Here is a 56351-nt window from a genome sequence, read left to right on the forward strand (position 1 = left end):
TGACGCCTCCGACTGGATCGATGCACTAGCGCTGAACGATGACCTTCGTGCCCACCTTCGCGTGGGTGTAGAGGTCCATCACGTCTTCGTTGGTCATGCGGATGCAGCCCGAGGAGACGGCGGTGCCGATGGTCTCCGGCTCGTTGGAGCCGTGGATGCGGTACATGGTGCCGCCGAGATACATGGCGCGGGCGCCGAGCGGGTTCTCGACCCCGCCCTTCATGTAGCGCGGCAGGTCGGGCCGGCGGCGCAGCATCTCGGCCGGCGGACGCCAATCCGGCCACTCGCGCTTCATGGTGATGGTCTGCACGCCACCCCAGGTGAAGCCCGGACGGCCGACGCCGACGCCGTAGCGCAGGGCCTGGCCGCCGCCGAGGACATAGTACAGCCGCCGCTCGGCGGTGGAGACCACGATGGTGCCGGCGCCGTAGGGGCCGTTATAGGCCACCGTCTCACGGGCGATCGCCGACATCTGCGGCACGGCCGCGTTCTGCTGGAGCGGATCGGCGGTGGTGAGCGCGGCGTTGGCCACGGGCACGGCGGCCGGATCGACGGCCTGCGGACGGACGCGGACGGTGAGGACGTTGTCGATCGGCTGGCGGGTCAGCGGATCGATCTCGTAAGCCGATGCGGGCACGGCCGAGGCAGCCGCGCCGGCCAGACCGGCGAGGGTGAGAAGTAAACGACGCATCGAGGCCTCACGAAGGCAGGCGCGGAATAGCGGAAGAACGCGGGAACGCTGGCGGGCATGATGCCGTGCCGATCCTCACCAAGGCCTAAACGCTCCCCCGCCAAAGCCAAGCCTGAAAGCCATGCCGACGGCCGTTCCGGCCCGGCCGTTGTCGTATGGCAACACTGTGGCAGCTTGGCCGTGGGCGATGCCGGTCACCCGGCGCCCGCCAGGCGTCATCGTCCGCGCGAGCGACGCGGAGCAAGCGAGGGCAACCGCCCCTCTCCGGACCTGGCGCGCTCCTGGATTGCCTCCCATGGACGCCGGTGCCGGGACGGCCTCCGGACAGGCTCTCAGGCCCCTCGGCCTTCGCCGACGGGCCGCGATCGTGGCCTGCGCGATCCCAAAGCGCCGGACCCCGCGCCGACGAGGCGCAAGGGCCGTGGACCGCCCCCCTCACACCTCGTCGGCGGCGGGGATCCACACGGCCGGTTCGCGGACGGCCGGACGAGCCGGTGCCGGCGACGGGCCCGCGCTCCTCATCTGCGCCAGCTCGGCGAGTTCCGGCGCCTGCGCCGTATCGTCGGCGGTGAGGAACAGGCCGCGCGCCCGCGCCCACCGGCCGAGGTCGGCTCGGCTCGTGAGGACGCTCTGCACAGGGCTGGTCAGCAGGGCGAGGGCGAGGGGCGCCAGCCACAGGGCGAGCCAGAGGTTCCCGGCGACGGCGAGGCCGAGCACCATCGCCAGACCCACCACCACGGCGTCGGCCTGGAGGCGGACGGCCTCGGACCAGGAGACCTGCCGGTCGTCGCGCTCCTGCGTCTCCCAGCGCACCACCTTGCCGAGGAAGGTCGCCCCCACGGCGCCGGCGGTGAACAGCGTCATGACGGGCCAGAGGAACACCCACACGAGCTGTTCGAGGGCGGCGCTCGCCAGCAACGGGCCGGTGCCGCCGAAGGCCGCCCGGCGCTCCCGGCTCGCCAGGACATGGGCGAGGCTCAGGATCTTCGGCGCCGCGAGCAGCGCCACGCTGAGGGCGGCGAGGCCATGGGCCGCCGCGCCGGTGCCGGTGAGGCCGTAGGCGAGCAGGCCGAGATTGCCGTTGCGCGCCGCCTGCCACGCGGCCAGCCCGAGGAACGCGATCCACAGGGGCAGCATGCAGTAGGAGAGGATGCCGACCGAGAGGTGCCAGCGGCTCGCCCCCGTCAGCCCGGCCCAGGGCAGCACGCGCAGGTGCTGGAGGTTGCCCTGGCACCAGCGGCGCTCGCGGCCGAGCAGATCGATGAGGTTGGTGGGCATCTCCTCCCAGGTGCCGCCCATCTCCGGCAGCAGGCGAACCTCCCAGCCGGCCCGCACCATCAGGGCGCCTTCCACGATGTCGTGGCAGAGGATCTCGCCGCCGAGCGGTGCCTTACCGGGCAGGACCGGCAGCCCGGCATGGGCCACGAAGGCTTCGATCCGCAGGATGGCGTTGTGGCCCCAGTAGCTGCCCTCCGGCCCCTGCCACGTCTCCAGGCAGCGAAGGGCCAGCGGCGCATAGAGCCGCACGGCGAATTGCTGGACGCGGGCGAAGAGGGTGTCCCGGCCGGCAGCGTAGGACACGGTCTGGATCAGGCCGACCTTCGGACTCGCCTGGATGAGGCGAACGAGGCGCGTCATCGCCGCGCCGGTCATCAGGCTGTCGGCGTCCAGCACGATCATGAAGGTGTAGTCTTGGCCGTAGGTCTCGCAGAACTCCACGACGTTGCCGGCCTTGCGGCCGATATTCTCCGCCCGGCGGCGGTAGCGGATACGTGGCAGGGCGGGATCGGCGGCGGCCCACGCCTGGATGCGGGCGAATTCGTGCTCCTCCACCGCCGCCACGGCGCCGTCGCGGGTGTCGGACAGGACGAAGATGTCGATGTCGTCGGCGCCCTCACGGGCGAGCGAGCGCGCCATCACCCGCAACCGGGCGAAGACGGCGACTGCGTCCTCGGCGTAGATCGGGACGATGGCGGCGGTCCGCCCCTCGCCCTGGGGTGGCGCGGCGGGCGCCTCCGCGGCGCGCTCCAGGCTCGACTTCACCGTGGACGACCGCCTCGCACCGAGCCCGGCCGCGGCGAACCCGTAGAGGTACTGCCACGCGGTGAAGGCCTGCCAGCCCATCACGGCGCAGAAGGTGGCAAGCACGGCGGCCGACAGGGCATCGACGGCGGGAAACGCCGTCGCCGCGAGCCACACCAGGGCGACGACGGTGGCGAGCGTCGGCACGGCGAGGGCGAGGCGCCGGGCCGCGAGCATCCGCGATGCCCCGATCCAGACCTCCTGGGGAAGCGCCGCCGACGGGGCGTCGGCGCGCGGTCCGGCCTTGGCAGCGGGGATGAGGGGGGCGCGGTGGGAAGCGCGGTGGGACATGGCCAGGAAACTCGACCGTGACGGCGAACGGCGCGCCGCCGGGAGGGCGGGCGCGGTGGGAACGGGACGCTCGGCACGGGACGAGGACCCCGCGCCTCCGGCACCGCCGGACGCCGACCGATCATCCCCCCATGCCGCCACCGTCGGCCGTGCGGGGTTTCACACCCACCTTCGCCGCGGCGGTCAAGCGTTCGCTTCCTATCCCCATGGGCCTGAATAAGGCCAGAACGGCGGCGTCAGCCTCCGTACGGGCCGGGACTTTCCGACGCGCCCGCCGCCGCCCCGCATCGATGCAAGCCCTGGCAGAAGCGCATCGTCGTTCACGCGCGCGCCATACAAACCCTTGCCCTCGCCGCGCTGGCCGATTATGAGCGCAGCACCGCTGGACTCGTCGGCCAAGTCTCACCGCCCGCCGCGCGAGCCCTACGGTGCACACCCGGCCCCAAGCCGGACCGTGCTGGAGAGGTGGCAGAGCGGTTGAATGCACCGCACTCGAAATGCGGCATGGGTGCAAGCCCATCGGGGGTTCGAATCCCCCCCTCTCCGCCAGCAACACATTCGCTGACCGTCGCAGCAGTTTCTAAAGCATTCAAATCACAAGCATTCCACCACGACGGGGAACCGCCGGAGTTCGCCCAAATTCGCGACTACCGTGTGGGTAGGCGCGTTGGTGAGGCTGACATGGCGGGCAAGCTGAGGGCGCTTTGACTCGCGAAGCTCAAGAACCCCGGCATGTACGGTGATGGCGGCAACCCCTGGTTACTACCAACCGGCAACGGCGCCTAAAGCTGGATCTTCCGGTTCACGCTGCGGCGGAAGTCACGGGAGATGGGCCTGGGATCGGCCGGCACGTTCACGCTCGCTAGAAGCGCGGGACAGGGCGACCACCGATCGGAAGTGAGCAAGACCCACCGAAACGGGGCAATCCCAATCCGGGCTCACCATCCGCGTCCAAGGCTCGACGCTGGGCAGGGGCGCTCCGCAGGCTGGGGGACCTGCCGGAGCGGGTCACGGGCGATGGCTCGGTCCGGCCCGCCGGTCCTTCGCGGCGTGCGCGCGCCTTGGACGCCCCGTGAACGCCCCCGTCGACTGGCCGCAGGGCACCCCATCGCGGATGCCGAGGGCAATCTCGACGCGGGGAACGCCGGGCCATCGGCCACCCGCCCCGCGGCGATGCCTCTCCTTCGCCATCGGCCGACATGGAATCCGCGCGACCCATTTCCCCGTCGAGCCCGGCGTTCAAACGATGCCGGCGATGTGAATGCCGAGGTTACTCGGGCCGCGCAGCGACGCACCGGCGCGGTAGGACGGTGGATCGGCCATCAGGCGTGGCTCGACGAGACGGCGGCAGAGCGTCACCAGCGCAATCTCCGCCTCGATCCGCGCGAGGGGCGCGCCGACGCAATAATGCAGCCCGCCGCCGAACCCGAAATGCTGGATGTCGTCCCGGCTCGGGTCGAAGCGGTCCGGGTCGGAGAACCGCTCCGGGTCGCGGTTGCCCGACGCGAAGAGCAGGACCACCGGTGCACCCGGCGGGATCGTCGTCCCCCCGATCTCGATGGCACCGAGCGCCTTGCGCGTCCGGAAATGGACCGGCGGCTCGTAGCGCAGGAGTTCCTCGATGAGACGCGGCGCCCGCTCGGGATCGGCCTTCAGCCTCGCCAGTTCCTGCGGATGCCGGAGCAGGGTCAACATGCCGTTGGTGATGAGGTTCACCGTCGTCTCGTGCCCCGCCACGAGGAGCAGCACCGCCGTCGAGATCAGATCGACGTCGCCCATGGCGGGCTCGCCGCGATCGCCGCGCCGGGCGAGGCCGCTCAGCATGTCGTCGGCGGGGTGGCGGCGCTTGTCGCGGATCAGGCGGCGCATGTAGGCGGCGATGGCATCGAAGGTCGTCACCGTCGCGCGACGCGCCTCTTCGTCCCGGCGGGCATCCGGCTCGAGCGCGGTCGCGAGCTGGGTCGCCCAGGCGTGGAACTGCGGCTCGTCGGCTTCAGGCACGCCCAGCAGCTCGCAGATCACGGCCACGGGCAGCGGATAGGACAGGTCCTCGACGAGGCAGACTTCATCCCGTCCGCGGCAGCGCTCGATGAGTGTGTCCACCAGTGCCTCCACCCGTCCGTGCAGGTTGTTGACCCGTGCGATGGTGAACTCCTTCATGACGAAACCGCGCAGGGTGTCGTGATCGGGCGGATCGCGAAAGATCAACGGCCGGTGCGCGGTGGCCACCCGGTTCTTCAGGGGGTTGATGATCCAGTCCTTGAACGGATTTCCGGTGCGCGGGCGCCTCGATGGCGGAAGATCCTCCGAACTCAGCCGCGGGTCGAAGAGCAGGCTGCGGATCGCGGCGTGGGTGCTGACGACGTAGGCTCCGTCCCGCTGCCGCGAGACCGGCCTCCGCCGCAATCGCTCGTAGATCGGATAGGGGTTCGCCCGGTTCGCGCCGTCGAGAACCTCCGCGAACAGCGTGTCGTCAGACATGGGCCATCTCCAGGACGGGACGCTCGGTTCGCAAAGGCGGGAAGCCCGGCGCCAGGGTCTCGATCCGCCGTTGATCGGTGGCGTCGAGAATCGGCGGAAACGGCGCGCCGGCGAGGATCCGGTCCGCATAGGCGGGGAGCCAGCGCGCCTGATCGAACGAGACGGCGGCCACGCTGCGTCCGTCGCGTCCGTAGACCGCGAGAAAGCGCCGGCTCGCCCGGTCCCCCTGAACGATCGCGACCGCATCCGCTCCGTCGGCGAGGCCGACCGCCTTGATGTTGAGCCCGAACTGGCTCGACCAGAAGGCGGGGAGATGGACGTAGGGCTTGGGCTGCGCGGGGCGCAGCAGGCTGGACGCGGCATGGGCGGCCTGCTCGACGGCATTGCCCCAATGCTCGACCGTGATCGCCCGCCCGCCGTAGATCGGGTTCGGCCAGCGTGCCACATCCCCGGCCGCCACGATGTCGACGTCCGGAGGGCCTTCCCGGGTCAAGACGCGGCAGGCCCCGTCGCAGGTCACGCCGCCGCTGTCGGCCACGAGCCCGGCCCGCGCGAGCCACGCCGTCTCCCGGACGGCGCCGAGCGCCACGATGACCAGATCCGTGTCGATGGCCCCGCCGTCCTGAAGGTGCGCGCGGCGGACGTGCCCGGCCTCGCCGACGAGCGCGCGAACCCGCGCGCCGGGGCGGTAATCCACGCCGGAGCGTCGGAGGGTCTGCGCGAGCACCTCGCCGACCACCGTCCCGAGGATGCGGGCCAGGGGCGTCGGGTTGGGATCGACGAGGGTCACCGGCAATCCGAGGTCGCGGCAGCAGGAGGCGGCCTCGCAGCCGATGAGCCCGGCACCGATGATGAGAACCCTCTCCGGGGGCCGCGAGAGGGCCCGGCGCAGGGCGACGGCATCCTCACGACGCCGAATGGTGAAGACGCCATCGAGGTCGGCGCCCTGTTCCGTCCACGTCCGCGCCCTGGCCCCGGTGGCGATGAAGAGCTTGGTGAAGGGCACATCGCTCCCGTCGGCCAGACGGATCGTCCGCCCGGCCCTGTCGAGTCCCGTGGCGGGCTGGCCCAGCCGCCAGCGGGCGCGCAGGGACACCAAGTGCGGCAGGGCGGTCGCGTCGGCTTCCAGTTCTCCCGCCAGGACGTGCTTGGAGAGCGGTGGGCGGTCGTAGGGAGGATGCGGCTCGTCGCCGATAAGGGTGAGAGGGCCGTCGTAGCCGCCCCTGCGAAGGGCCTCGGCCCCGCGCAGGCCCGCCAGGGAGGCGCCGACGATCACGATGCCGGGACGCTCGCTCATGGCCGGTCGACCTTCGGCAGATCGACCTTCGACGGGTCGGACTCCTGCACGTCTGCCGCGTGCAGGTCGGCGGCTTCGACGAAGATCGCCCGCACGGGGCAAGCCAACCGGGCGCGCTCGATCCGGGCCCGCGCCTCGTCCGGCGGCGCCGGGTCATAGAAGAGGATCTCGTGGCCCCGGAGCGCGAAGCTCTCCGGTGCGGCGTAGCAGCATTGGGCGTAGCCCTGGCAACGATTCAAATCGACGACGACCCGCATGCGGCAGCTCCTGCGTTGGGATAGGGCCTCGAAAACGAGGTGTCGGCTCAGTCCTCCGGATCGGGAAGCAGCAGATGGGCCGACCGAAGCGGGACGCCGGCCACGAGCGCCAGCACGACGGCGGCGAGGAGGGCCGTCACGCCACCTCCGGGATGCTCCCGGCCCGAGAGGGCGGGGCGCGGAAGGGCTGCCGTCGCGGGGCGGCGGAGGAGGAGGGCCGGTTCACGCATCGACCGTCTCGAAGGCGGGCACGAGGGCGTCGATCGCGGACAGGATCTCGCGGCCTGCGTCGCGCCGGGCGAAGGACCCGGCCAGGGCGGCGGCGCGGCGCCGGTAGCGGGGCTCGGCCAACGCGGTGCCGATGGCCTCGCGCAACGCCGCGATGGAGGGGGTATTGGTCGCCAGATCGATGCCGGCGCCGGACCACCCGATGCGCGCTCCGACTTCGGCCTTGTCTTCGCTCAGGCCCGCCGAGACGATCGGCACACCGGCCGCCAGGGCCTGGCACACGCTCCCGTATCCTCCGTTGGTGACGAGGAGATCGACGTCCGGGAGGATCTCGGCGAACGGCAGGAAGCTCGCGACGCGGGCATTGGCGGGCACCGGTACGCCGACCGCGGAGACAGGCCGTCCGCCGGTCGTGGCGACCACCAGCAGGTCGTCGCGCTCGGCGAGTGCCGTCAGGGTCGGGGCGACGAGCTCGCCGAAATTCGCGTTCGCGAGAGTGCCCTGCGTCACCAACACGACGCGCTTGCTCCGATCGCGGCCCGTCCACCAATCCGGGACCGGCACGGTGCCCGCCCCGGCCGGCAGCAGCCCCACGAAGCGGACCGAGTCCGCTTGCTCGCCGAAGTCGTATTCGAAGTCCGGCACGCTCGGCTGGAGGAAGGCGTCGGGCAGCACGACGATGGATTGGGTGAGCGAGGCGGGCAGGCGGGGAAGCCCGAGATCGGCGAGGTGCCGGTCGACGCAGGCCCTCACCGGCCCCACGAAGGTGGCGTCGATGTGCGCCTTGAGGCCCGCATGGTGGGCCCGTTCGGCCTCGGTCCGGGCGGGGGGCAGGCCCATTCCCACGGGGGCTCCATCGGGCCGGTCGAGGAACAGGAAACTGACGTTCAGGACGGCGATGGGGGGGCGGGGCTTCGCGCCGAGCAGCAAGGGAAGCACGCCGAGGAACATGCTGCCGGCGATGATCACATCGGGTCGCTCCTCGGCGACGAGGGCGCGGAGCCGGGCGGCCTGAGGGAGCATCGGCTCGACGAACCGGCGCTCGAATTCATGCGTCCAGCGTTCGGGACCAGGCGGCAGGCTCGGTTCGAGATACCCAGCCGAACCGAAATCGTCACAGGGCGCGAAGGACAATCCCGCATCCTCGACCCGGCGCGCGAAGGCGGGGTCGGTCGTGACGACGACGCGGTCGCCGCGCGAGGCGAGAAGCCGCCCGACGGCGAGGAGGGGATTGACGTGCCCGGTCAAGGGTGTGGCGGCGATCAGCACTCTCATGGTGGGCTCCCGGTCTCGCTGGTGTCTCCTTCACCTCATTCGGGGCGGTCCCATTCCCCGTTACGGACCCTCGTTCGGGCGGGTGTGCCGGCGCACGGCGTCCGGGTTCGCCCAGTCCAGAAGTCGGCCGGCCCCGATCGCCTCGCGCGCGCACCGGTAGCCCACGGCGGCGGTCGTCCCCAGGCTCGACCACGCGCGCAGGTCCACGCCCGCCAGCGACGGCTTCAGCACGACGGCGGCGCGGCTCACCGACATCAGCGTCTGCGCATCGCTGGACACCGTCGCCGCACGCAGGAGGAGCGGGGCGATCCCCGGCATCGCGTCGGGAAGGCCGAGCAGGCGGCGAACGAACCGTCCCCGCCACGATCGCTCCGGCATGTCGGTGAAGGCGCGGTCGCTGCCGACATCGACGGCGAGCACCGGCCCGCGATGCATCGCCGCCAGCACGTCCGCGGGCAGGTTGTTCATCATGCCCCCGTCGACGAGGATGCCATCGTCCGAGACCACGGGCGGGAGCAGGCCGGGGATGGCGATGCTGGCCCGGAGCGCCCCCGCCAGATCGCCGCCGCGATGGACCATGGCCGCGCCGGTCGTCAGGTTCGACGAGACGCAGACGAAGGGGAGCCACAGATCCTCGATCCTGGCCTCGCCGAAGCTCTCCCGCAGGGCCGCCTCGACCTTCAGGCCCCGGGTCAGCGCGTGGAACGGCAGCGTGTAATCGTTGAGCGGGTTCTGGTCGACGAAGCTCGCGACCATCCTCGCGCGGATCTCCGCCACGCCGAGATCCATCGCCAGGCTCGCCGCCACGATGGCGCCCATGCTGGTGCCGCCCACGAAATCGACGGGCAGATCCGCTTCCGCGAAGGCTTCGAGAACGCCGAGATGCGCGAGGCCCCGGGCGCCGCCGCCGCCCAGCACGAGACCGCGCGCGGTGCCGGTCGTCAGGCGGACCAGCCGGGCCAGGTCGCGCGGGTGGCCGTCGCGAACCTGGATACGCATCGCGGCCGGCAGGCTCGCGACCTCGGGATGGATCGGGCGCGGCAGTGTGGCCCCGGCGTTCTGGCGGACCGCGAGGTCGATCCGGATCCACGCGGAGAGAACGGCCTCGATGCTGGCCCTCGCTCCGGGTCTCGGCGGCATGCCGGGCTCCGCGAGCAGCAGGATGTGATCGGCGTGCCGCAGACACAGGCTGCACCAGGGGCAGTCGGCCACACGATCGGCGACCAGGATCGTCCGGTCGTGCCGTGTCTCGTAGTCGTGGAACCATGCCTCGTCGGCGCCGTCCGGCCACTGCGTCAGGCAGCCGGTCTTCCCCGGCAGGCCGGCATCGAAGGCCGAGGCCAGCCGACGGCCGAAAGCCGGAGCGTCGAGCCCTTCCGTCACAGCCAGCACCGCGAAGTTGCGGGGGGCATGGCCCACGGCGCGCCGCTCCGCGGCGTTTCGCAGGCGCGTGGACAGAAGGCGCGCGAAGTACAGCAGGATCGCCGGATGGTCGGCGACCAGCGCCTCGAAGGCGCTGCGGCTCAGGCGCAGGAGATGCGTGTCGCGCAGGGCCGTGGCTGTCGCGGATCGTGGTTCCGCGGAGAGAAGCGCCATCTCCCCGAATGTCTCCGGCGGCCCCAGGCGGGCGAGGCGGCGGATCTGCCCGTCCCCCGGATCGCGGGTCGAGATTCCGACAGCGCCGGAGACCAGGGTGTACAGCGCGTCTCCTTCCTCGCCCTGCTCGAAGATCGGCCCCCCCCCGGCGACCGCAACGGAGGCGAAGCGCGCCCGGACGGCCTCCGCCGCCGCCCGATCGAGCCCTGCGAGGAGGGGAATCTCCGGCTCGCTCATGGCAACGCCTTCGCGGCGCGCTTCAGGTCCTGGGCGGCGCGGGCATAACCGCCTCCGGCTCCATCGACGAAATGAAGGTGGTCGGCCTGCGTCGGCGAGGGCGTGATGCAGGTCACGACGGCGGCCTCCTGCCGATGGAGGCCGTAGCTCACGATTCCCTCGTCCTGGGCCTGCGTCAGGCGCGCCTCGATGGCATCGGCCGTTTCCGGCGGGCAGGCGACCGTGAGGCGCAGACCGTCGTCGTACTTTCGGAAATCGGCGTTGGCGGTGAGCTGACGGCGGTAGAGCCGGGGCGAAAAGCGACCGACTTGAAGCCCCAGGCGGAAAACGGCGAAGGACACGCTTCGCCCGGCCAGGAGCCGCAGCCGGCGCAGGACGGCGGAACCGAGCAGCGGCCCGGCGGCCCTGGCGTCTTCTGCCAAGCCGGACCAGGGCGGCCGCAGCGCCGGCCCTGCGCCGGGGAGAGGGCGGCCCATCTCCGGAACGGCATCGACGGCCGCCAGGATTTCCGCGAGGACGGCGCGCAGGCGGGCAGGATCGGCCCCACGACGGGGCAGCACGATCAGGGAGAGCACGAGCCTGCCACGGCTCGCCACCGGCGCGAAGCGGCAGGACAGTCCCGTCAGGTCGGGAGGCCCGCCCTGCCCCCCTGCGGCAATGGCATAGGCCCCCGTCTTCATGACGGCCTCCGCCCAGGCGAGACCTCCGCCCATGAACATCGCATACGTGACGTCGGCGGAGGCGGCGTAGCGCGCGACGCGCAGATCGTGTCCCGCCGCCCGCGCGGCGGCGACCGGGATGAGGGCCGCCCGCAGGGTCAGGCCCAGACCATCGCGCGCCCAGGCCACCGTGGCGGCGAGGACCGTCTCCACGGTCCCGCGATGGTCCGGCGGGATCAGCAGGCTCGATCCGTCGCCCCCGAAGACGAACGGGATCTCGATCCCGGGAAGGGCATTGCGGATTGCGGCGATGGCAGCGGCACCGGCGAGGTTGACCGCCCGGTAGCGGCCGCGCTCGATCGCCTCGGTCGACAGGGCAACGTCGCTCAGGGCAATCCACCATGCATCCGGAACGGGGACGTACCGGGCGTCGTCGAGGACATCCGAGAAGCGCTCGATCGGATCGAGCCGGGCGTAGTCGAAAACGGGCGGCGGAGTTCGAAGATCAGGCACCCCTCCCTCCCTCGCCCCGCGATCAGGTCCCTGCGCCGATCCTTCGCCAAAGGCCGAGAGCGAGGTTTGGGCGGCCATTGGCCGAGGGCTCGTTCGTCGATGCGGACGGGATCGTCGGAACTCAGGCGACGAGCTTAACAAGTCTCGAAGCCCGTGACGATGGTCCTTCGCAGACGTCATGGGACGGCAGCGTCAGACTTGCCCGAGTCGGGCGGCCTGTGACGGCCACCCGACCGGCTCCCACGTCGCGCTACTTCTTCATCGTGTCCTTGCCCATGGTGTCCTTGTGCATGGAATCCTTGGCCATGCCGTCCTTGGCCATGGAATCCTTGCGCATCGAGTCCTTGGCCATGCTGTCCTTGGCCATGGAGTCCTTGGCCATGGAGTCCTTGGCCATGGAGTCCTTGCTCATCGATTCCGCAGCAAAGACCGGACTTGCGAACAACGAAGTAGCGAGCAAAGCGGCGGAGATGGACCGGAAAAGGCTGGACATATCGCAGATCCTTCAGTGCCGTGCCGAAGAGTGGCACCGCCTTTATTTCGGCGTGACTGTTTTGTTGTTACGCCTGCCTGGAAATAATCTTCCGCTTCCATCGCGCATTTCGTAGGGATGCAGTCCGGGCGGTCCTCCGGTGCGACTGGAAGGGAGCGGCGTCCGAGATTTACGCCACCCCCGCGCGCACAGCTTGCCGCTGCGTGCAGCCGTTCGGCCCAGGCCGGGTCGGCACGGCCGCAAAAACAGTGAGTCAGGTTCCAGCTTGCAGGCGCGCGGCGCCGACGATCCGGCCCGCGGGTTCCTGCAGGATCACGGCGACGTCCTCGCCGATCGGCCGCTCGGCACTCAGCGTCACCGGCTTACCGTTCCAGGAACCGAGATCGCGCAGGGAGCGCACCACATTGGCTTGGAGGATCGTGCGTCCGCCGTTCTCGCCCCGCCCGATGGCGGTGCGATGCCTCCGGTCGAAGCCGACCAGAAGGATCCGGGCTGCTCCCTTGCCTTCGCCGACCGTGATGCCGACCCCGTTCCCCTTGCTGACGAGCGTGAGGTTCGCCGCGGTCGTGGCATCGGCCCTTGCCGCTGCAATGGCGGTCGCCGCCTCCCCGCGACGGGAACCGACGAGGCTTCGGACGCCATCGACCACGAGCTGCGGCGTGAAACTGCCGCCTCCGAACTGGCTGGCGTAGGCGGCCTGCCGGTTCGTGGCGCCTTCGAACGAGAAGGAGTCCTTCCATCCCAGCCTGTTCCAGTAGGTCACATGGAACCCGAGGGGCAGAAGATCGGGCTGCCCGGCCAGCTCCGCCAGCAGCTCCTCGGCCGGGGGACACGACGAGCAGCTCTGTGACGTGAAGAGTTCGAGGACGACGGGCCGCGCCTGCGCAGGGAGCGGTGCAAGACCGAGAGTCAGGAGGAAGAGCGCGCGAACGGTAGGGAGGGGCATCATGCGGTTCCCATCGACGATGGATCGATGCCGCCCATTCGCGCCTGTCCGCGGCTCCGTTACAGGGGGCGGGATCGGTGTCCGACCGGGTTGAGCCCCTTTCTCCATGAATCCCCGGTCGTCTTTGCGAGCGCCCCGGCGACTCGCGGACGTGCGAGGCGCGGAGCAGGATGGGCAACTCGGCCTTCCGTGAGATCACGGGCAGGGGCTATGCTTGCCCGATCGAAGACGGCTCATTCACCCATCGGAGCGCCGTCGGGCCTGTGTGGCTCCCCGGCTCCTTCGTCTTCCAAGACACGCCTGACGAAAGCCGCGATGATTGCGACCGTGTCCGCGAAAGCTTCGCGATGGGGTTCATGACCGACGTTGGGCAGTTCACGGACGGTGAGCAGGCCGGGCGGGCAAGATCGGCGGGCTGCAACGATCTGGGCCCGTGTCCCGTAGGCGTCCTCGGTTCCCTGGATGAGCGTCACGGGGACGGTCAGGCGTGTCAGCGCAGCCTCGATCGTCCATCCGCGCCGGCCCGGATCGAGCCAAGCGTCGTTCCAGCCGCGGAAGGCCCCTTCGACATCGGCGTGCCAGCGGCCGAGGCGGGTCCGCAGGAGCCCCCGTTCGTAGGCGGCTCGGGTTCGCCTGATCGCGGACAGCGTGACCTCCTCCACGAAGAAATGCGGCGCGATCAGCACGCCGCCCCGCAGGCGGGCCTCGCCTTCCGCCAGGGCGAGCGCGGCGATCGAGGCGCCGTCGGAGTGGCCGATCAGCACGCCGCTTCCGACCTCCGCCGCGTCGAGGATCCGCGGGAGGACCGCGCGGGCCTCGTGCTCCAGATAGTCGGCCGGGCGAGGCAGGGACACCGGGCTCGACGCGCCATAGCCCTGACGGGAGACGGCCAGGACACCGCACCCGGTCGTCCGGGCGAGGGTCTCGGGCAGGGCACCCCATTGCATCGCCGAACCGAGGCCTTCGTGGAGCAACACCAGCGTGGGGGCCGCCGCCGGCTGTCGACCGACGAAGTGGTACTCCAGCCGGCCATCGCCGAGATCGAAGAAGCCGGAGGATTGCAGGCGAGCCATGTCATCACTCCCACCGGGTTTCGACCGGTCCGTCCTTCCCTCGGGATCGGGACGGACGGACCGGTCGGGGGCGTGCAGGCGGAGAACCGGCGGGACGCTCGCCCCGGGCGGTGGCTCCGCCTCCACGGGGGCCGTCACTCCCGGTCGAGGTTGCCCCGCGTCTCCGGCGTGATGACGGCGCCGACGAGGTAGACCAGCGTGACGCCGGTCATCACGACCGTCAGCACCATCGGGATCTGCGTCGGCCCATCGGCAACGAGGGAGACGAACGTCGGCAGCATGCCGCCGAGCGCGAAGCCGATGTTCCAGGTCAGGCCCGTCCCGGTGGCCCTCACGGCCGTCGGAAACTTCTCATTCAGGAAGATCAACAGCGGCGCGTAGCTGGCGTTGGCGATGAGCGAGAGAAGGAAGGCGCAGGCCGCCACCCCCATGAGGCTCGTGGTGTTCGCCATGGTCAGGAAGAGAACGGGAAAGGCGAACAGGCGGATGACGCCCATCAGCAGGAACGACCGCTTGCGCCCGATGTGCTGGCTCAGTTCGCCCAAGCCGCAGGCGCCAATCGCCGCCGCCACGTTCGCGCCGATCAGGATCATCGAGGCGGTGGCGTTCGGGACGCCGTTCACGAGCTTGAGGAGGGTCGGAAGGTAGCCGGACGTGAGGTAGTAGGCCGCGCCGCCGCCGAAGGAGATGAGCGTCGCGACCGCGAAGCTTCCCCGGTTGGCCGGCGAGAACAGCGAGCGGATCGGCGAGGCCTCCGCCGGAGCGCCCGCCCGGAGCGCGGCCTTGCGAGCCTGCAGATCCTTGAAGATCGGCGATTCCTCGAGGTTGCGGAAGAGGATCAGGCCGATCACCGAGGTCAGGAGACCCGAGAAGAACATCACCCGCCAGCCCCAGTCGGCGAAGGCCTCGCCCGGCGCCATGAGCGAGACGAGATAGAAGACCAGGGACGCCAGGAGGCCGCCGATGGCCGAGCCGCCGCTGCCGACCGCCCCGGACATCAGCCCCCGCCACCGCTCGGGCACGGATTCCGTACCGATCGTGTGGGAGGCCGCGACGACACCGCCGACGAAGACGCCCTGGACGAGGCGAAAGAACAGGAAGATCGCGGTGGCGAGCCATCCGATCTGGCCGACCGTCGGCAGGAGGCCGAACACCGCCGTCGACAGGCCGACGCCGATCACCGCCACCATGAGGGCGCGGCGGCGGCCGAAGCGGTCCGCGTAGGAGCCGAACAGGGCGGAGCCGAGGGGCCGGATCAGCAGCGTGACCGCGAAGGAGGCGTAGGCTCCGGCCAGCGACAGCATCGGCTTGTCCGCCGGGAAGAACAGGGTGCCGACGACCGGCGCCACGTAGAGCAGGATGAACAGGTCGAAGAGATCGAGCCCCCAGCCGAATAGCGAGGCCATGGCGGCCGTCGCCGTCTGCCGGCCGGTGGGCTTGGCGAGGGCGGGGGGATCGGATGCGAAGGTGGCGGCGGTCTGCATGGGGTTCCTCCGGGAGATGCGGTCGTTGCCGCGGCGGGGCCGGTTCGGGCTCTGGGACTTGGCGGGAGCCATTCGGGCGTGCGCCGTCGTGTCCCGCCTGGGCGGGATCGAAGCGGTGCCGTGAGGGTCACGGGGTGTGGGGAGCTGCCCTGCAGCCCCCCGGCGCGGTGGGCTTAGGAGCCGGTGAAGCGCGGCGCGCGCTTGGCGTGGAACGCCTCGACGCCTTCGCGGAAGTCGTCGGCCTGCCGCAGGCGGCTGTAGCAATGCCCTTCGAGCTCGATGGCGATGGAGAGGCTCGCATCCTCGGTGTCGTTGAGGAGCTTCTTGGCGGTGCGCTGGGCGATGGGGGAGAAGGCGCGCAATTCCTCGACCAGCGCGTCGGTGGCCTTTTCCAGATCCGCGTCGGCCACGCATTCGGTGGCGATGCCCCAGTCGAGGGCCTGCCGGCCGGGGATGCGCTTGGAGCGCATCACGATGTCCTTGGTCCGGGTGATGCCGACGATCTTCTGGAGGCGGGCGGAGCCGCCGGAGCCGGGAATCTGGCCGAGCTTCTGCTCGGGCAGCGCGTAGCGGCAGGTCTCGGAGACGATGCGGAAGTCGCAGGCCAGCGAGATTTCGAAGCCGACGCCGAAGGTGTAACCCCGGTTGGCGGCGATGACGGGCTTCGAGCAGCGGGCCGGCGCCGCCATGTTCCAGGCGAGCTTCGAGACGTGCTCGGGGGAGGCGTCGAGGAAGCCCTTGATGTAGCCCCCCGAGGAGAAGTGCTCGCCCTCCGCCCGCAGGACGATGACCCGCACGCGGGGATCCTCGTCCAGCGCCTCGAACACCTTCCGGATCTCGTCGCGCTGGGGCATCGCGATGACGTTCATGGGCGGCCGGGCCAGGATCACGTCGGCGCGCTCGCGCTCCGCGTCGATCTCGACGCGGAAGCCGTCGAGGTTCGTCAGGCGCGGGTCGGTGGTGGGGGTGTCGCTCGTCATGGGTTGGGCTCTCGCTGGAAACTTTCGAGGGGGTGTCAGGCGGCCTCGTGGCCTTCGGCATGGGGCTCGGCCCCGCTCTCGGGCACGTATTCGCCGGCCACGAGTTGGCGGCGCAGCAGCTTGCCGACCGGCGATTTCGGGATCTCGTCCACGAAGACGTAGCGGCGCGGCAGCTTGTGGCTCGGCAGGCCGCCGGCCCGGCAATGGGCATCGAGCGCCGCCGCGTCGGTGCTGCCGCTCCGCTTGATGAAGGCCGCCACGATCCGGCCCCAGCGCTCGTCGGGCAGGCCCACGACGGCGACCTCCGACACGGCCGGATGCAGGGACAGGCGGCTCTCGATCTCGACGGGCGAGACGTTCTCGCCCCCGGTGATGATCATGTCGTCCACCCGCCCGGTGACGTAGAGGTCGCCGTCGGCGTCGGCGAAGCCGGTGTCGCCGGTGAAGTACCAGCCGTCGCGGAAGGCCTTGGCGTCGGCCTCGGGGCGATGCCAGTAGCCCTCGAAGGCTTCGTCGCCCTTGGCGATGACGGCGATCTCGCCCTCCTCGCCCGGCGCGACGGTCCGGCCCGGATCGCCCCCCAGGGGCACGACGCGCACCATGGTGTTGAGGCCCGCCCGCCCGGCCGAGCCGGGCTTGCCCGCCGCCTCGTGGTTGATCGTGAAGGTGTAGACCTCCGACGAGCCGTAATGGTTGACGAAGAGGTCCGGCCGGAACGCCTCGGTCAGGCGGGCGAGCAGGCCGTCCGTCATCGGTGCCCCGGCGAAGCCGAGCTTGCGCACGGAGGTCGTGTCGGTCGCCGGGAAATCCTGGTGATGCACGAGGTCGTGGTAGAGGGTCGGCACGAGGTAGAGGTTGGTGATCCGCTCGGCCGCGATCAGCCGCAGCGCGCCAGCCACGTCGAACCGGGGGAGGCAGACGAAGGTCCCGCCGATCAGCGACATGGCGAGGAGCGAGCGCACCCCCATCGTGTGATAGAGCGGCATCACGCCGAGCGTGCGCTCGCCGCGCCCGTAGAGGTTTTGCGCCACATGCGCGACGGCCGCCGCGCGCTCCGCCCGGTGTCGCCGTGGGACCCCCTTGGGCTTGGCGGTGGTGCCGGAGGTGTAGAGCATCAGCGAGATCGCCTCCGCGTCGGCCCGGGGCGTCGCGGGAGGCCCCTCGGTGGCGGCGAGATCGGCGAAGGCCGTCTCGCCGGGGCCGGGCGGCGTGCCGACGGCGATGCGCGCGATCCGCTGCGATGGCGCGCTGTCTCGCAGGCTCGCGGCCGAGACCGGTTCGTAGGCGATGGCGCGGGCTTGCGCGTTCTCGACCGCGAAATCGATCTCCTCGGCCTTGGCCCGCCAGTTGATCGGCGTGATCACGATCCCCGCGAACTGGCAGGCCCAGTGCAGAGTCGCCGCCTCGTGCCGGTTCTGGAGGACCGTGACGAGGTGGTCGCCGGGCTTCAGCCCGAGCCGGTCGAGCCCGGCCACGGTCGCGGAGATGACCCGGAACCACTCCGCGTAGGTCAGCCGGGTCTCCCCATCGACGAGGGCCAGGGCGCGGGGATCGCGGGAAACGCTCGCGAGGAAGCTGGTGCCGAGATCAAGCATGGGCGGCCTCCGGGGATGACGGGGCCGGGATGTCGCCCCTGAGTTCCGCAGCCGCCTCCAGGGCGGCCTCGATGATCGGCGCATAGCCGGTGCAGCGGCAGAGATGGCCGCCGATCACTTCCGTGATCTCCCGGCGCGAGGGGTTCGGCCGGAAGGCGAGATAGGCCTCCAGCGACATCAGGATGCCGGCGGTGCAGAAACCGCATTGCAGGGCGTGCCGCCGCCGGAACGCCGCCTGCAGCACCCCGAGGCGGCCGGGCTCCGGAGCCAGACCCTCGACGGTCCGCACGGCACAGCCCTCGACCCCCACCGCGAGGGTCAAGCAGGCCCGGGCGGGCACCCCGTCGATGGACACCGTGCAGGCGCCGCAGACGCCGTGCTCGCAGCCGACATGCGTGCCCGTGGCCCCGAGGCCGTGGCGCAGGGCGTCGGTCAGCAGGGTGCGGGTCTCGACCTCGACCGTGGTCTCGCGCCCGTTGAGGGTGAAGGCCACCGTATGACGGCCCTTCGCGTCTAGCTGTGGCATGGCACGGCCTCCTGATGGGTGTCGCCGCGGGCGACCTTGACGGCCTGTTCCAGCACTCGGCGGCCGAGGCTGCGCACGAGATCGCGGCGGTAGCGGGCGGTGCCGTGGAGATCGTCCCCCGCGCCGAGGTCCCAGGCGAAGGCGTTGAGGGCATCGTCGAGCGCCGACCCGTCGAGGTGGGGAAAGTCGCGGGCGGTGGGCCGGTCGGCGACGCCGCCGACCGCGAGCCGCATCCGGGTGCCGTCCACCACGGCGGCGCAGGCGACGATGGCGTAGTCGCCGTGCCGACGCCCCACCTCGGCGAAGGCCGTGCCGGTGCCCTCCCGGCGCAGGGGATAGGCGATGGCCTCGATCATCTCGTCGTCGGCCCGGTCGGTGACCATCATGCCGGTGAAGAAGTCCTCGGCCGCCACGCGCCGGGCCTTTCGGCGGCTGCGCAGGTGCACCTCGCCCCGGAGCGCCACGAGGCAGAGGGGAATCTCCGCGCTCGGGTCGGCATGGGCGACGGAGCCGCAGAGCGTCCCCCGCGCCCGGGTCTGGATGTGCCCGACCCACGGCAGGGCGGCGGCCAGCAGCGGCAGATCCCTCGCGAGACCCGGCCGGTCGAGCAGGATGGCCTGCCGCACGCCCGCCGGGATGACGAGGGTTCCCTTATCGGGGCGAGGCTCTTTGAGAGCGGGGATGCGCATCACGTCGACGAGGACGGCGGGCTTCGTGAGCCGCATGTTGAGCATCGGCATCAGGGATTGGCCGCCCGCGATGATCCGTGCCTCGGGGCCGTGCTGACGCAAGGCTTCGAGGGCATCGTCCAGGGATGCGGCGCGGAGGTAGTCGAAGGGAGCGGGCTTCATGCCGAGACTCCGAGGCGGGCAAGCAGGCGGCGCAGGAAGGCCGGGAGCCGGGAGGACGGACCGGCGGAGCCTCCCGCCCGCCGGGCGAGGGCCGTGAAGAACCCGCCGATGATCACCCGCGCGGCCCCGTCGAGGAGACGTCCGCCCACCGCCGCGACCTTGCCGCCCACCGCCGCCTCGTAGACGTAGGCGATCCGCGTGCCCCCCGTGCCGTCGGGCTCCAGGGTCAGGCGGCCGGTGCCGCCGCCGCTGCCGAGGCCGCCCGTCACCGTGCCGGTGAGCGTCACCGCCCGGGGCTCGTCGAGGTCGGAGAGGATCACCTCGGCCTTGTAGCGGCCCTTCACCGGGCCGACGCCGAGCGTGACGTCGGCCTGGAACCGTGTGTCGGAGAGCTTCCGCACCCCATGCGAACCGGGGATGACGGAGGCGAGCACGTCGGGATCGAGGAGCATCGCCCAGACCGTCTCCGGCGTAGCCGTGACGGCGGCCGAGCCCTCCCCGCGCAGGGTGCGGTCGCCCGCCTTGGCGGCGGGCTTCGGGGCGGCGTGGCCGGAGGGGGGGCCCCGCTCCTCCCCGCCCGCCGCGAGGGCCGCGAGCTTGGCGGGCGTCAGCGGCAGGTCGATGGCTTCCAGGCCCAGGGCGTCGGCCACCGCGTTGGCGAGGCAGACCGGCGTCGACATGCAGTTGCCCTCGCCGACCCCCTTGGCGCCGAGCGGCGTGAAGGGCGACGGGCTCTCGACGTGCAGGATGCGCAGGTCCGGCACCTCGGTCGCGGTGGGCAGCAGGTAGTCGGCGAAGGTGCCGGACAGGAAGGCGCCGTCGTCGCCGTAGGCGAGTTCCTCGTAGACCGCCGCGCCGAGCGCCTGCGCGAAGCCACCGCGCACCTGTCCCTCGACCATGCCGGGGTGCAGGATGCGCCCGCAATCGTGCATCGAGACGTAGCGGTCGATGGCGATCTTGCCGGTGAGCCGGTCGATCTCCAAGCCGCAGATGTCGAAGATGAAGCCGTGGCACAGGGAGGAGTTGATGTGGTCCTCCGCGTCCGGCGCCGTCAGCTCCGGGGGTGTCCAGAACACCGTCTCGCGGATCACCGCGCCGAGATCCTCCGGCACGAGGCCCGGCGACCAGTGGCTCGTGGCGGCGACCCGCGCGAAGGGCAGGCCCGCATCCGGGTTCATCCGCGAGGCGATGCGCCCGCCCGCGAAGACGAGATCCTCAGGGCGCAGGTTCAGCTGCGCCGCCGCGATCCGCGCGAGCCTGTCGCGTAGGCGGGTGGCGGCGAGGTGCGCGACCCCCGCGACGGCGGCGGCGAAGCGGCTCGCGTAGTTGCCGGAGGCGATGGACCAGGCATCCTTGGCGGTGTCGAGGTCGGCGGTGACCCGGACCTGCTCCATCGGCAGGCCGAGCACGTCGGCCACCACCTGGGCCAGCACCGTCCGGTGCCCCTGGCCCTGGGGCACGGAGGCGACCTGCACCGTCACCGAGCCGACGGGATCGAGGGTGATGGTGGCGGTCGATTGCGCGCCGTTCTTCGGCCCGGCCTTGGCGCGCTCCTCCGCCGTCAGCACGGTGGTGATGTAGCCCATGTTGGAGACGCTGGGCTCGACCGCCGCCGTCAGGCCGATGCCGTAGAGGCGGCCCTCTGCGCGGGCGGCGTCCCGCCGCCGCCTCAGCTCGTCGAGCCCCCCGTCCCGGGCGGCCTCGTCGAGGGCGCGCTGGTAATCGCCGGAATCGTAGAGGGCGCCGGTCGCGGTGCGGTAGGGGAAGGCGTCGGCCGGAATCAGGTTCTTGCGGATCACCGCGAAGGGATCGAGGCCCAGCGTCAGCGCGATGCGCTGCATCAGCCGTTCCAGCGGATAGTAGACCTGCGGCCCGCCGAAGCCGCGCACGAGGCCGGTCGGGGTCTTGTTGGTGAGCACCACCCGGTTGCGCACGGCGACGTTGCGGATGGCGTAGGCGCCGGTGAGGTTGCCGTGCATCCGGTAGAGCGTGGCGGGTTCGGGCGCCCGCAGGTAGGCGCCGCAATCCTCGACCTGATCCCAATCGAGGGCGGTGACGCGCCCGTCCGCCTCGAAGGCGGCGCGGAGGGTCGTGACCCGGTTCGTGGCGGAGACGGAGGCCGAGAGGTGCTCCAGCCGGTCCTCGATCCACTTCACCGGCTGGCCCACGAGGCGCGCCGTGGCGGCGATCAGCACGGCGTAGGGGGCGACGCCCTGCTTCACCCCGAAGCTGCCGCCGGAATCCGGCGGCGTGCGCAGGCGCAGGCGGTTGCCGGGCACCTTGAGCGCCCGGGCCACCACCGCGTGGATGCTGAACGGCCCTTGGAAGTTCGCGAGCACGTCGTAGGAATCGTCGGTGGGGTCGTAGGAGGCGACGACGCCATAGGTCTCCATCGGCGAGCCGGTGTTGCGCGGGTAGCGCACGGTCACGGACAGGGTGTGCGGGCTCTCCGCGAAGGCGGCCTCGGGGTCGCCGTAGCGGAAGCGCCGGTCGCTCACGCCATTGGCGCCGACGCCCTCGTGCAGGATCTCACTGTCGGGGGCGAGGGCCGCCAGCGGGTCGATCACCGCCGGGCGGACCCGGTACTGCACCTCGATCAGGTCGCAGCCGTCCTCCGCGAGGTAGCGGTCACGGGCGACGACGATGGCCACCGGCTCGCCGACATAGCGCACCCGGTCCACCGCGATGGCGCGGGCATCGACGGCCGCCCGCAGGGCCGGGACGAGGCCGGTGGTGACGGCATCGAGGTCGCGGCCCGTGACCACGGCGGCGACGCCGGGCAGCGCCTTGGCCGCCGCGACGTCGATGGCGAGGATGTCCGCATGGGCGTGGGGCGAGCGCAGGATCGCCGCGTGCAGCGTGCCGGGTCGCGTGCCGAGATCGTCGATGTAACGGCCGAGCCCGGAGAGCAGGGCGGCGTCCTCGACGCGCTCCACGGACCGTCCGACATAGCGCGATGACACGATGCCCAAGCCGTTTCCTCCGCCGGACCTCTCGATGGGGTCCTTGTGGCGGGCAGAGTGGCGAACCCGGGCGGGCGCCACGATGCCGAGGCGTCTCGCGACTTACCCAAACGTCTCATTTTCGACGGTGCGGAGGGCCTTCGGCCTCACATGGCGGGTTGGCCGCTCCGCCGGACGATGCTGCGGAAGATGCTCGGGGGCACGCTGACGTGATCCCGGAAGAAGCGCGAGAAATGGGCGGGCGCGGCGAAGCCGAGACGCGTGCCGATGGCCGCGAAGGATTCCTCGGTGCCGACGATCGACTCGACGGCCTGCTCGATGCGGATGGCGTTGAGGAAGACGTGGGGCGGAGCCCCGGTGGATTGCTCGAACAGGCGATAGAATTGCGCCCGGGACAGGCCCGCCTCCCGGGCCAGGGCCTCGATCCCCAATGCGGCACCGGGCTCGGCGCGCACCCGCGCGATGGTCCGCCGGATACGCCAGTCGCCGGCATTGCGCCGGGCGGCGCCGCGGAGCGACTCGGCCTCCTCACGCCACGCGGTGAACCGCTCGATCACCGCGATCATCAGGCCCGACAGCAACTGATCCTGAATCTGCGAGGAGTGCGGCGCGTAGACCATCTCCGCGGCGAGGTCGTGCGCGAGGCGGCGGATCGTCGGGGTCACGCCGCCCGAGGGCTTTTCGAAGAAGCCGGGCGCCCCGCTCGCCGCCCAATTGCGCCGGAAGGCCCCCAGCCAGTCCGGCTCGACATAGAGGGCCAGGATCATCGCCTTGGCGCGGCGCGGATCATGGAGGTAGGCGTGCGTCTCCCAGGCGTTGACGAGCACCGCCTGTTCGTCGGTCAGCGCGACGACACGGTCCCCGACGAGGAACTGGGTGTCGTCCCCTTCGACCTTCAAAAGGACGTGGCAGTGCGGATGCGCGTGCCGGACGAGGCTCCGGTCCATGTCGAGGAGCGCCACGCGGCCGAAGGTGCCATGAGCGATCTGGAGAGCCTCGGACATCGCTGCAAGCTATCATGGTTCCGGCGGCACAACCAGTTTTCGGCGGCCGGCCAGTCTTACGAAAGACACCGATCATCGATCAGGCCATGTATCGGAGCGTCGCCGGACATTCCGGCGGGACGTCGTCGAGCCCGCGCCGCATCTTGCCGCGTGCACCGGCCGGGCCGATGCCGTGGCGGCGGCGGATCGCCGTGACCGTCAGCCCGGATTGCACGCCCGGCTGTCTGGCCGGAAAAAGCTTCGCCCCCTCCGTCTCTGCGAGGACGGCTTGATGGGCCACCGGGACCTCGACGGCCGGACACCGGGAGCCTGCTCCCGTCCTGATGACGGGCGCTGTGGGACGGCTGGGCTCCTGCCTTTCCGCTTTTGCCGCGCCGGCCAGGGAGGCGACGGGGCGGGCCCTGCACGGGACCGCGTCAGCGCCCCTGTTGGGCGAGGATCTGGAGCGCGCCGAGGCCTACTTCCTCGGCCGCTCCGTCCACCACGGCGCGCACGCGGATGAGGCCGGGACCCGCGAGTTCGAAGGGCGAGAGGACGAGGCTGGCGGAGGCCACGATCTGCCGTGGGGCGGACACGTTCGATTCCAGCTCGGCGACCATGGCCCGCTGGGCCGGGATGTGGGGGACCTCGATCTTCTCATCGAGGATCGGCGCCTGTTGCCAGGGCACGTAGCACCGGATGGAGACCGATCGAAACGGCTCGTCGGCGCCGGTGACGACGAAACCGTGGATGCAGAACTTGGGCAGGGCCAGGGGAAACTTCTGCGTGACGATGATCACCGAACTGTAGCAACCGATGAAGCTGAGCTTCCCGCCGACCTCGTTGCGGATGTCGTCACAGAAGATCGAATACCCGAACCGACTCATGCACCGACACTTTCCGAGCGGACGGACGCGCCGGCGACGTGAATGACCGGCGGGGGTGGGGCCGTCGTCGTGAGGGCCGAGCTCGCCCCGAACGCGTAGCTGCCGTGGTAATGGACCGACGTGCCCATGTCGTAACTGTTCTGCCCCTCGAAGACGGGTTCGGCGCCGATATCGAGGGAGACGGACCGGTTCAACGCCCAGGCGAGATCGGCGATCGACCGCAGGCACAGGGGCCGGGTCCCGGCCAAGTATCCGTTGATCTCCGAACGGGACTTCGACAGGCGCGAGGCCAGATCCTCGATCGTCACGCCGGACACGCGCTGCTCGGCCAGGAACGCGTCGAGCAACTCGCGGCGGACCCGGTCGAGAAAGCGGCCGACGGCGACGCCCCGGGCCCCCGGATCAATGAGATATGACGTCATCGGGCGTCGTTCCCCTGCCGCAGAGATCCCTCGCGAGGTTCATCGTTCGTCGAAGGCGCCGGATCTCAAGACGGTACCCACGGTACAGATCGTAATCCTTGATGTGGTCGGCCCAGCCGCCGCACACCGCGATGAAGCAATCCTTCTCCGGAAACCATCCGAAGATCCGGATATCCGGTGTCTTCATTTCCCAGACCGGATACTTTTCGATCTTGACACACCGGAAATCCCATCGATTCCGGAGAACGTCTCCGACTATGAAGCGATAGAACAACGAGTCAATCTGTTCTGTGATGGAAAGGTCAATTCCTAATTTCGACTTCTCCATGCCGGCCCGGCGTTGCTCGAGCCAATCGACGAACGCCCGGGTGCCGAAGACGCGCCGGACAGGCAAATCACGGGGACCGAGCGAGACTTCTATGCGAAGTATCGAGGGATCCGCAAGCAAAGCGGAGAGGGTATCCACAAAACCGCCGACTCAGTCCGTCCCACGCCGTGAAGAGTAGCGCCTCGTGCAGGCAGCGGAAAGCATGAATTCCGGGCACGATCCTTCATGCGTAATCTTCACCGCGAGGGCGCCTTTGGTAAACAACTCACCCGCGACCATGCCGCCCGCCTCCGGCGCCGTCCGGGGCGCCCGGTCTTCCTCTTAGCGGCCGCGCCCGGTTTGGGAAATCACGGCCACGTTGCCCTGACCCTGCTGGACAAGCCCGGCGACGTTGCCGCCGCCCGTCTGCGCCACGGTGGCGCTGTTGCCGACACCGACCTGATAGACCTGGGCGACGTTGCTCGGCTGGAAGCCCGTGGACGCCATCGCGGACTTGGCAAGGCTGAAATCGGTCGGCGTCGCGATCCGGCCCTGCGACGGCCCCACCGTCGGGGCGACTCCGCGGGTCAGGGCGGACGGTTGCTGCACATAGGCTTCCTCGGCGGCGAGCCCGTGAACCGAGCCCATCATCACCGCCACCGCCGCCACGCAGGCCCTGATCATCCCGAATCTCCACGCCAAGTCTTCGTATCGCTCCAATTTGCAAGACAAACGTTAATTTTCAGCGCGCCGACAGCCGCGAGTGCTGCAATCGAATCGGCGCAGATCCTGATTTTCTTAGTAAACGATTTCGGAAAAGCTCGACGCCTTGGTCGATCGCCGGCGCCAGCTTCGGGAGGACATCCCGAACACAGCTTTCGATCGCACGAAATCCAACGAATTTTATCAGTGCGAATTACGTAGCCGTACCGCACGTGCGAAGGCGGCGCCGGGGCCGGAAGGGTCGTCGACGATTCCCAATTGTCGTTTCGCGACGAGATTTTACGACTGATCGGACTTATTCTACGTAGGTATAATTAACCATAAAACTGTCCCATATTGTGCGACAGCGAGATCAGTAAAATTAACCCATTCTTTATCGTAGCACTTGCGTTCAATTCGTTAGCAAGTCATTAACAACGGCGAGGGGCAGCGAATGGTCGTTGTTCCCACAGTGGCCGCAGTAAAAGCGGCCCGCCAGGATTGAGTAGGCATCAAACCATGCGCACTTCCGTCACTTTGGCGCTCATCCTCGCCAGCAGCACCTCTGTTTTTGCTGCGGATAACGAGTCTTTCATTGGCCAGATCGGCGCCTATAACGGTTCGTTGGTCGGCCAGACCGGTGGAAACAACCGTCAGGCCACCGTGCAGGTCGGCGGCGGCAACAAGGCCCTGACCAGCCAGGTCAACAAGCCCAGCAAGGGCACCAACCAGTCGGGCACCGTTCAGCTCGGCCTGCGCAACGCCGCCATCATCGGCCAGACCGACGGCGGCAACAAGCAGACCACCCTTCAGGTCGGCGCGCTCAACAAGGCGGTGATCGGCCAGGCCGGCGGCAGCAACGGCACCAACACCTCCACCACGATGCAGTTCGGCATCGGCAACGGCGCCCTCGTCACCCAGGATGCCGGCGGCAACACGCAGAGCACCCTGCAGTTCGGCCTCGGCAACGTCGCCGTGACGGGCCAGGAGAAGGCCACCAACGGCAAGAACACCTCCTCCACCGTCCAGTTCGGCGGCTTCAACGGCTCCGTCGCGGGCCAGACCGGCGGCAACAACGACCAGTCCACGCTGCAGGTCGGCTTCGGCAACCACGCGCTGACCGGTCAGATCGGCGGCACCGGCAGCCGGATGAACACCTCCACCACGGCGCAGTTCGGCCTCGGCAACGGCGCGGTCGTCGCCCAGGACGGTGGCCGGAACGACCAGAGCACCGTTCAGTTCGGCGCCGGCAACTTCGCCCTGACGACCCAGACGGGCAAGACCGGCAACGGGAACAGCTCGGACACCGCTCAGTTCGGCGTCGGCAACGTCTCGATCGTCGGACAGACCGGCGGCGACAACAGCCAGGGCACGCTGCAGATCGGCTTCCACAACTTCTCGGCCGTCGGGCAGAGCACCAACGGCGTGAACAACGGCTCCAACTCCGCCAACACGGTTCAGATCGGCTACGGCAACCAGTCGCTGACCGCGCAGACCTCGAACGGCGCGAAGTCGGCTTCGGGTGAAGTGAAGTACACCGGATTTTATGACCCGACGGCCTGGTTCAACAATAAGACCACGGTCTTTGGAGTCCCCTTCTATACTGGCCTTAATGGTTCTCTCTATGGGACAGGACTGGTCAACTACGGCGCTGCGCTCGCGTCGTATATGGGCGGCGTCAACACCTCCTCGGTCTTCCAGGCTGGTGTGAAGAACTCCTCCATCGTTGCCCAGGATGCGACCGGCAGCCGCGGAAAGACGGCCGGAATCGTCGGACCGGGCAGCACTGTCTCGCTGACCAACAGCAGCGGCACGGCCATTGAAGGCTATAAGGTAAAGAGCCTTTACTCGGTCGACTCGACCAAGGCTCCGATCACGTCTACCTCTGTCCTCGGTGCTGTCGACCTGCCTCAGGGTCTCGGCCTCAACGGTGTCGACAACTCCTCCAGCGTCGTCCAGGTCGGCATCAAGAACGTCGCCCTGACCTCGCAGAAGGGCTCCAGCATCCTGCCGACGTCCAACAACTCGACCGTGGTCCAGCTCGGCGGGAAGAACACCGCCCTCGTCGGCCAGGAGAACGGCTCGAACCTGCAGGGCACCGTGCAGGTCGGTTACAAGAACGCGGCCATCACCGCCCAGAGCAACAACACCACGTCGCTCAACGGCAACGGCGCGGCCACGCTGCAGGTCGGCGTCAAGAACAACGCCCTGACCTCGCAGGGCACCACCATCGCGAACCCGCTGGCCGGCCTCGGCCTCAACGGCTCGCTCATCGCGCAGGTCGGCTACAACAACACCGCCAACGCGTTCCAGTCGACCGGCCCGCAGGCCATGATCGGCGCGAACACGCAGGCGACCGTGCAGGTCGGCGCGAACAACTACGCCCTCACCTCGCAGTCCTCGGGCGGCAACTCGGCGGGTGTGTCGAACAGCTCGGTCACCGCGCAGTTCGGCTACCGCAACACGGCCCTGACCGTGCAGCGCTGAGCCGAACCGGAGGCGGCGGGTCGAAGGGCCCGCCGCCTTCCCTCGGTACGATCACGGATACGGCGAGGCCCCCATGCCCTGCGCCCTCTTTCAAGCCCGCCGACCGGGCTCGTTCCTCTCCTCCCTCCTGACCGCCGGCGTTCTGATCCTCTCGAGCGCCACGCCCCCGGCCTCCGCCGCCTCCCCCGGGGTGAGTTGCCGGATCCGCTCCACACCCGGCGACGGGCTCCTGACGGTCCAGGCCGTCGCCCACTCCGACACCCCCCTCCGAGGCCGGTACGTCTTCCTTCTCGACAAGGACAGCGAAGCCGGAAGCAGCCGCAACGTCCAATCCGGACAGTTCGCGCTGAGCGGAGGACAGGACGACGTCGTCTCGGCCGTCTCCCTGGAGAAATCGGCCGAAGGGCACGTCAAGGCCGAACTCACCCTCGACTGGACTCAAGGACGCACATCATGCCGCTTTCCCTGATCCCTTCGCTCCGGGCCCTCGCCGCCGCCGCCCTCGTCGCGGCGCCCGCCCTGACCGCCGCCCCCGCCCTGGCCGAGTCGGCCTACGTGTCCCAGATGACGGCCGGCGTCGCCGTCCCGGTCCGTCTGATCGGCGGCGGCACCGCCGCCCCGACCTCGGTGGCCGCCCCCGCCGCCGTGGCCGCCTCCGGCGCCCCGCACGGCTACACCCCCGAAATGGCGGCCGCGCGCGGCATGACTTCGCAACTCGCGCAGACCCTCCAAATCGGTTCCATGAACTCGGTCGCCCATATTCAGGTCGGCGCGGGCAACATCTCCACCGCCGCCGTCATCGGCCAGGCCAATAATCTGAGTGTGTTGCAAGCAGGCAGCAACTTGCAGTCGAATGTCGTGCTATTGGGCACTCAGGGATTGAATGTCGGCGTCATCCAGCCGCCGGGATCGATTCCCGTGAACATGCTGATTGCTCGCCTTCCCAATGGAGGGCTGTTGATCAAGCGTTAATTTCCAAAGCCTTAGACTGCATAGGCAGTAATAGGGGGGTGTCGAAATGAGGATGATGGTGGCCGCAGCGGTCTTCGCCGCAAGTTGCGTGTCTCTCCTCGCCCCCGCTTGCGCGACCGATCAGATCTATCGTCCGACGAGCCCGACCTTCGGCGGCAACCCGCTGAACGGCACCTTCCTGCTCTCGACCGCGCAGGCCCAGGGCTACGGCGCCAAATCCGGCCAGAACTCCCCCGATCTGTCCGGGCTCAACCAGGCCCTGAGCAACCTCGGCAACTCGGGTTCGGTGGCGACGCCGACGATCATCATCAACGGCACCGGCATTCCGGCCAATCCGTAAGATCGTCTGTCACCGCAGAATCAAAAAAGTCTAGCCGGGGCCTGCATCATGTCGAATTTCGCGAAGCGAGCCATCGCCGTCGTGGCGTTGGCGCAATCGCTCGGCGCGTGTGTGGCGCTGACCGGCAGCGCGAGCGATCCCCTCACGCAGCCCGCCACCCTCGTTCAGCCGACGCAGACCGGAATCATCCTCGACAAGCTGCCGGCTCCGGTGCAGCCCCTCGACGTCGCCGTCTACACGTTCCCCGACCTGACCGGCCAGAACAAGCCGAACGACAACTTCGCCGAATTCTCGCGGGCGACGACCCAGGGCGGCGCGGCGATCCTCACCGACGTGCTGGTGAAAGCCGGCGGCGGGCGCTGGTTCAACGTGGTCGAGCGGAACGAACTCGCCTCGCTCCTGCAGGAGCGGCAGATCATCCAGAACACCCGCACGGCGATCGAGGGGACCAAGGCCAAGGGCCTTCCGCCCCTGCGCTTCGCGGGCATCGCCCTCCAGGGCGGCATCATCGGCTACGATTCGAACGAGACGACCGGCGGCGTGGGCGCCAACTATCTCGGGATCGGCGGCAACGTCTCGTACCGGCAGGACATCGTCACCGTCGCGCTACGCGCGGTCAGCGTGCAGACGGGCCGCGTCCTCGCGTCCGTCACCACCACGAAGACGATCTACTCCGTCCTCGTGAACGGCACGGTCTTCCGCTTCGCGGCGGTGGACCAGTTGCTCCAGGCCGAGGCCGGCTTCACGAAGAACTCCCCGACGACCCTGGCCGTACGCGAGGGCATCCAGCTCGCGGTCTACTCGCTGATCTTCGAGGGCGTGCGCAACAACCTCTGGAAGTTCCGGGACGTGGAGGCCGGCGCCTCGTTCCTCCGGGCGCTGGACGAACGGCGCAAGGCGGTCGATTTCACGATCGCCCCCGCCGCCGATGCTCCGGCGGCGGTGGTGCCCGTGGAAGGCATCGTCGCGAAGGGCTGACCGCCCCCCGCGCCCGGCGGGCGAGCCCCGGGGATCGGCGCGCCTCAGCGCGTGATCGGCCGGGCTTGCTGGGTCGCCGTGTAGCAGGACGGCGAGGAGGCGTTCTGCTCGTTGCAGGTGATCGGCGCGCTGGGTCCCCGCACGGGCGCATTCTTGGCCTCGGTCTCGGGAACCGGGCGCGCCGGGGCCATCGCCCGGGCGGGCGCCTGGGTGATGCGCGCCTCGGAGCCCTGATCGAGGGGCGGCACGCTGCCCGCGCCCCGCGATCGATGCCGCTCCGTCGCCGTGACCGAGGTCGCGACGAGAAGGCTGAGAACACACAGGCAGGCACGGATCATCGGGGACTCCGAAAGGCTCTCCAAAAAATTAATCCGATGAAGCACGGAAGCAAGCAGGGTTTAAGCGTTTCTCGACCTGCCCCTTGCTATTCGATCGTCAGTCACGGCGCCCCGTATTCGCGCCGATCGACAGTGTTCATCGCGGCTTCCATCCGCCGGGCGATGATCGGAAGGACCGGGTCTGCCATGCTCTCAGCGCTGCGCCGCCGCTCGTGGATCGGAATCGCGTCGGCTCTCCTGGCCCTGGCGGGCGCGGCCGGCGCTTCGGCGGGCGAGGAGACCGGGGTGCAGACCGCCCAATTCGGTCCGGAGGCCCGGTTGCCGCTGATGGCGGGCGTCGCCCCATGGCCCATGCCGCAGGCCACCCCGGCGAAGCCCGCGCGGGATGTCAGCGAGGTGAAGCGCCTCGCCCGCGCCGCCGCCACGGCGCATGCCGTCCCGGTGGAGTACTTCCTGCGCCTCATCAACCAGGAGAGCAGCTTCAACGAACGCGCGGTGAGCCGCGCCGGCGCCATGGGCATCGCCCAATTCATGCCGGGCACCGCGGCCATGCGCGGCCTGAAGAACCCCTTCGACCCCGCCGAGGCGCTGCCGAAATCGGCGGCCTTCCTGAGCGAGCTCGCCCGGCAGTTCGGCAATGTCGGCCTGGCGGCGGCGGCCTACAATTGCGGCTCGACCTGTGTGGCGAACTGGCTCGCCGGCCGGGGGCGCATGCCCCTGGAGACGCGGGGCTACGTGCTGGCGATCACGGGGCGTACCGTCCAGGATTGGGCGCCCGCCGAGGTCCGCCTGCGCGAGGCATCCCTGGGCCGGGATCTGCTGGTCCGCGACACCTCCCGCCGGGCGAGCGCATACCGCGCCAGCAACTGGGAGCTCGATCTCCTCCGATCCTTGACCGCGCCCGCATCAACGGCGACGCCCACCCGGACCGGCGTGCTGATGGCCGACAGCCGCCCCCCGCGCGGCACGGGCCGCCGCAGAGCCGTGTCACGGGCGTCCCTGGAGAGTGCCCTGTGCAGTTCCTGCGTGATTCAGGCGACCTACTAACCGCCCATCGCGCCGCCGACCCTGAACGGCGGCAAGCCTGACTGCTCGTGCAGCGACGCACTCACTTCGTTCATGAGTGCCTGCACTCGCTCATTGGTCTTGCATCAATTTTTTCAGTATCGGCTGACGCCTCCAACGGGATCGATGCACGAGGCGTGGGCGCCCCCGGTGGCCGGGCGTGTTGCCGGCGATCCGGACGAGCATCTTGGCGGCGGAGTGGACCGTCCGCGAGATGCGAGAGCGACGGGTGCCGGTTTCTCACGGTAATCGGCCGGGTTGAGGACGGAGCCCGCATCGCCCGTCGAAATCCTGTGATTCCGGTCAGACCGGGGCCGCTCACGAGCCGCTTCGGTCAAACTCGGATCGCTGCGCTCCCTCGTCCTCGCGAGCGGAGCGGGAGCAAGGACGGAACTGGGTGAGGCGATGGGGATCGTTTCGGCTCTAGTTCAAATCATGAGCCATCAGTGTCGATCCATCCTCGTGTCCGCTCACCGTGAAGCCCACGGACCGGTACAGCTTGGACGCGCCGATGTTCTCGTCTTTCACGACGAGGTGGACTTCCCTCAACCCTGCGTCGCGCGCGGCGGACAGGATCGCTTCCACCGCTTGACGGGCATGACCGAGGCCGCGCGCGGACATCTCACCGACGAGGATCCGGCCGATTTCGGCGCGGCCCGCCTGCCAATCTACATCGTAGAGGCCGATCGTCCCGAGCGGCGCACCATCGGGACCTTCGATGACCCAATTGAAGTCCGTTCCGCTCTGTTGCGCCTGTTCCAACCAACGCAGGTGACCTTCGGCGGTGAAGACGTGCTTGGTGAGGAACCACCGCGCGATCTCCGGCTCGTTCCGCCACCGGACGACGGCCTGCGTATGGCGCGCCTCCATGGGAACGAGCGTCCCGCGCAGCAAAGGGCGAGGCTGCCGGAGCACGGAAGAGTTTGGTTGCACGGGTGAACTCCAGTCCTCGATCGGTCGCCGCCGCGGTGAAGGAACGCCGGCCGACCGGAGATACCACTCGGATGATACCGAGAGGAGATCACTGCGCCACGACGTTCCGCGCGTCACCGCAACACGCAAGTCATCGGACTGCGCCCAAGATGTTGACCCGATGACGCAAACTTTACACTGACTTCATGGGCGTTCTCGTCCCGGAAAATATCCGGGACTTTCACCCAGAAAGCGTATCTGCCGTCACCATAACCGGCACGTTGGAGGTCTATCCGAAACAGATTTGCAGAAAAAGATCCGACACAGTAGCCGTCGATCTCAAGAAGAAGCTCGCATTGGTCATGCTGATCGGTCATGGCCCATCCCATGACAATGGAACCGCCCGTCACCTCGTCGAGAAATCCATTCCCGCTGCTGATACCATCCAAATTCTCCGAGCCGACGATTTCGACCGCCCGGTTGAGCTGGCAATAGCCATGTTCACCCGGCCTGAAATCGGACTGTGGCTGTTCGCGCCGATCGCCCATCAAGGCTCTGCAGCGCGATGCATACCGGTGGGCATCCAGAACCGGCAGACCTTGTAAGTAGCTGTCGAGAATACGCCGCTGCTCATCGTCGGTAAACCGCGTCTCGCACGTCCTGCGGAGACGCGCGAGCATTGCGGCCCGGTAGACCGGGTCCTGCAACCGGATCAGCGCCTCCCGCCACGCCTCAGGCGTATCGCTCACCTTCTCGACACCGTCTTCGACATCGAACATGCGATAGGCCTGTTCGTCCGCGACGACCGGCACGGCGCCGAGGTAGAGCGATATCAGTATCGCACTCTCGCACTTGTAATCGATATTGGTCGACCTCCCGGCCGGATGCACAACCACGTGGGGCCGCTTGCGCGCCCACAGCTTGAGGAACCGAAAAAAGGACGATGTCTCGGGGATGGTAATATGCTCGACGGAACGCGATCCGAGGGAACTGTTGACGTCCCTCGTGAACAATTGGACCTGCCCGGGAAGGTCGCGAATGACCGGAAGAATGTTGTGGACCAGGTTCTGCATGCGAAAAAGGCCGCCGAAGGTCGCAATTCGATAAGCGGCTTCGTTCTCGCCCAAGGGGCCGGCCGCGCTGCATTTCTGAAGCTGCGACTGCAAGAATATTGGGCCGATCACGTCGAGTCTTGGATGCAATTTTTCCCTCAAAAAATACTCGCGTAATTTTTCCGATGACAAAATTACCCCTGAAAACGATCTCAGCTCGTTCCTTAGCCGAGAGACGTTATATTCGGCCCATACCCGATTGGTCTTGGCGAGCTCTGGAAAATTATCGTCCGCAAAATACACATGAGGTATTTTTAGATTGCGGCACTGCTTTATTATTCTTTGCTGGTGCGGCGTCATGATCTCGCGAGCGAAGACGACGAGATCAGATTTCGCCAGGACGGGATCCGTCAGGTATATCGACTGCTCTGGATCGACATGATTGATGAAATCGAGAGGGCTGCCTGGATCGCCGATCCAATCGAGGGCGACACTTGCCGTGAGCGATCCAACGACAGCGACAGTTCGGCGCGGAGCGCTTTCGTATTCTGCGGCATTCTCCGTCTTACGGAGCCCATGCGCAGGAAACCAGGACTTAGTCGAGAAGAATTCCTTCAGTTCTTCGATGTGATGCCGGAGCGGGTATGAAGCATCCGCGGGCGTGTAAAGGACATCACGCTCCAGGAACGCGCTTGGCACGAGTTGCTTGTTCCGGTCGATGCCCATGAACTCATTGATGACTTCATACTGCATGGGGTAGGTATTACCGAGGCTATCTGAGCGACTTGCGCCATACTCTCGGCCGACCAATAGAGGGATGGCCTCGAAATTGAAGCGACGCCGCAATCTCCGCCAGAGGTCGAAATCGCACAGGCGTGCCAACACGATATGCGGATCGTAGAGGCCGACGCTCTCGATGGCCTCCCGCGAGACCAGTACCGCACCGTTCGCGAGAAAGTTGTGATGGAAGAGATTGTCGTGGGGGAAACGAGCATCGCCGAGGGTGATGTCGTTTTCCTCACTGATCATCTTTCCTTCACCGTGAACGAAGCACGAGCCCTTCGCCCGCATGATCGCGTGAAGCGACGCCAATCCGTCCGGCTCGAAAACAAAGTCGTCAAAGCCGAAACCGATGATCTGGCCCGTCGATCTCAAGTAACCTTCAAACTCGGAAATCGCCGGCAAGCCCATGTTGACCTGATGCCGGATGCACGAGATGCGGCCGTCCGCCTGCATTGCACTGGCGATCGTCTCGGCCGTCCCATCCGTCGAGGCATCATCGATGACAATGATTTCGATCGCCGCAAGAGGTTGAGCGAGGATGCTACGCAGCGCCCTTTGGAAGAGGCCATCGCGATTTCTACGAAATGTGGGAAGCAGAACGGTCAGTTCCGCTTCGTACGTCCCGTAGGCCCGACCCGGCATCCAGATCGGCCGACACACTTCGATAATATCTTTGACTTTCATCGCTCTGATGCTCGATGTTGACCGAGAGGTGCCGGATCGGGCGCGATGCGCCTTGACGAGCGGTCGCGCCTGCCTGAGATGCCGTTCGCCCTTGAGAAATGCTAGTAATGTAAGCTACGGCTGAGAATATTTGTTAATGCTTCACCGATACGCTCGACGTCGGCACGCGTCATCCGAAGATGGAGCGGCAGAGATATCACCTCATTCGAGAACGCGCGCGCCTGAGGACACGGCAGAACATTGTGTGAGTACATTGTGAACTCAGTATTGTCCCTGTAATGGACACCCGGGAAGATGCCGGCGTTATTCAGAGCCAGAAGCACTTCATCGCGATTTTTGACCCGGATTTGATAGAGATGGCGGGACGACTCGCACCCTTCCGCGATCGGAACCCGCTTGAGTTGGCGAATGTTTTTCAGCATCTCATCATACCAAATACAGATTTGGCGACGATACGCATTATCGATATCCAGGTACTTCAACTGGACGAGGCCAATCGCCGCGAGAATCGAATTTCCATGAAATTTGAAACCAAGCTCCGGAACGTCATAATACCATTTGTAAGATCCGGACGACAGGGTACGGGAGAACGTATCCTTATCGATACCGAGCCAAGACTGCTGCCGTGCGAGGCGATCCAACTCCTCATCACGGAAGCAAAGCATCCCTGAATCGGCCGTCGCGAGATTCTTCACCGCCTGGAAGGAATACACGACGGCATCCGCCTCGGCCCCGGGTATCCGCCCTTCGAGACGGGTGCCGGCCATGTGCGCCGCATCGAGAATGAGGCAAATATTGTTGCGGCGGCAAATCTCCTCGACCTTGCGGAACTGACCGGTATTGCCACCCAGCCCGACGAACATGACAGCCCGCGTCTTGGGACCGATCCGCTCTTCAATGCTGGCGGGATCGAGACATCCGGTCTCGTCGACATCGGCAAAGGCTATGGACAGATTCTCATATAATATTGCGTGGTTGGTCGACACAAATGTAAGGGGCGTGCTGATCACTTCATCGCCGTCGGCCCAACCGTGTTTCTTCTTCAGCAATCTTATAGCAAGGTGAAGCCCCGCACTCGCTGAGTTCAGATAATGAGCATGGGGCAACCCAGTGTAATTTTTCCAAGCGTTCTCGAAATCAATTGTCTTAAAACCCAGGCCGGTCCACCCCACTTCGAGGCATTGGCGTATTTCCGCTAGGCACTCATCTATCCGGTACGTGGGCGCGAACAATTGTATATTATTATTTTCCTTCATCGAATTTCTCTTGTCTCACGGCCTTGGATCAGTTCGTGCCCTCCATATCGCCGTTTGTGCTGGCTATCAAGGCATTTTGGGTCATCTGGACAGTCAAGCTGTTCCGTCATAACTTTAATCGAGACCGGCTAATTTCGGCAAGTTTGAATGTTACCCCGCTGTGGCTGCTTGTATACATTCATCGGAGCTGGCACTTACCCCTTTCAGCTTCTGCGCGTTCTGATGCATGTTCGATTGTCGTCACACCGTAACCGGGGCGACCTACGCTCTTGGGCGAAACTGTTCATGCAGGCGCTGCTTGCAGACCATGACCTTCACGTCTGCCGCGATCACATCGTGATCGATCAGGATTTTTTTCAAAACGGCCAATCAGGCGTAACTTGACTTGATCGGCGTCACTTGACGGATCCAGAGCGTAGGCTTTTTGAGCGAACATCGAATGAGAAAAGGTGTACCGAAATTGGATTTTTGACGCCGGATATAGTCAAAACGTCACTCTTGCAACGCTGAAGGGGTGATATCTAGAAAGCTTTTATAGCAATAGAAGCCGATAATTTTGTTTAATAGTCATTCGCCGCGGAAAGCCCAACCCTGCTATCCTGATCCGTATTTTCAAGAGGCGGCGATGCTTGCCTTTTCGCCCTAAATATCGATGTCTTTTTTAATTATTGCGAAGTATTATGCGTTGCAAAACCCGATAAAGTGTCGAAATGATAGGGGGTCATCCAGGAACTATTCTGTCATTATGCAGCGTTCCCCGATGAAACGCTGCGCTCCTCTGTTAGGATGTTAATCGGTTTGGTGGGGGCCCTGTTGTGTATCCCGTCCCCTGTGCGCGGTAGCGATATTTTTTGGTGCGCCGGCGCTGGCGCGAACAGGTTCGAAACCTGATGCATGGCGGTCCGGCTTTAGCCGCAAACACTGAGGAGTTCGGCGCCCCGTAGCGCGCGGCTACGCGGCGCCACGAGTTACGGCAGCGTTGTTCGAATACGGTCTGATGGAGTGAGGCCGCGTTTGCAACGGGCGGCCGCCCATCCGGTCCCGCACTTTCACCGCCACTGGCTTCGGGGAAACGCCCACAAAGGCGGCTGCGGTGTCGAAATACCGGAGTGCGGAGCAGAGCATGAGCCTGAAACCGCGCGCGGACCCGCGCTTCGCGCTATGGGTGGCGGGCAACGAGACGAAAGGGAGAGGCACGTGGCGGGATGCGGCGAGGCCGCGCCGGTACGGCGGCGGCGGCGGGATGGTGAGGCGCGCCGCGAGGCCGTGCTCGACGCCGCCCTCGACATCTTCTCGACCGTAGGCCTCCACGGGGCGAGCATCGATCAGATCGCGGAGCGCGCCGGGCTCTCGAAGACGAACCTGCTCTACTACTTCCCCTCGAAGGAGGAGCTCTACGTCGCGGTGCTGCGGCGGGTGCTCGCCGTTTGGCTCGACCCGCTCCACTCGCTGCGGGCCGACAGCGAGCCCGCCGACGCCCTTCGCCACTACATCCGGCGCAAGGTCGGCCTCTCCCGCGACGCACCCCAGGCCTCGCGCCTGTTTTGCCTGGAGATCGTGCAGGGCGCCCGCCTGCTGCGGGAGGAGTTGGAGGGCCCCCTGCGCCGCCTCGTGGAGGAGAAGGCCGGGATCCTGCGGGGCTGGGCCGCGCAGGGGCGGATCGCCCCCCACGACCCGCACCACCTCATCTTCACGATCTGGGCGGTGACGCAGCACTATGCCGACTTCGCCACGCAGGTGGAGGCGATCACCGGGCGCAGCCTCACCGACCCGGCCTTCTTCGAGGAGACCGTGGCGAACACGCAGGATCTCATCCTCGGCCGCCTCGGCCTCCTTTGATTCGGTCTGCGACACGCGGTTTGGCGCCCATTGCCTGCGCAAATCCCGCCCGGTGCGCGGTCATTGCGCGGGAAGTTTGTGCAAACGGTCAAAATCGCCGACGCGAAGTTTGACCGTTTGGTCCGATCGTCCCACTCTTCCTGTCACGAACGGTTCCTGACCGGCCCATCCAAGTCGTCGCGAAGAGTTTTCGCTCGCACGCGGCGTATCGGGACCGCGTGGGACAGTCACGGCGGGTGGTCCGACCTGCCGGATGACGGGAGACTGCGATGGCCAACCCCATGAATGTCGGCGTCTTCATCCCGATCGGCAACAACGGCTGGCTCCTGTCGGAGAACGCGCCGCAATACAGGCCGAGTTTCGATCTCAACAAGGAGATCACCCTCAAGGCGGAGGGCTACGGGCTCGATTTCGCCCTGTCGATGATCAAGCTGCGGGGCTTCGGCGGGAAGACCGAGTTCTGGGACCACAACCTCGAGTCCTTCACCCTGATGGCGGGCCTCGCGGCGGTGACGAGCCGCATCAAGCTCTACGCCACGGCGCCGACCCTGTGCATGCCCCCCGCCATCACCGCCCGGATGGCCGCGACCATCGATTCGATCTCGCACGGGCGGTTCGGGCTGAACCTCGTCACCGGCTGGCAGCGCCCCGAATATTCGCAGATGGGCCTCTGGCCCGGCGACGAATACTTCGCCCGCCGGTACGACTACCTCTCGGAATACGCGCAGATCCTGCGCGACCTGTGGGGAACCGGCCGCAGCGACCTCAGGGGCGAATTCTTCCAGATGGACGATTGCCGCCTCAGCCCGCAGCCGCAGGCGCCGATGACGATCATCTGCGCCGGGCAGAGCGCGGCGGGAATGGCCTTCACCGCGACCTATGCGGACTACAATTTCTGCTTCGGCAAGGGCGTGAACACGCCCACCGCCTTCGCCCCCACCGTGGCGCGCCTTGAGGAGGCCAAGGCCAAGACAGGCCGGGATGTCTCCTCCTACGTCCTGTTCATGGTGATCGCCGACGAGACCGACGCGGCGGCGCAGGCCAAGTGGGAGCATTACAAGGCCGGGGCGGACGAGGAGGCCATCGCGTGGCTCGGCCTCCAGGGCGCGGCGGACACCAAGTCCGGCAGTGACACCAACGTCCGCCAGATGGCCGATCCGACCTCGGCGGTGAACATCAACATGGGCACGCTGGTCGGCTCCTACGCCACCGTGGCGAACCTGCTCGATCAGGTCATGACCGTGCCGGGCACGGGCGGCGTTCTCCTCGTCTTCGACGACTTCCTGAAGGGGCTCGACGATTTCGGCATCCGTATCCAGCCGCTGATGGAGACGCGCCGCCACATCGGCGCCACCGCCGGAGCCGGCACCCTGGCGGAGGTCGCCTGATGGACACGCCCGCAGGCTACCGCGATCCGGCGGGCCGCCATGGACCGGTGACGCTGCCGGCCCGGCCCGAGCCCGTCGCCCTCGATCCCGCCACGACGGCGCTGATCGTCGTCGACATGCAGAACGCCTACGCCTCGAAGGGAGGCTACCTCGACCGGGCGGGCTTCGACGTCTCCCAAACGGGGCCGGTCATCGCGCGGATCGGCCGGGCGGTCGCGGCGGCCCGCGCCGCCGGGATCACGGTCGTGTGGTTCCAGAACGGATGGGACCCCGCCTATGTCGAGGCCGGCGGACCGGGCTCGCCCAACTGGCACAAGTCGAACGCGCTCAAGCACATGCGCGCCCGGCCGGAGATGAACGAGCAACTGCTCGCCCGCGGCACCTGGGACTACGCGCTTGTCGATGGGTTGAAGCCCGCCCCCGGCGAGATCGTGCTCGGCAAGCCGCGCTACAGCGGCTTCTTCAACACGCCTCTGGACAGCCTGTTGCGCGCCCGCAGCATCCGGACCCTGGCCTTCACCGGCATCGCCACGAACGTCTGCGTGGAATCGACCCTGCGGGACGGATTCTTCCTCGAATACTTCGGCATCGTCCTCGCGGACGCGACGCATCAGGCCGGGCCGCCCGCGCAGCAGGAGGCCGCCCTGTACAACATCGAGACCTTCTTCGGCTGGGTGTCCGACGTCGCCGCCTTCGAGGCGGCGCTGGCGTAAAACACCTCGCCATGACGGCGGGAACCTCGAAAAGAAATTTCGAATAGTCTCTGGAAGGTACGCGAGATCATGCCGAAGACCGCGATCATTCCCCCCGGCACGGGCAAGCCTCTGGCGCCCTACGTACCCGGCACCCTCGCGGACGGGATCCTCTACGTCTCGGGCACCCTCCCCTTCGACAAGGACAACAACGTCGTCCATGTCGGCGATGCGTCGGCGCAGGCCCGGCACGTGCTGGAGACGATCAAGGGCGTCGTCGAGGCCGCCGGCGGCACCATGGACGACGTGACCTTCAACCACATCTTCGTCCGCGACTGGGCCGATTACGGCGCGATCAACGCCGTCTACGCGGAGTACTTCCCCGGCGACAAGCCCGCCCGCTACTGCATCCAGTGCGGCCTCGTGAAGCCCGACGCGCTGGTGGAGATCGCCTCGGTCGCGCATGTCGGCAAGCCCCACGCGACGGTGGGCTGAGGCGATGGCGCCGGTCCACCACGCGGTCTCGGGGCTCGCCACGGGCCGCCCCGTCCTGCTCTCGCCGGGCCTCGGCGGCGGGGCGGGCTACTTCGCGCCGCAGATGGAGGCCCTCGGCGCCGCCCTGCGCGTCGTCACCTACGACCACCGGGGCACCGGCCGCTCCGCCGGGCCGCTGGAGCCCGGCCACGACATTCCGGCCATGGCCCGGGACGCCCTCGGCGTGCTCGACGCCCTCGGGATTGAGCGGGCCGACATGGTCGGCCACGCGCTCGGCGGCCTGATCGCCCTGCAACTCGCCCTCGACCACCCCGGACGGGTCGGGCGCATCGTCGTCATCAACGGCTGGGAGACGATGGACCCGGCCACACGCCGCTGTTTCGCCGCGCGCAAGGCGCTCCTGACCCGCGCTGGGGCGGAGCCCTTCGTGGCCGCGCAGCCGATCTTCCTCTACCCGTCGGCCTGGATCAGTGCCAACGGCGACCGCCTCGCGGCGGACGAAGCCCACGCGCTTGCCCACTTTCCCGGCGAGGCGACGGTGCTCGCACGGATTGCCGCCCTGGAGGCGTGCGACTTCGGCGGGCGCCTCGGCGCCGTCGCCCACGAAACCCTGGCGATGGCCGCCCGGGACGACGTGCTCGTGCCCTACACCGCCTCGGAGCGCCTCGCCGCCGCCCTGCCGAACGCCCGGCTCGACCTCGCGGCGGAGGGCGGCCACGCCCACAGCGTCACCCAGGCGGAGCACGTTAACAGCGTGCTCCTCGATTTCCTCGCCCGCCCCTGAGGAGGCTCCGGCATGGGTCCCCGCAACACCCTCCCCGCGATCGACGGCGCGGCCTATCGCGAGGCGATGGCCCGGCTCGCGGGCGCCGTCCACCTCGTCACCACGGACGGCCCGGGCGGACGGGCCGGCTTCACCGCCACGGCGGTGTGCAGCGTGAGCGACGCCCCGCCGACCCTCCTCGTCTGCATCAACCGGGGCGCCTCGGCCTACCCCGCCTTCCAGGCCAACGGGCGGCTCTGCGTGAACCTGCTCGCCGCCGACCAGCGGCACCTCGCGGATGCCTTCGGGCGCCGCCCGCTGGAGGAACGCTTCGGCGTCGGCACCTGGGAGACCGGCCTCGGCGGCGGCCCGCTCCTGCGGGGGGCGCTCGCGGCCTTCGAGGGACGCATCGTCCACCGCGTTCCCGCCGGCACGCACGACGTGCTGTTCTGCGAGGTCGACGCCCTGGCGGGCGGCGGCGGCGATGCCCTGGTCTACGGCTTCCGCCGCTACCACGCGGTGCAGGCCGAGGCGCCCATCGCCGAGCCCCGTCGCCCCGAACGGGCGCTCCGGGCGCCCTCCCCCGCCCTCCTCTGACGGCACGGAAAATGCTCTCGCACCCGGCAGGCCGCCACCGCGCGGCGGAGGACGAACTCGGTTCCGCGCCCGCCATGCCCCCGTCCAGCGTCGCCTCCCTCCGGGTCATCCCGGGGCCTCCGCCCACGGCCTTCGCGCCCGCCGTTCCGCCGCCCGCCGCCCCGCATTCCGCCGCGGCCGAGACCGCCGTTTCGGCGCGGGGCCTCTCCCTCACCTACGAGACCGCCGACGGGCCGGTCTTCGCCCTGTCCGGCGTGGACCTCACCGTCGCGCGGGGCGAGTTCGTCTCGTTCATCGGCCCCTCGGGCTGCGGCAAGACCACCTTCCTCCGCTGCGTCGCGGACCTCGAACAGCCGACCGGCGGCGCCCTCTCCGTCAACGGGCTCAGCGCCGGCGCGGCGCGCCTGCGCCGGGACTACGGCTTCGTCTTCCAGGCGCCCGCCCTCTTCCCCTGGCGCAGCGTCGAGCGGAACGTCGCCCTGCCGCTGGAGATCTTCGGCGTGCCCAAGGCGGAGCGGAGGGAGCGGGCGGCGCGCTACCTCGACCTCGTCCACCTCACGGGGTTCGGGCGAAAGTTTCCCTGGCAGCTCTCCGGCGGGATGCAGCAGCGGGCCTCCATCGCCCGCGCCCTGTGCTTCGAGCCGAAACTTCTCCTGATGGACGAGCCCTTCGGCGCCCTCGACGAGATCGTGCGCGACCACCTCAACGCGCAACTTCTCGACCTCTGGCGGGAGACCGGCAAGACGGTCCTGTTCGTCACTCATTCCATCGCGGAGGCGGTCTACCTGTCGGGCCGGGTGGTGGTGATGTCGCCGCGTCCGGGGCGGATCGTCGACATCGTCGATTGCACCGGCCTCGGACAAGAGCGGCCCCTGGAGATCCGCGAGACGCCGGAGTTCCTCCGTCTCGCCCACCGCGTCCGGGAGGGCCTGCGGGCCGGCAACGCCTATGAGGGCTGACGCGCGAGGACGCGGCGGCCGCACCCTGCCGGTGGCGGGGGTGGTGCTCGCCTTCCTGGCCCTGTGGTACCTCGGCGCGCTCCTTGGCAACTGGACGGGGGCGGCGGACGCGCTTGCCCGGGCGGGCGGGACCCCGGGGATCGACGCGGTGGCGGCGGCGACGATGGCGCAGGAGCGGCCGGTGGTCCCTGCCCCGCACCAAGTCGCCCAGGAACTCGGCCGCAGCCTGTTCGGCCTGCCGGTGACCTCGAAGCGCAGCCTCGCCTACCATGCCTCCGTCACCCTGTCGGCGACCCTCCTCGGGTTCGGGATCGGCGCAGCCCTGGGTGGCGCGCTGGCCGTCGCCATCGTCCACCTGCGCAGCGTCGAGCGCAGCCTGATGCCGTGGATCGTTGCCTCGCAGACCGTGCCGATCCTCGCCGTCGCCCCCATCGTGATCGTGGCGCTCGGGGCGGCCGGGCTGACCGGCCTGCTGCCCAAGGCGGTGATCGCCGCCTATCTCTGCTTCTTCCCCGTCACCGTCGGCCTCGTGAAGGGTCTGACCTCCCCGGAGCGGATGCTCTCCGACCTGATGCGGACCTATTCCGCCGGCCGGGCGCAGACCCTGTGGCGGCTGCGCCTGCCCGCCGCCCTGCCCGCCCTGTTCGCGGCCCTGAAGATCGCCGTGGCGGCGAGCCTCGTCGGCACCATCGTCGGCGAGTTGCCAACGGGCGCCCAGGCCGGGATCGGCGCGCGCCTGCTCGCGGGATCCTATTACGGGCAGACCATCCAGATCTGGGCCGCCCTCTTCGCCGCCGCCGGGCTCTCGGCGCTCCTCGTCGCGGCGGTGTCCCTCGCGGAGGCGGGCGCGGCCCGGCTCACGGGGGCCCGGCGGTGACGGGCCGGGGCCGCCATCCGGGCCGCGCGCCCGCCCGCGCCATGGTCCTGGCCCCGGCCCTGGCCGGGGCGGCCTGCGCCGCCGGCCTCGCCCTCTGCCTCCTCGTCCACCGGCCCGGCTTCGCCGGACAGGCCGGGCCGGGCTTCTGGGCGGCAACGGCGGGCCTGTGGCTCCTCGCGACGCTCGCCGCCTCGGACCTCGCCGCCCTTGAGCCCCGCCACCCGCTGGCGCGGCAGGCCGTCTTCCTCGCGGTGCCCGCGCTGTTCGGCCTCCTCGTCCTGGCGCTCTGGGAACTCGTGACGGTGGGGGCGGGCGTGCCCGCGGTGCTGATGCCGCCTCCCTCGGCCATCGCCGTGCGCTTCGTGCAAGGGGGACCGACCCTGGCGGCGGATTTCGTGCAGACCTTCGTGAAGGCCGCCTTGCCGGGCTACGCGCTGGGCAACCTCACCGGGCTCGCCCTCGCGATCCTCGCCGACCGGGTGCCCGTTCTGCGGCGGGGCGTGATGCCCGTGGCGAACTTCGCCTCGGCCCTGCCGATCGTCGGCGTCGCGCCGATCATGGTCATGTGGTTCGGCTTCGACTGGCCTTCGAAGGCGGCCGTGGTCGCCCTCCTGACCTTCTTCCCGATGCTGGTGCAGGCGAGCGCGGGCCTCGCCGCGGCCGGGCGGCTCGAACGCGACCTGATGCGCAGCTACGCGGCGGAGTACGGGCAGACCCTCCGGCTCCTGCGCCTGCCCGCCGCCCTGCCATTCCTGTTCACGGCCCTCAAGGTCAACGCGACGCTGGCGCTGATCGGGGCGATCGTGGCCGAGTTCTTCGGGACGCCCATCGTCGGCATGGGCTTCCGAATCTCCATCGAGGCGGCACGGCTCGCGCTGGACATGGTCTGGGCCGAGATCGCCCTCGCCGCGCTCGCCGGCTCCGCCTTCTACGGGCTCGTCGCCCTGGCCGAGCGGGCGACGACACGCCGGCCGCCCGCGCGGCGGACGGCCTGAACGACCTTCTCAATCGGCAGGGGAACCCGGCATGGCGGCTGTGTGGACGAAGAGGGCGGGCGGCGCGGTGGCGGGCCTCCTCGCGGGATTGTCGGGAGCCCTTTGGCTCGGCGGGGGCGGCGCCCGGGCGGCGGAGCCCATCACGCTGCAGCTCAAATGGGTGCCGCAAGCCCAGTTCGCGGGCTACTACGTTGCAGAGGCCAAGGGCTTCTACAAGGAGGCCGGCCTCGACGTGACCATCAAGCCCGGCGGGCCGGACGTGGCGCCGCCCCAGGTCATGGCGGGCGGCGGGGCCGACGTGGTGGTCGATTGGATGCCCTCGGCGCTGGCCGCCCGGGAGAAGGGCGTGCCGCTCGTCAACATCGCCCAGCCGTTCAAGCGGTCCGGGCTGATGCTCACCTGCCGGGCCGAGACCGGCATCAAGACCCCCGCCGACCTCAAGGGCCGCACCCTCGGGGTCTGGTTCTCGGGGAACGAGTATCCGTTCCTCGCCTGGATGACGAAGCTCGGCCTCAAGACCGACGGCTCGCCCACCGGGGTGAAGGTGGTGAAGCAGGGCTTCAACGTCGATCCGCTGATCCAGAAGCAGGCCGACTGCGTCTCGACCATGAGCTACAACGAGTATTGGCAGGTGATCGACGCCGGCTTCAAGCCGGAGCAACTGGTGGTGTTCCGCTACGAGGACCAAGGCGTCGCGACGCTGGAGGACGGGCTCTATGCCCTGGAGAGCAAGCTCAAGGACAAGGCCTTCGTCGCCCGGATGGCCAAGTTCGTGAAGGCGTCCATGAAGGGCTGGGCCTACGCCGCCGCGCACCCGAAGGAGGCCGCGGCCATCGTCCTCGACAACGACGCCAGCGGTGCCCAGACGGAGAAGCACCAGACCCGGATGATGACCGAGATCGCCAAGCTCCTCGATTCCGGCGACGGGCGCCTCGACCCGGCCGACTACGAGCGCACCGTCGGCATCCTCCTCGCGAACGGAGCCGGCCAAGCGGTGATCACCAAGGCTCCCGAGGGCGCCTGGACCCACGCCGTCTCGGAGGCGGAGCGCTGACGCGAAAGCGGAAGCGGAAGCGGAACGATCCTTGCCTCGGCAGGCGGGGCGAAGCCGTCCCACGTCCCGAGCAAGGTCCCGAGTGAGCATGTCGTCCGGTCCCCTCCCCACGCCCGACCTCCCCCTGCCCGCCCTAGACCTCGACGCCGTCCTGGATGCCTCCGCCGGGCTCCTCGGCCTCACCGTCGCGCCCGAGTGGCGGGGGCCGGTGCTCGCCAACCTGCGGGTGCTCCGGGCCGCCGCGTCCCTGGTCGAGGGCTTTCCCCTGCCCGACGAGGCCGAGGCCGCCCCGGTCTTCGGGGCCTGAGCCGTGGCCGATCGTCGGGACTGGTCCCTCGCCCCCGCCGCGGAGATCGCGGCGGGCGTCTCCTCCGGGGCCGTGAGCGCCCGCGAGGTCGCCACCGCCGCCCTCGCGCGCATCGAACGGATCGACCCGGCGGTGAACAGCTTCACCGCCGTGCTGGCCGACCGCGCCCTCGCCCGGGCCGAGGCGCTGGATGCCGGGCGCGCCCGCGGCGACGCGCCGGGACCGCTCCAGGGCGTTCCCTTCGCCGTAAAGAACCTGTTCGACGTGGCGGGGATGCCGACGCGGGCCGGGTCCCGGATCAACCGCGACCGCGCGCCCGCCACCCGCGACGCGGCGCTGGTCCGGCGGATGGAGGAGGCCGGCGCGGTCCTCGTCGGCGCCCTCAACATGGGCGAGTTCGCCTACGACTTCACCGGCGAGAACATCCACGACGGCGATACGCACAACCCGCACGACCTCACCCGGATGTCGGGCGGGTCCTCCGGCGGGTCCGGCGGCGCGGTGGCGGCGGGGCTCGTCTCCGTGGCCTTGGCCTCCGACACCAACGGGTCGATCCGGGTGCCCTCGGCCTTCTGCGGCTGCTTCGGGCTGAAGCCCACCTACGGCCGGACCAGCCGGGCCGGGAGCTTTCCCTTCGTGGGGAGCCTCGACCATCTCGGCCCCATGGCCCGGAGCGTCGCCGACCTCGCCCTCGCCTACGACGCGTTGCAGGGGCCGGACCCCGACGACCCCGCCTGCGCCCGCCGCCCGGCGGAGCCGGCGATGCCGGATCTCGACCGCGGCATCGGCGGCCTTCGGATCGCCGTGGCGGGCGGCTATTTCGCCACCGCCGGGGAGCCCGAGGCCTTCGCGGCGGTGGAGCGTGTGGCGGACGCCCTCGGCGCGCCGGGCCGCATCGAGATCCCGGAGGCCGCCCGCGCCCGCGCCGCCGCCTACCTGATCTCCGCCGCAGAGGGCGCGGCCCTGCACCTCGACCGCCTGCGCCACCGCGCCGGGGATTTCGACCCGGCGGTCCGCGACCGCCTGATCGCCGGGGCGATGCTGCCCGCGCCCTTCGTCGAACGGGCGCAGCGCTTCCGCCGCTGGTACCGCGCGGCGGTGCTGGACCTGTTCCGCGACGTCGACGTGATCCTCGCCCCGGCCACCCCCGTCCGGGCGCCGAGGGGCGGGCAGACCACCTTCGTACTCGGCGGCGTCGAGTTGCCCGTGCGGCCGAATATCGGGATCTACACGCAGCCGATCTCCTTCATCGGCCTGCCGGTGGTCGCCGTGCCCGTCTGGCCGGACGACGGCCTGCCGCTGGGCGTGCAGGTGATCGCCGCCCCCTGGCGGGAGGACCTCGCCCTCCGGGTGGCGCGGCACCTCGAACGGGAGGGCGTGGCGCGGGCGCCCGTGGCGAGGCTGTGATGGTGATCGACGATCCCGCCGTGAAGGCCGAGGTGGAGGCGGCCTTCGCCGTCTACGAGAAGGCCCTCGTCACCAACGACGTCCCGGTGCTGGAGGCGCTGTTCCACGACGACCCCCGCACCATCCGCTACGGCGCGGGGGAGAACCTCTACGGCATGGACGCGATCCGCGCCTTCCGCCGGGGTCGCTCGCCCCAGGGCCTCGCCCGGGACCTGCAGCAGACGGTGATCACCACCTACGGTCGTGATTTCGCCGTCGCCATGACCCTGTTCACCCGCGCGGGCGCGCCGGGGAAGGTGGGCCGCCAGAGTCAGACCTGGGTCCGCTTCCCCGAGGGATGGCGGGTGGTCGCCGCCCACGTGAGCATCATTGCCGTCTGACGGCGCACGCCGCCGCGAGGATCACCGCACCATGTCCATGCCCGCCTTCCCGAGCCTGGCCGCGCTCCATGCCGCCTACGCGGACGGCCTGCCGCCCGAGGCCGTGATCGCCGAAACCTACCGGCGGATCGCGGCCCTCGACGATCCCGGCATCTTCCTCGCCCTCGTGCCCGAGACCGAGGCCGTGGCCGCCGCCCGTGCCCTCGGCCCCTTCGATCCGGTTGCGAAGCCCCTCTGGGGGCTGCCCTTCGCGGTGAAGGACAACGTCGACGTGGCGGGGCTGCCGACCACCGCCGCGTGCCCGGATTTCGCCTATCGCCCCGAGGCGACGGCCCCGGCCGTGGCGCGGCTGCTGGCGGCGGGCGCGGTGCTGGTCGGCAAGACCAACCTCGACCAGTTCGCCACCGGCCTCGTCGGCGTTCGGACGCCCTACCCCGCGCCGCGCAACGCCTTCGATCCGGCCATCGTGCCGGGGGGCTCCTCGTCGGGCTCGGCGGTGGCCGTGGCGCACGGCCTCGTCACCTTCGCCCTCGGCACCGACACGGCCGGGTCCGGCCGCGTCCCGGCCGGGCTCAACAACGTGGTGGGCCTGAAGCCGTCGCTGGGCAGCGTCTCCGGCCGGGGCATGGTCCCGGCCTGCCGCACCCTCGACACGCTCTCGGTCTTCGCGGGCACGGTGGCGGATGCCGATGCCGCCTACCGGGTGATGCTCGGCCACGATCCCGAAGACGCCTATTCGCGGCCCCTGCCGGTCGCCCCTCGACCGGCCTTTATCCCGCCGGGACTGCGGATCGGCGTGCCGGAGGCGGCGGACCTCACCTTCGGCGGGGACGTCCTGTCCGAGGCGGCCTTCGCCGCCGCCCTCGCCGACCTGTGGACGGTGGTGCCGGGGAGCCCCGTGCCGGTGGACCTCGCCCCGTTCCAGGCGGTGGCGGCGCTGCTCTATACCGGCCCCTGGGTGGCCGAGCGCTACCAAGCGATTCGTCCCATCGTCGAGACGAGGCCCGGGATCCTGCACCCGACGACGCGGGCAATCGTCGAGTCCGCGACCCGCTTCTCCGCCGCCGACGCCTTCGCCGGGCTCTACCGCCTCGCCGCGTTGCGCCGGGCGACGGAGGCGGCCTGGACACGGATCGACGTCCTCGTCGTGCCGACCTATCCCCGGCCCCGCACCTGCGCCGACCTTGCCGCCGACCCGATCGGCCCGAACAGCGAACTCGGCACCTACACGAATTTCGTGAACCTCCTCGATCTCTGCGCGCTCGCGGTGCCGGGCCGGTTCCGGGGGGACGGCTTCCCCTCCGGCGTGACGCTGATCGCGCCCCGTGGCGCGGACGGCCTGCTGGCCGCCCTCGGGGCGCGGCTGCACGAAGCCGCCGGGACGGGTATCGGGACCAGCGGTGCGCCGGTTCCTCCGGCACGGGAGACGCCCGGCCCCGCGCGGGCCGACGAGGGCGAGATCGAACTCGTGGTGGTGGGCGCGCATCTGTCGGGCCTGCCGCTCAACGGCGAGATCACCGGTCGCGGCGGGCGCTTCCTCCGGGCCGCCCGCACGGCCCCGGATTACCGCCTCCACGCCCTGCCCGGAGGCCCCCCCGCCCGGCCGGGCCTGATCCGCGTCGAAGCGGGCACGGGCACGGCCATCGAGACGGAGGTCTGGGCGCTTCCCGCCGCCGGATTCGGAACCTTCGTCGCCTCGGTGCCCGCGCCGCTCTCCATCGGCACGCTGCGGCTGGCCGACGGCACGACGCCGAAGGGCTTCCTCGTGGAGCCGGAGGGGCTCGCCGGGGCCACGGAGATCAGCGCTTACGGCGGGTGGCGGGGGTATGTGGCCTCGCTGGCGAGATAGCGGACCGCCGGAAGACCCCTCGCCGTCGTCGCGCGCGGATCGAAAGGCGGACGGCCAGACGTCGTCGGCCGCCCGTCCGCCACGGCCGCGGGAGCGCGACCGTTCCCGCGTCAGTGATGCCCCGCCATATGCCGCCCGATCGTCCCGGCTTCGGCGCTCGCGGCGGCGGTCTCGTAGACGAGGCGGCCTTCCGACATCACCACGATCCGGTCGGACAGTTCGAGGATCTCGTCCAGATCCTCGCTGATGAGCAGCACGGCGGCGCCCTCGTTGCGGGCGGTGACAATTCTGGTGCGGATCTCCGCCACTGCCGCGAAATCGAGCCCGAAGCAGGGGTTCACCACGATGAGAAGATCGACCGGATCGGTCAGCTCCCGGGCGAGCACCGCCCGCTGGACGTTGCCGCCGGACAGGGTCGCGATGGGCGCCTCGGAGGAGGCGGTCTTCACCTTGAACCGCTCGATCAGGTCTTTCGCCCGCCGGGTCATGGCCCTCCGGTCGAGCCAGAAGGTCGGCGGGCCGGACGGGTCGTCGCCCCGCCGGTCGAAGGCGCGGAAGGCAAGGTTCTCGGCCACCGACATGCGCGGGGCGCAGGCTTCCCGCAGGGGCTCCTCGGGGATGAAGCGCACTCGCCGCGCCCGGCTCTGGGCGCGGGTGCCCGTATAGGGCTCGTCCGCCACGACGACGCGCCCGCCCGCCGCGCGGATCCGGCCGCCCAGCACGTCGGCGAGTTCCTTCTGGCCGTTGCCGGAGACCCCGGCGATGCCGACGATCTCGCGGGCGCGGACACGCAGGTCGGGGATCGCGATCCGGCGAAGGCCCGAGGCGTCCGTGGCGTCGAGGTCCACGACGCGGAGAATCTCCCGGGCGGGGTCGGGCTCGCCGACGCGGGCAGCGATGGGCCGCACCACCCGCTCGCCGATCATCATCGCCGCCATGTCCGCCCGCGACAGGGCGCCGACCGCCCCGCCGCCGACGAGGCGGCCCCGGCGCAGGACGCTGAGCGTGCGGGCGAAGGTCTCGACCTCCCGGAACTTGTGGCTGATCATCAAGACCGTGAGGTCGCCCCGGTCGGCCATGGCCCGCAGGAGGCCCAGCACCTCCTCCGCCTCGTCGGGCGTCAGCACCGAGGTCGGCTCGTCGAGGATGAGGAAGCGGGCCTTCAGGTAGAGCTGCTTGACGATCTCGAGCTTCTGCTTCTCCCCGGCCGCCAGCTCGGCCACCGGCCTGTCGAGGTTCAGCCGGAACGGCATTCCCTCCATGAAGGCGGCGAGCGCCGCGCGCTCGGCCTTCCAATCGAGGATGGCGGGGGCGTCGGCCCGGCTGATGACGAGGTTCTCGGCCCCCGTCAGGGAGGGCACCAGGGTGAAGTGCTGATAGACCATGCCCAGGCCGCGCCCCTGCGCGCCCTTCGGATTGGTGATCTCGACCTCGCGGCCATCGACCAGCACGCTGCCGGCGGTCGGGGCGTAGAAGCCCATCACGCATTTGACGAAGGTCGACTTGCCGGCGCCGTTCTCGCCGAGCAGCGCGTGGAAGCCGCCCGCCTCGATCTTCATCGACACGTCTTCGAGGGCCGCGAAGGCGCCGAAACGCTTCGTCATGCCGATGGTCTCGACGCCGAGGGCGCGCGGTGTCGGCGTGTCGCTCATGCGGCCTGGCCCATGACGGCGATCAGCGCCTCCGAGGACGCGACGGCGCCGAACACGCCGCCCTGCATGGTCACCATCTTGAGGGCCGCCTCGTGGTTGCCGGGATCGGTGGCGGCGGTGCCGTCCGCGACGATCACGCATTCGAAGCCCCGGTCGTTGGCCTCGCGCATCGTCGTGTGGACGCAGACGTCGGTGGTGATGCCGGTGAGGATCAGGTTGCGGATCCCCCGCTGGGTGAGGATCAGTTCGAGGTCCGTGGCGCAGAAGGAGCCCTTGCCGGGCTTGTCGATGACCGGCTCGCCGGGCAGGGGCGCCAGTTCGGGGATGATCTCCCAGCCCGGCTCGCCCCGGACCAGCACCCGGCCGCAGGGGCCGGGATCGCCGATCCCCGCGCCGATCCGGCGGGAGCGCCAGCGCTTGTTGGCGGGCAGGTCCGCGAGATCGGGCCGGTGGCCCTCGCGGGTGTGGATCACGTGGTAGCCGGACGCCCGCGCCGCGGCGAGGAGGCGGCCGATCGGCCCGATCGGCGCACGGGTCAGGGCGAGGTCGTAGCCCATTGCGTCGACGTAGCCGCCCTTGCCGCAGAAATCCGTCTGCATGTCGATGACGACGAGGGCGGTGTTGCCGGGGCGTAGGTCGCCGTCGAAGGGCCAGGGATAGGGCTCGGCGGCGGCGAAGGTGCCGGCGGGCTCGCTCATTCGGCGGCCTCCCGGCGGGCGGGATCGCCGTAGCGGCGGGTCGGCTCCGGGAAGCCGCAGGAGGTCCCGTCCGTGACCACCACCCCGTCCTCCCAGGGCAGGCGGTAGCGGCCTGCCGCGAGGTCGGCCATGTAGGTGTAGGGGCAATCCTGCGCCCCGCCCTTCACCGCCGTGTAGCCCCGGTGGCCGAACTGGTAGATGTTGTTCTCGACGCCCCAGTGGAGGCGCGCCTCGCGGACCAGATCGGGCCGGACCTCGGCGGTGATGATCTCGTCCACCCGGCCGGTGGTGCCGTGGGCCAGCACCGCCCCGTCGAAGTTGCAGATCATCCCCTCGCCCATCGAGTCGAAGGTGCCGTCCGAGCCGCACAGGCAGACATTGGCCGTGACCATCAGGTTGCAGAAGGCGTTCGACTGGTTGGTGAAGCGCCAGGATTCACGGATCGGCGCGGTGTAGCCCGCCGTGCGGATCATGATCTCGGCGCCCTTGTAGGCGGCCTCGCGCGCCATCTCCGGGAACATGCCGTCGTGGCAGATGATCAGGCCGATCTTCGCGCCCTTCGGACCCTCGATCACCGGGATGCCGAGGTTGCCGGGCTCCCACGGCTCCACCGGCACCCAGGGGTGCATCTTCCGGTAGTAGAGCTTCAGCTCGCCCGTATCGTCGATAATGAGGCCGGAATTGTAGGGCATCCCGCCGGGATTGGCCTCCATGATGGAGAAGCAGCCCCAGATCCGGTGCTCGGCGCAGGCCCGCTTGAAGGCCGCCACCTCAGGCCCGTCGAGGGTGCAGAGGATCTCCGGGCGGATGTCCATGGACAGGCCGTGGAGGGCGTATTCCGGGAAGACCACGAGGTCCATCGTCCCGAGGTTGGCGCGGGCCTTGGCGACCATCGCCACGATCCGCTCCGTCTGTGCCGCGATGTCCGCTCGGGTCTCGATCTTCGGCAGCTGCAGCTGCACGAGGCCGATCACCACGCCGTGGGGCGACTTGTTCAAACCACCGAGGCCGTTCATCGGCAGGGTCTCACTTCGACAGGGACAATTCGCCCGGCGCACCGGCCAGCACCCGGTCGGGCGAGGAGGTGGCGACGAGGAGGGCGAGGGTGAGGACGTAGGGCGCGGCGTAGAACAGGTAGTAGCCCTGCGAGATGCCGACCGATTGCAGGGCCGGGCCGAGCGCCCCGGCCCCGCCGAACAGCAGCGCCGCCCCGAAGCAGGCGAGGGGGTTCCAGCGGGCGAAGATGACGAGGGCCACCGCCATCAGCCCCTGGCCGGAGGAGATCCCCTCGTTCCAGGAGCCCGGATAGTAGAGCGAGAGGTAGGAGCCGCCGATTCCGGCGAGGACACCGCCGAGCGCGGTGGCCACGAGGCGCACGCGATCGACGTCGTAGCCCAGCGCCCGGGCCGCGTCGGCGCTGTCGCCCACGACGCGCAGGACCAGCCCGGCCTTGGTGTTGCGGAAGCCCCACCACAGGGCGACGGACAGGGCGGCGCCCACGAGGAACAGCACGTTCACCCGCAGCGCCGCCTGCACCTGCGGCAGGTCCGACCACGCCCCGAAGGGGATGGCCGGCAGGGGCGGCGCGGGCGGCTGGATGAACGGCTTGCCGAAGAAGAAGGCGAGCCCCGTGCCGAACAGCATGAGCGCGATGCCGATGGCGACGTCGTTCACCCGGGGAAACTTGCAGATGTAGCCGTGCAGCAGGCCGAAGGCCCCGCCCGCGAGACCCGCCACCGCCACGCCCGCCCAGGGGGAGGCGGTCAGCACGGCGGTGGCGTAGGCCGACATCGCCCCGAAGACCAGGGTGCCCTCCAGCCCGAGGTTGATCCGCCCCGAGCGCTCGGTGATCGTCTCCCCGAGGCTCACGAACAGGAACGGCGTCGAGACGCGGATCGCCCCGCCGAGGATCGCCAGCGGGACGCTCCAGAGGCCGAGATCGTCGCTCATGCCGCGCCCCCTGCCGCCGCCGCCTCGCGCTTCTCGGTCCAGAGATGCGGGTTGAAGGGCTTGAACCGGCCGTAGAGGGTCTCGCTGAGGAGCACGACGAGGAAGAGCAACCCCTCCAGCACCAGCACCGTCGCGTCAGGCAATTGCATCCGCCGCTGGATCAGCCCGCTCGACGCCTCGATGCCGCCGAGCAGGAAGGCCACCGGCATGATCGCGAGGGGGTTCTGCCGGGCCAGGAAGGCGACGAGGATGCCGGTGTAGCCGTAGCCCGCCGCCAGGGTGCCGTTGGCGTTGCCCTGCACCGCCGCGACCTCGAAATAGCCCGCCAGCGCGGCGAAGGCGCCGCCCAGCGCCGTAAAGCCGACGATCAGCCGCCCGACGGGCAATCCCTGGATCTGCGCGGCCTTGACGTTGCCGCCCGCGATCCGCGCCGCGAAGCCAAGGGTCGTCCGGTCCATCAGCAGGTAGGCGATCACGCAGGCGAGGACCCCGCAGCCGAGCCCCCAATGCACGCCGATCACCGGCATCGGCCCGAGCATGAACGCGTCGCCCACGGGCAGGGTCGAGGGCTTGTTGAGGCTCGCCGGGTCCCGCAGCGCCCCCTCGATCAGGTGGTTGGCCAGGGCGATGGCGATGGAGGACATCAGCAGACTCGCGATCGTGGCGTTGACGTTGCGGTAGGCCTGGAGCCATCCCACGGCGCCGATCCACACCGCGCCCGCCAGCGCCGCCGCCCCGGCCATCAGCGGGATGGCGAGGGGGGCGGGCCATCCGGCGAGCGGCGGGGCGATGGCCGCGGCGGCGAGGCCGCCGAGCACGATGGCGCCCTCCCCACCGATCACCACGAGGCCGAGCCGGGCCGGCAGCGCGACGCAGAGCGCGGCGAAGAGCAGGGGAGCCGCCCGCTGCAGGCTGTTGCCCAGCGCGAAGGGCGATCCGAATCCTCCCCGCCAGACGATGTCGATGAGTTGCAGCGGCGACTTGCCGAGCGCGATCAGGAAGAGGCCGAACAGCAGGAAGCCGACGAGGGCGGCCCCCACCGGGATCGCCAGGGCCTCCAGGCGGCGGGCCAGCCACGCGCGGAGGGGGAGCGAGGTCAGGGCGCGCGGCCTATCGGCTGCGAGCTTGGAGGGGGCGGCATCCGCAACCACGTCCTGGGAATCCTCCGCGTTCGATCTCGAAGGCGGCGCCGCAGAAACCGTGCCAGCCGGTCCCGCGAGCGACCATCGTCCTCGCGTGCGGAGCGAAGCGACACGGGGGGGCGCCATGGCCGGAGGCATCCCGCGCCCCTGGGTCGCCTCCCCGCGCCCGCGATGGCGGGGCGAGCGTGACGCGGGCAGGTCAGACCGAGCCCTTCACGCCCTCGACGAGGTAGTTGGTGCTCTCCAGTTCGGGGGCCTTCTCGGGATAGGCCTTGCCGGCGGGCATCACCTCCTTGCCCGCATTGTCCTTGAGCGGCCCCTTGATGATCTCGTAGCCGCCCTTCAGCATCTCGGCCTTCACCGCGTCGGCGTTCCGGCGGGCGCCGTCCGACACGCCCGGTCCGTAGGGGCTCATCTTCACGTAGCCGTCGGCCAGCCCGCCGCGCACGAAATGCTCGGGCACCTTGCCCGCCTGCATCGCCGCGATGGCGTCCTTGTAGATCGGCAGCCAGTTCCACTCGGCACCGGTGAGGTACTTCTGCGGCGCCAGCGGCGACTGATCGACATGGTAGCCGCAGACGAAGGCGCCCCGGCGGGCGGCGGTCTCCACCACGACCTTGG

The 56351-nt window shown here is 69.3% G+C and carries 54 protein-coding genes and 1 tRNA gene (1 of these 55 cut by a window edge); 21 read left to right on the top strand and 34 right to left on the bottom strand.

Translation table 11 applies throughout. The features are described 5' to 3' along the window. Positions 1-25: 25 nt before the first annotated feature. Both MFF06_RS10055 and mdoH read right to left on the bottom strand, forming a co-directional pair. Entirely contained in the window at positions 26-691 is a 666-nt protein-coding gene (locus MFF06_RS10055) for a L,D-transpeptidase (RefSeq protein WP_238203431.1), read from the bottom strand. A 435-nt stretch (positions 692-1126) separates the two neighbouring features. Then, on the bottom strand, positions 1127-3064 hold the full coding sequence (gene mdoH, locus MFF06_RS10060) for a glucans biosynthesis glucosyltransferase MdoH (RefSeq protein WP_238203434.1): 1938 nt from the start codon (positions 3062-3064) through the stop codon (positions 1127-1129). 459 nt (positions 3065-3523) lie between these two features. Here mdoH and MFF06_RS10065 point away from each other — a divergent pair. Beyond that, positions 3524-3613 (top strand) — tRNA-Ser (locus MFF06_RS10065). 690 nt (positions 3614-4303) lie between these two features. Here the strand turns inward: MFF06_RS10065 and MFF06_RS10070 are convergent. From MFF06_RS10070 to MFF06_RS10175, 22 genes are all read right to left on the bottom strand, one after another. Next, positions 4304-5545, bottom strand: coding sequence for a cytochrome P450 (locus tag MFF06_RS10070; protein ID WP_238203437.1), 1242 nt, complete (start codon positions 5543-5545; stop codon positions 4304-4306). Then, on the bottom strand, positions 5538-6842 hold the full coding sequence (locus MFF06_RS10075) for an NAD(P)/FAD-dependent oxidoreductase (RefSeq protein ID WP_238203439.1): 1305 nt from the start codon (positions 6840-6842) through the stop codon (positions 5538-5540). The genes MFF06_RS10070 and MFF06_RS10075 overlap by 8 nt, the downstream gene beginning before the upstream one ends. Continuing rightward, positions 6839-7099, bottom strand: coding sequence for a ferredoxin (locus tag MFF06_RS10080; protein WP_238203441.1), 261 nt, complete (start codon positions 7097-7099; stop codon positions 6839-6841). The genes MFF06_RS10075 and MFF06_RS10080 overlap by 4 nt, the downstream gene beginning before the upstream one ends. A 47-nt stretch (positions 7100-7146) precedes the next feature. Continuing rightward, positions 7147-7329, bottom strand: coding sequence for a hypothetical protein (locus MFF06_RS10085; RefSeq protein WP_238203443.1), 183 nt, complete (start codon positions 7327-7329; stop codon positions 7147-7149). Continuing rightward, positions 7322-8602: a glycosyltransferase gene (locus MFF06_RS10090; RefSeq protein ID WP_238203444.1), complete on the bottom strand. Its 1281-nt coding sequence runs from the start codon at positions 8600-8602 to the stop codon at positions 7322-7324. Before MFF06_RS10090 ends, MFF06_RS10085 begins: the two co-directional genes overlap by 8 nt. 60 nt (positions 8603-8662) lie before the next feature. Beyond that, positions 8663-10435 carry a patatin-like phospholipase family protein gene (locus MFF06_RS10095; protein WP_238203445.1) on the bottom strand — a complete coding sequence of 591 codons (1773 nt, stop codon included), beginning with the start codon at positions 10433-10435 and terminating at the stop codon, positions 8663-8665. Continuing rightward, positions 10432-11607, bottom strand: coding sequence for a DUF3095 family protein (locus MFF06_RS10100; RefSeq protein ID WP_238203446.1), 1176 nt, complete (start codon positions 11605-11607; stop codon positions 10432-10434). The genes MFF06_RS10095 and MFF06_RS10100 overlap by 4 nt, the downstream gene beginning before the upstream one ends. 250 nt (positions 11608-11857) lie before the next feature. After that, positions 11858-12100: a pentapeptide MXKDX repeat protein gene (locus MFF06_RS10105; protein ID WP_238203447.1), complete on the bottom strand. Its 243-nt coding sequence runs from the start codon at positions 12098-12100 to the stop codon at positions 11858-11860. Positions 12101-12353: 253 nt separating this feature from the next. After that, the gene (locus tag MFF06_RS10110) at positions 12354-13049 is read right to left on the bottom strand and encodes a DUF1223 domain-containing protein (RefSeq protein WP_238203448.1); all 696 of its coding nucleotides are present in this window, start codon (positions 13047-13049) and stop codon (positions 12354-12356) included. 230 nt (positions 13050-13279) lie between these two features. Continuing rightward, entirely contained in the window at positions 13280-14119 is an 840-nt protein-coding gene (locus MFF06_RS10115) for an alpha/beta fold hydrolase (protein ID WP_238203450.1), read from the bottom strand. A 134-nt stretch (positions 14120-14253) separates the two neighbouring features. Further along, entirely contained in the window at positions 14254-15603 is a 1350-nt protein-coding gene (locus MFF06_RS10120; RefSeq protein WP_238203453.1) for an MFS transporter, read from the bottom strand. A gap of 173 nt (positions 15604-15776) precedes the next feature. Beyond that, positions 15777-16583: an enoyl-CoA hydratase/isomerase family protein gene (locus MFF06_RS10125; RefSeq protein ID WP_238203456.1), complete on the bottom strand. Its 807-nt coding sequence runs from the start codon at positions 16581-16583 to the stop codon at positions 15777-15779. Positions 16584-16618: 35 nt separating this feature from the next. Next, positions 16619-18178, bottom strand: a complete 1560-nt coding sequence (locus MFF06_RS10130) for an AMP-binding protein (RefSeq protein WP_238203458.1) — start codon at positions 18176-18178, stop codon at positions 16619-16621. Next, positions 18171-18704, bottom strand: coding sequence for a (2Fe-2S)-binding protein (locus MFF06_RS10135; RefSeq protein WP_238203460.1), 534 nt, complete (start codon positions 18702-18704; stop codon positions 18171-18173). The genes MFF06_RS10130 and MFF06_RS10135 overlap by 8 nt, the downstream gene beginning before the upstream one ends. Then, positions 18692-19555, bottom strand: coding sequence for an FAD binding domain-containing protein (locus MFF06_RS10140; protein ID WP_238203463.1), 864 nt, complete (start codon positions 19553-19555; stop codon positions 18692-18694). The genes MFF06_RS10135 and MFF06_RS10140 overlap by 13 nt, the downstream gene beginning before the upstream one ends. Next, complete coding sequence (locus tag MFF06_RS10145; protein ID WP_238203466.1) at positions 19552-22527, bottom strand: xanthine dehydrogenase family protein molybdopterin-binding subunit; 2976 nt, start codon at positions 22525-22527, stop codon at positions 19552-19554. Before MFF06_RS10145 ends, MFF06_RS10140 begins: the two co-directional genes overlap by 4 nt. Before the next feature lie 137 nt (positions 22528-22664). Further along, a complete protein-coding gene (locus MFF06_RS10150; protein WP_238203468.1) occupies positions 22665-23522 on the bottom strand; it encodes a helix-turn-helix domain-containing protein in 858 nt (285 codons plus the stop codon). A 79-nt stretch (positions 23523-23601) separates the two neighbouring features. Beyond that, positions 23602-23802, bottom strand: coding sequence for a hypothetical protein (locus MFF06_RS10155; RefSeq protein WP_238203469.1), 201 nt, complete (start codon positions 23800-23802; stop codon positions 23602-23604). Between the two features lie 136 nt (positions 23803-23938). Next, positions 23939-24388, bottom strand: a complete 450-nt coding sequence (locus tag MFF06_RS10160; RefSeq protein ID WP_238203470.1) for a hypothetical protein — start codon at positions 24386-24388, stop codon at positions 23939-23941. After that, positions 24385-24810, bottom strand: a complete 426-nt coding sequence (locus MFF06_RS10165) for a helix-turn-helix domain-containing protein (protein ID WP_238203471.1) — start codon at positions 24808-24810, stop codon at positions 24385-24387. The genes MFF06_RS10160 and MFF06_RS10165 overlap by 4 nt, the downstream gene beginning before the upstream one ends. Continuing rightward, on the bottom strand, positions 24791-25276 hold the full coding sequence (locus MFF06_RS10170; RefSeq protein WP_238203472.1) for a hypothetical protein: 486 nt from the start codon (positions 25274-25276) through the stop codon (positions 24791-24793). Before MFF06_RS10170 ends, MFF06_RS10165 begins: the two co-directional genes overlap by 20 nt. A gap of 183 nt (positions 25277-25459) precedes the next feature. Then, positions 25460-25801 carry a curlin repeat-containing protein gene (locus MFF06_RS10175; protein WP_238203473.1) on the bottom strand — a complete coding sequence of 114 codons (342 nt, stop codon included), beginning with the start codon at positions 25799-25801 and terminating at the stop codon, positions 25460-25462. A gap of 537 nt (positions 25802-26338) precedes the next feature. Between MFF06_RS10175 and MFF06_RS10180 the strand changes: the two genes are divergently transcribed. The 5 genes from MFF06_RS10180 to MFF06_RS10200 all read left to right on the top strand — a co-directional run bounded on the left by MFF06_RS10180 (position 26339) and on the right by MFF06_RS10200 (position 30596). Beyond that, on the top strand, positions 26339-28306 hold the full coding sequence (locus MFF06_RS10180) for a beta strand repeat-containing protein (protein WP_238203474.1): 1968 nt from the start codon (positions 26339-26341) through the stop codon (positions 28304-28306). A 73-nt stretch (positions 28307-28379) separates the two neighbouring features. Further along, on the top strand, positions 28380-28775 hold the full coding sequence (gene csgH / locus MFF06_RS10185) for a curli-like amyloid fiber formation chaperone CsgH (RefSeq protein WP_238203475.1): 396 nt from the start codon (positions 28380-28382) through the stop codon (positions 28773-28775). Continuing rightward, the gene (locus tag MFF06_RS10190; protein WP_238203476.1) at positions 28760-29278 is read left to right on the top strand and encodes a hypothetical protein; all 519 of its coding nucleotides are present in this window, start codon (positions 28760-28762) and stop codon (positions 29276-29278) included. Before csgH ends, MFF06_RS10190 begins: the two co-directional genes overlap by 16 nt. Before the next feature lie 52 nt (positions 29279-29330). Then, complete coding sequence (locus MFF06_RS10195; protein ID WP_238203477.1) at positions 29331-29618, top strand: curli assembly protein CsgF; 288 nt, start codon at positions 29331-29333, stop codon at positions 29616-29618. A 48-nt stretch (positions 29619-29666) separates the two neighbouring features. After that, a complete protein-coding gene (locus MFF06_RS10200) occupies positions 29667-30596 on the top strand; it encodes a CsgG/HfaB family protein (protein WP_238203478.1) in 930 nt (309 codons plus the stop codon). Positions 30597-30640: 44 nt separating this feature from the next. On the opposite strand, the gene MFF06_RS10205 is transcribed toward MFF06_RS10200, so the two are convergent. Continuing rightward, complete coding sequence (locus MFF06_RS10205) at positions 30641-30934, bottom strand: hypothetical protein (protein ID WP_238203479.1); 294 nt, start codon at positions 30932-30934, stop codon at positions 30641-30643. 186 nt (positions 30935-31120) lie between these two features. Between MFF06_RS10205 and MFF06_RS10210 the strand changes: the two genes are divergently transcribed. Beyond that, positions 31121-31981 carry a lytic transglycosylase domain-containing protein gene (locus MFF06_RS10210; protein WP_238203480.1) on the top strand — a complete coding sequence of 287 codons (861 nt, stop codon included), beginning with the start codon at positions 31121-31123 and terminating at the stop codon, positions 31979-31981. A 441-nt stretch (positions 31982-32422) separates the two neighbouring features. Here the strand turns inward: MFF06_RS10210 and MFF06_RS10215 are convergent, their stop codons facing one another. The 3 genes from MFF06_RS10215 to MFF06_RS10225 all read right to left on the bottom strand — a co-directional run bounded on the left by MFF06_RS10215 (position 32423) and on the right by MFF06_RS10225 (position 36686). Then, the gene (locus tag MFF06_RS10215; RefSeq protein WP_238203481.1) at positions 32423-32869 is read right to left on the bottom strand and encodes a GNAT family N-acetyltransferase; all 447 of its coding nucleotides are present in this window, start codon (positions 32867-32869) and stop codon (positions 32423-32425) included. Positions 32870-33045: 176 nt separating this feature from the next. Then, the gene (locus MFF06_RS10220) at positions 33046-35430 is read right to left on the bottom strand and encodes a glycosyltransferase family 2 protein (RefSeq protein WP_238203482.1); all 2385 of its coding nucleotides are present in this window, start codon (positions 35428-35430) and stop codon (positions 33046-33048) included. A 101-nt stretch (positions 35431-35531) separates the two neighbouring features. After that, positions 35532-36686, bottom strand: coding sequence for a DegT/DnrJ/EryC1/StrS family aminotransferase (locus MFF06_RS10225; protein ID WP_238203483.1), 1155 nt, complete (start codon positions 36684-36686; stop codon positions 35532-35534). 1161 nt (positions 36687-37847) lie between these two features. On the opposite strand from MFF06_RS10225, the gene rutR reads away from it, so the two are divergent. From rutR to atzF, 14 genes are all read left to right on the top strand, one after another. Further along, positions 37848-38525 carry an HTH-type transcriptional regulator RutR gene (gene rutR / locus MFF06_RS10230; RefSeq protein WP_370876509.1) on the top strand — a complete coding sequence of 226 codons (678 nt, stop codon included), beginning with the start codon at positions 37848-37850 and terminating at the stop codon, positions 38523-38525. Between the two features lie 281 nt (positions 38526-38806). Next, positions 38807-39913: a pyrimidine utilization protein A gene (gene rutA / locus MFF06_RS10235; RefSeq protein WP_238203517.1), complete on the top strand. Its 1107-nt coding sequence runs from the start codon at positions 38807-38809 to the stop codon at positions 39911-39913. Continuing rightward, positions 39913-40626, top strand: coding sequence for a pyrimidine utilization protein B (rutB, locus tag MFF06_RS10240; RefSeq protein WP_238203485.1), 714 nt, complete (start codon positions 39913-39915; stop codon positions 40624-40626). Before rutA ends, rutB begins: the two co-directional genes overlap by 1 nt. A gap of 69 nt (positions 40627-40695) precedes the next feature. Further along, a complete protein-coding gene (gene rutC / locus MFF06_RS10245; protein ID WP_238203486.1) occupies positions 40696-41100 on the top strand; it encodes a pyrimidine utilization protein C in 405 nt (134 codons plus the stop codon). A 4-nt stretch (positions 41101-41104) separates the two neighbouring features. Next, a complete protein-coding gene (rutD, locus tag MFF06_RS10250) occupies positions 41105-41884 on the top strand; it encodes a pyrimidine utilization protein D (protein ID WP_238203487.1) in 780 nt (259 codons plus the stop codon). A gap of 12 nt (positions 41885-41896) precedes the next feature. Further along, positions 41897-42460: a flavin reductase gene (locus MFF06_RS10255; RefSeq protein ID WP_238203488.1), complete on the top strand. Its 564-nt coding sequence runs from the start codon at positions 41897-41899 to the stop codon at positions 42458-42460. Positions 42461-42471: 11 nt separating this feature from the next. Further along, the gene (locus MFF06_RS10260; protein ID WP_238203489.1) at positions 42472-43419 is read left to right on the top strand and encodes an ABC transporter ATP-binding protein; all 948 of its coding nucleotides are present in this window, start codon (positions 42472-42474) and stop codon (positions 43417-43419) included. After that, a complete protein-coding gene (locus MFF06_RS10265) occupies positions 43409-44296 on the top strand; it encodes an ABC transporter permease (RefSeq protein ID WP_238203491.1) in 888 nt (295 codons plus the stop codon). Before MFF06_RS10260 ends, MFF06_RS10265 begins: the two co-directional genes overlap by 11 nt. A 41-nt stretch (positions 44297-44337) precedes the next feature. Further along, entirely contained in the window at positions 44338-45291 is a 954-nt protein-coding gene (locus tag MFF06_RS10270) for an ABC transporter permease (RefSeq protein WP_238203518.1), read from the top strand. A gap of 31 nt (positions 45292-45322) precedes the next feature. After that, complete coding sequence (locus tag MFF06_RS10275) at positions 45323-46345, top strand: ABC transporter substrate-binding protein (RefSeq protein ID WP_238203493.1); 1023 nt, start codon at positions 45323-45325, stop codon at positions 46343-46345. An 88-nt stretch (positions 46346-46433) separates the two neighbouring features. Then, on the top strand, positions 46434-46652 hold the full coding sequence (locus MFF06_RS10280) for a DUF4089 domain-containing protein (protein WP_238203494.1): 219 nt from the start codon (positions 46434-46436) through the stop codon (positions 46650-46652). A 3-nt stretch (positions 46653-46655) separates the two neighbouring features. Continuing rightward, a complete protein-coding gene (locus MFF06_RS10285; RefSeq protein ID WP_238203495.1) occupies positions 46656-48059 on the top strand; it encodes an AtzE family amidohydrolase in 1404 nt (467 codons plus the stop codon). Next, a complete protein-coding gene (hpxZ, locus tag MFF06_RS10290) occupies positions 48059-48439 on the top strand; it encodes an oxalurate catabolism protein HpxZ (protein ID WP_238203496.1) in 381 nt (126 codons plus the stop codon). The genes MFF06_RS10285 and hpxZ overlap by 1 nt, the downstream gene beginning before the upstream one ends. 31 nt (positions 48440-48470) lie before the next feature. After that, complete coding sequence (gene atzF, locus MFF06_RS10295; protein ID WP_238203497.1) at positions 48471-50288, top strand: allophanate hydrolase; 1818 nt, start codon at positions 48471-48473, stop codon at positions 50286-50288. Between the two features lie 110 nt (positions 50289-50398). On the opposite strand, the gene MFF06_RS10300 is transcribed toward atzF, so the two are convergent. From MFF06_RS10300 to MFF06_RS10325, 6 genes are all read right to left on the bottom strand, one after another. Then, a complete protein-coding gene (locus tag MFF06_RS10300; protein ID WP_238203498.1) occupies positions 50399-51940 on the bottom strand; it encodes an ABC transporter ATP-binding protein in 1542 nt (513 codons plus the stop codon). Further along, positions 51937-52638, bottom strand: coding sequence for a biuret amidohydrolase (biuH, locus tag MFF06_RS10305; RefSeq protein ID WP_238203500.1), 702 nt, complete (start codon positions 52636-52638; stop codon positions 51937-51939). Before biuH ends, MFF06_RS10300 begins: the two co-directional genes overlap by 4 nt. After that, on the bottom strand, positions 52635-53654 hold the full coding sequence (locus MFF06_RS10310; RefSeq protein ID WP_238203502.1) for a formamidase: 1020 nt from the start codon (positions 53652-53654) through the stop codon (positions 52635-52637). Before MFF06_RS10310 ends, biuH begins: the two co-directional genes overlap by 4 nt. Positions 53655-53664: 10 nt before the next feature. After that, a complete protein-coding gene (locus MFF06_RS10315; protein ID WP_238203504.1) occupies positions 53665-54588 on the bottom strand; it encodes an ABC transporter permease in 924 nt (307 codons plus the stop codon). Next, positions 54585-55739, bottom strand: a complete 1155-nt coding sequence (locus MFF06_RS10320; protein ID WP_370876511.1) for an ABC transporter permease — start codon at positions 55737-55739, stop codon at positions 54585-54587. The genes MFF06_RS10315 and MFF06_RS10320 overlap by 4 nt, the downstream gene beginning before the upstream one ends. A 190-nt stretch (positions 55740-55929) precedes the next feature. Further along, a protein-coding gene (locus MFF06_RS10325; RefSeq protein ID WP_238203521.1) for a BMP family ABC transporter substrate-binding protein crosses the window boundary here: on the bottom strand, positions 55930-56351 show its end. 655 nt of this gene lie beyond the right edge of the window; only the last 422 of its 1077 coding nucleotides appear in the window; its start codon lies off the right edge, out of view; it ends in the stop codon at positions 55930-55932.

This window comes from Methylobacterium aerolatum, from assembly GCF_022179085.1.
GTDB classification, from domain to species: Bacteria; Pseudomonadota; Alphaproteobacteria; order Rhizobiales; family Beijerinckiaceae; genus Methylobacterium; species Methylobacterium aerolatum.

What these genes read in the sequence shown, in the direction of transcription:
- MFF06_RS10055 (WP_238203431.1), bottom strand. Translation starts at nt 691, where the DNA reads ATGCGTCGTTTACTTCTCACCCTCGCCGGTCTGGCCGGCGCGGCTGCC.
- mdoH (WP_238203434.1), bottom strand. Translation starts at nt 3,064, where the DNA reads ATGTCCCACCGCGCTTCCCACCGCGCCCCCCTCATCCCCGCTGCCAAG.
- MFF06_RS10070 (WP_238203437.1), bottom strand. Translation starts at nt 5,545, where the DNA reads ATGTCTGACGACACGCTGTTCGCGGAGGTTCTCGACGGCGCGAACCGG.
- MFF06_RS10075 (WP_238203439.1), bottom strand. Translation starts at nt 6,842, where the DNA reads ATGAGCGAGCGTCCCGGCATCGTGATCGTCGGCGCCTCCCTGGCGGGC.
- MFF06_RS10080 (WP_238203441.1), bottom strand. Translation starts at nt 7,099, where the DNA reads ATGCGGGTCGTCGTCGATTTGAATCGTTGCCAGGGCTACGCCCAATGC.
- MFF06_RS10085 (WP_238203443.1), bottom strand. Translation starts at nt 7,329, where the DNA reads ATGCGTGAACCGGCCCTCCTCCTCCGCCGCCCCGCGACGGCAGCCCTT.
- MFF06_RS10090 (WP_238203444.1), bottom strand. Translation starts at nt 8,602, where the DNA reads ATGAGAGTGCTGATCGCCGCCACACCCTTGACCGGGCACGTCAATCCC.
- MFF06_RS10095 (WP_238203445.1), bottom strand. Translation starts at nt 10,435, where the DNA reads ATGAGCGAGCCGGAGATTCCCCTCCTCGCAGGGCTCGATCGGGCGGCG.
- MFF06_RS10105 (WP_238203447.1), bottom strand. Translation starts at nt 12,100, where the DNA reads ATGTCCAGCCTTTTCCGGTCCATCTCCGCCGCTTTGCTCGCTACTTCG.
- MFF06_RS10110 (WP_238203448.1), bottom strand. Translation starts at nt 13,049, where the DNA reads ATGATGCCCCTCCCTACCGTTCGCGCGCTCTTCCTCCTGACTCTCGGT.
- MFF06_RS10115 (WP_238203450.1), bottom strand. Translation starts at nt 14,119, where the DNA reads ATGGCTCGCCTGCAATCCTCCGGCTTCTTCGATCTCGGCGATGGCCGG.
- MFF06_RS10120 (WP_238203453.1), bottom strand. Translation starts at nt 15,603, where the DNA reads ATGCAGACCGCCGCCACCTTCGCATCCGATCCCCCCGCCCTCGCCAAG.
- MFF06_RS10125 (WP_238203456.1), bottom strand. Translation starts at nt 16,583, where the DNA reads ATGACGAGCGACACCCCCACCACCGACCCGCGCCTGACGAACCTCGAC.
- MFF06_RS10130 (WP_238203458.1), bottom strand. Translation starts at nt 18,178, where the DNA reads ATGCTTGATCTCGGCACCAGCTTCCTCGCGAGCGTTTCCCGCGATCCC.
- MFF06_RS10135 (WP_238203460.1), bottom strand. Translation starts at nt 18,704, where the DNA reads ATGCCACAGCTAGACGCGAAGGGCCGTCATACGGTGGCCTTCACCCTC.
- MFF06_RS10140 (WP_238203463.1), bottom strand. Translation starts at nt 19,555, where the DNA reads ATGAAGCCCGCTCCCTTCGACTACCTCCGCGCCGCATCCCTGGACGAT.
- MFF06_RS10150 (WP_238203468.1), bottom strand. Translation starts at nt 23,522, where the DNA reads ATGTCCGAGGCTCTCCAGATCGCTCATGGCACCTTCGGCCGCGTGGCG.
- MFF06_RS10160 (WP_238203470.1), bottom strand. Translation starts at nt 24,388, where the DNA reads ATGAGTCGGTTCGGGTATTCGATCTTCTGTGACGACATCCGCAACGAG.
- MFF06_RS10165 (WP_238203471.1), bottom strand. Translation starts at nt 24,810, where the DNA reads ATGACGTCATATCTCATTGATCCGGGGGCCCGGGGCGTCGCCGTCGGC.
- MFF06_RS10175 (WP_238203473.1), bottom strand. Translation starts at nt 25,801, where the DNA reads ATGATCAGGGCCTGCGTGGCGGCGGTGGCGGTGATGATGGGCTCGGTT.
- MFF06_RS10180 (WP_238203474.1), top strand. Translation starts at nt 26,339, where the DNA reads ATGCGCACTTCCGTCACTTTGGCGCTCATCCTCGCCAGCAGCACCTCT.
- csgH (WP_238203475.1), top strand. Translation starts at nt 28,380, where the DNA reads ATGCCCTGCGCCCTCTTTCAAGCCCGCCGACCGGGCTCGTTCCTCTCC.
- MFF06_RS10190 (WP_238203476.1), top strand. Translation starts at nt 28,760, where the DNA reads ATGCCGCTTTCCCTGATCCCTTCGCTCCGGGCCCTCGCCGCCGCCGCC.
- MFF06_RS10195 (WP_238203477.1), top strand. Translation starts at nt 29,331, where the DNA reads ATGATGGTGGCCGCAGCGGTCTTCGCCGCAAGTTGCGTGTCTCTCCTC.
- MFF06_RS10200 (WP_238203478.1), top strand. Translation starts at nt 29,667, where the DNA reads ATGTCGAATTTCGCGAAGCGAGCCATCGCCGTCGTGGCGTTGGCGCAA.
- MFF06_RS10205 (WP_238203479.1), bottom strand. Translation starts at nt 30,934, where the DNA reads ATGATCCGTGCCTGCCTGTGTGTTCTCAGCCTTCTCGTCGCGACCTCG.
- MFF06_RS10210 (WP_238203480.1), top strand. Translation starts at nt 31,121, where the DNA reads ATGCTCTCAGCGCTGCGCCGCCGCTCGTGGATCGGAATCGCGTCGGCT.
- MFF06_RS10215 (WP_238203481.1), bottom strand. Translation starts at nt 32,869, where the DNA reads ATGGAGGCGCGCCATACGCAGGCCGTCGTCCGGTGGCGGAACGAGCCG.
- MFF06_RS10220 (WP_238203482.1), bottom strand. Translation starts at nt 35,430, where the DNA reads ATGAAAGTCAAAGATATTATCGAAGTGTGTCGGCCGATCTGGATGCCG.
- MFF06_RS10225 (WP_238203483.1), bottom strand. Translation starts at nt 36,686, where the DNA reads ATGAAGGAAAATAATAATATACAATTGTTCGCGCCCACGTACCGGATA.
- rutR (WP_370876509.1), top strand. Translation starts at nt 37,848, where the DNA reads ATGGGTGGCGGGCAACGAGACGAAAGGGAGAGGCACGTGGCGGGATGC.
- rutA (WP_238203517.1), top strand. Translation starts at nt 38,807, where the DNA reads ATGAATGTCGGCGTCTTCATCCCGATCGGCAACAACGGCTGGCTCCTG.
- rutB (WP_238203485.1), top strand. Translation starts at nt 39,913, where the DNA reads ATGGACACGCCCGCAGGCTACCGCGATCCGGCGGGCCGCCATGGACCG.
- rutC (WP_238203486.1), top strand. Translation starts at nt 40,696, where the DNA reads ATGCCGAAGACCGCGATCATTCCCCCCGGCACGGGCAAGCCTCTGGCG.
- rutD (WP_238203487.1), top strand. Translation starts at nt 41,105, where the DNA reads ATGGCGCCGGTCCACCACGCGGTCTCGGGGCTCGCCACGGGCCGCCCC.
- MFF06_RS10255 (WP_238203488.1), top strand. Translation starts at nt 41,897, where the DNA reads ATGGGTCCCCGCAACACCCTCCCCGCGATCGACGGCGCGGCCTATCGC.
- MFF06_RS10260 (WP_238203489.1), top strand. Translation starts at nt 42,472, where the DNA reads ATGCTCTCGCACCCGGCAGGCCGCCACCGCGCGGCGGAGGACGAACTC.
- MFF06_RS10265 (WP_238203491.1), top strand. Translation starts at nt 43,409, where the DNA reads ATGAGGGCTGACGCGCGAGGACGCGGCGGCCGCACCCTGCCGGTGGCG.
- MFF06_RS10270 (WP_238203518.1), top strand. Translation starts at nt 44,338, where the DNA reads ATGGTCCTGGCCCCGGCCCTGGCCGGGGCGGCCTGCGCCGCCGGCCTC.
- MFF06_RS10275 (WP_238203493.1), top strand. Translation starts at nt 45,323, where the DNA reads ATGGCGGCTGTGTGGACGAAGAGGGCGGGCGGCGCGGTGGCGGGCCTC.
- MFF06_RS10280 (WP_238203494.1), top strand. Translation starts at nt 46,434, where the DNA reads ATGTCGTCCGGTCCCCTCCCCACGCCCGACCTCCCCCTGCCCGCCCTA.
- hpxZ (WP_238203496.1), top strand. Translation starts at nt 48,059, where the DNA reads ATGGTGATCGACGATCCCGCCGTGAAGGCCGAGGTGGAGGCGGCCTTC.
- atzF (WP_238203497.1), top strand. Translation starts at nt 48,471, where the DNA reads ATGTCCATGCCCGCCTTCCCGAGCCTGGCCGCGCTCCATGCCGCCTAC.
- MFF06_RS10300 (WP_238203498.1), bottom strand. Translation starts at nt 51,940, where the DNA reads ATGAGCGACACGCCGACACCGCGCGCCCTCGGCGTCGAGACCATCGGC.
- biuH (WP_238203500.1), bottom strand. Translation starts at nt 52,638, where the DNA reads ATGAGCGAGCCCGCCGGCACCTTCGCCGCCGCCGAGCCCTATCCCTGG.
- MFF06_RS10310 (WP_238203502.1), bottom strand. Translation starts at nt 53,654, where the DNA reads ATGAACGGCCTCGGTGGTTTGAACAAGTCGCCCCACGGCGTGGTGATC.
- MFF06_RS10315 (WP_238203504.1), bottom strand. Translation starts at nt 54,588, where the DNA reads ATGAGCGACGATCTCGGCCTCTGGAGCGTCCCGCTGGCGATCCTCGGC.